The sequence below is a fragment of the Streptomyces sp. NPDC031445 genome, assembly GCF_055581365.1.
In genome coordinates this window covers 57,672-112,811 of sequence record NZ_JBVIJO010000020.1, presented here as the reverse complement: position 1 = coordinate 112,811, position 55,140 = coordinate 57,672, and the positions used below count along the sequence as shown (strand labels likewise).

The following is a 55,140-nucleotide window of genomic DNA, read 5'->3' as shown; positions in this document are numbered from 1 at the left end:
CCGGCGCCGGAGTACGGCTCGGGGACGGGCCGGGGTCCTGCGACGGTGCGCGAGGAGATCTTGTGCGCGGTGTTCGCTGAGGTGCTGGGGTTGGATCGGGTCGGGGTGGAGGATGACTTCTTCCAGCTGGGTGGGCATTCGCTGTTGGCGACGCGGTTGGTGAGCCGTCTTCGCACGGTGTTTGGTGTGGAGGTGGCGTTGCGTGTGGTGTTCGAGGCGCGGACGGTTGCGGGTGTGGCGGCCCGGCTGGAGGCGGCCGGTATGGCGCGTCCGGCTGTGGCGGTGGCCGAGCGTCCGGAGTTGGTGCCGTTGTCGTTCGCTCAGCAGCGGTTGTGGTTCCTGGCTCAGTTGGAGGGGCCGAGCGCGACGTACAACGTTCCGGTGGCGCTGCGGCTGAAGGGCGGAGTCAATGTTGCCGCGTTGAGGGTGGCGTTGGGGGATGTGCTGGAGCGGCATGAGGTGCTGCGCACGGTGTATCCGGTGGTCGACGGTCAGCCCTGGCAGCGGGTACTGCCGGCCGGGGAGACCGGTTTCGACCTCCAGGTCGTCCAGGCCGGTGAGGAGGAGTGGGGTGAGCTGGTCGAGCGCGCGGCGTCCTACACCTTCGACCTGTCGGCCGAGATCCCGATGCGGGCTTTGTTGCTGAGCGGGCCGGATCAGTCGGAGCACGTGCTTGTTGTGGTGATGCATCACATCGCGTCGGACGGCTGGTCGACGGGTCCGTTGTGGCGGGATCTGGCGGTGGCGTACGAGGCGCGGTGCGCTGGTCGGGAACCGGCTTGGGAGCCGTTGCCGGTGCAGTACGTGGACTACACGTTGTGGCAGCGCGGGCTGCTGGGTGAGCCGGAGGACCCGGACAGTGTGCTGGCGCGTCAGGTGAGCTACTGGCGTGAGGTGTTGTCAGACGTACCGGAAGAGCTGGTGCTGCCGTTTGACCGGCCTCGGCCGGCTGTGGCCACGCATACGGGTGCGGCGGCGGGGATCGATGTTCCCGCAGACGTGCACGCGGGGTTGGTGCGGCTGGCGCGTGAGCAGGGCGTGACGATGTTCATGGTCTTGCAAGCGGCTGTCGCGGTACTGCTGTCGCGGCTGGGCGCGGGCGAGGACATTCCGCTGGGCAGTGTGATCGCCGGGCGGACGGACGAGGCCCTGGACGATCTGGTCGGGTTCTTCGTCAACACGCTGGTGTTGCGCACGGACCTGTCGGGTGATCCGTCGTTCGCGGATGTGCTGGGCCGGGTGCGTGAGCGGAGTCTGGAGGCGTTCGCGCACCAGGATGTGCCGTTCGAGCGCCTGGTGGAGGAGCTGGCACCGGAGCGCTCGATGAGCCGCCATCCCCTCTTCCAGGTGATGGTTGGCTTGCAGAACGTGGGTGATGGCGGGATTGAGGCCCTGCCGGGGGTGGAGAGCGAGCCGTTCGGTACGGGCTTGGTCCAGGCGAAGTTCGACCTGGGGTTCGACTTCGCTGAGCTTTTCAGTTCCTCGGGGGAGCCGGCGGGTATCGGCGGCGGTTTGGTCTTCGCGGTGGACTTGTTCGATCAGGGCACCGCGGAGCGTTTGGTGGAGCGTCTGGGGCGGGTGCTGGAGGCGGTCGCCGCCGCTCCTGCCCTGCCGGTGCGCACTATTCCTGTTCTGGGGGAGGTGGAGCGGGAGCGGGTGTTGGTGGGGTGGAACGACTCGGCTCGGGGGGTTGAGCCGGCGACGTTGCCGGGGTTGTTCGCGGAGCAGGTGGTGCGGACGCCGGACGCGGTCGCGGTCCTGTTCGAGGACGTCGAGGTCTCGTATGCGGAGTTGGACGAGCGGTCGAACCGGCTGGCGCGGTTGCTGATTGGTCGTGGGGTGGGGCCGGAGTCGTTGGTGGGTGTGGTGATGGACCGGTCGGTGGAGCTGGTCGTGGCCCTGCTTGCCGTGCTGAAGGCGGGGGGTGCGTATGTGCCGGTGGATCCGGAGTACCCGGCTGAGCGGATTGACGGGGTCCTGGCGGATGCTGGGCCTGTGGTGGTGCTGACCTCGCGGGCGGCTGACCGTGAGGGTTCGGGCTGGATCGTGGTGGACGAGGCCGGGGTGCTGGAGGGCTGGTCGGGCGAGGCCGTCACGGATGCCGACCGGCTGGCTCTGTTGCGGCCGTCGCACCCGGCGTATGTGATCTACACGTCTGGTTCGACCGGGCGGCCCAAGGGTGTGGTCGTTCCTCATGCGGGTGTGGTGAACCGGTTGGCGTGGATGGATGGGTTGGGTCTGGGTGCGTCTGACCGGGTGTTGCAGAAGACGCCGTTTGGTTTTGATGTGTCGGTGTGGGAGTTGTTCTGGCCGTTGACGCGGGGTGCGGTGCTCGTGGTGGCACGGCCCGGTGGTCATCGTGATCCGGAGTATCTGGCCGGGTTGATCGCTGCTGAGCGGGTGACGGTGGCGCACTTCGTGCCGTCGATGCTCCCGGGATTCCTCGCGGTGCCGGGTGTGGCGCAGTGTGGGAGTTTGCGGGCGGTGTTCTGCAGCGGTGAGGCGTTGTCGGTGGGGCTGCGGGACCGGTTCGCGGGTGTGTTCGATGTGCCGTTGTACAACTTGTACGGGCCGACCGAGGCGGCTGTGGATGTGACGGCGTGGGAGTGCCGGCCGGAGCAGGACGGCGGGTCGGTTCCGATCGGTCGTCCGGTATGGAACACGCGTGTGTTCGTACTGGACGGCGGCCTTCAGCCGGTGGCGCCCGGAGCGGCGGGTGAGTTGTATCTGGCGGGTGTCCAGCTGGCCCGCGGCTACCTGGGGCGCACGGATCTGTCGGCGGAACGGTTCGTGGCGTGCCCGTTCGGGGGGCCGGGTGAGCGGATGTACCGCACCGGCGACGTCGTGCGCTGGACCGAAGACGGTGTCCTGGAGTTTGTGGGGCGTGCTGATGATCAGGTGAAGATCCGTGGTTTCCGGATCGAGCCGGGTGAGGTCGAGTCGGTGGTCGCCGCCTGTGAGGGGGTGGCGCAGGCCGCGGTTCTGGTCCGCGAGGACACCCCAGGCGACAAGCGCCTTGTTGCTTACGTCGTCGCAGACAACGTTGCCGGTGCGCAGGCCGGCACTGATGTAGCCGGGTCTGTGCGGGAGTTTGTTGCCTCGCGGTTGCCGGAGTACATGGTGCCGTCGGCGGTGGTGGTGTTGGAGTCGTTGCCGTTGACGGTGAACGGCAAGCTGGACCGCAAGGCTCTTCCTGCACCCGAGTACGGCTCGGGTGCCGGCAGGGGTCCGGCGACGGTGCGCGAGGAGATCTTGTGCGCGGTGTTCGCTGAGGTGCTGGGGTTGGACCGGGTGAGCGTCGACGATGACTTCTTCCAGCTGGGTGGGCATTCGCTGCTGGCGACGCGGTTGGTGAGCCGTATCCGCACGGTGTTCGGTGTGGAGGTGGCGTTGCGTGTGGTGTTCGAGGCGCGGACGGTCGCGGGTGTGGCGGCCCGGCTGGAGGCGGCCGGTATGGCGCGTCCGGCGGTGGCGGTGGCCGAGCGTCCGGAGTTGGTGCCGTTGTCGTTCGCTCAGCAGCGGTTGTGGTTCCTGGCGCAGCTGGAGGGGCCGAGCGCGACGTACAACGTTCCGGTGGCGTTGCGGCTGAAGGGCGGGGTGGATGTTGCCGCTTTGAGGGTGGCGTTGGGGGATGTGCTGATGCGGCATGAGGTGCTGCGGACGGTGTATCCGGTGGTCGACGGTCAGCCGTGGCAGCGGGTGCTCCCGGCCGGGGAGACCGGTTTCGACCTCCAGATCGTCCAGGCCGGTGAGGAAGAGTGGCGAATGCTGGTCGAGCGCACGGCGTCCTACGCCTTCGACCTGTCGGCCGAGATCCCGGTACGGGCGTTGTTGCTGAGCAGGCCGGATCAGTCGGAGCACGTGCTGGTTGTGGTGACGCATCACATCGCGTCGGACGGCTGGTCGACGGGCCCGTTGTGGCGGGATCTGTCGCAGGCGTATGAGGCGCGGTGCGCGGGCCGGGAGCCGGCCTGGTCGGAGCTCGGCGTGCAGTACGTGGACTATGCGTTGTGGCAGCGCGGGCTGCTGGGTGAGCTGGAGGACCCGGACAGTGTGCTGGCGCGCCAGGTGACCTACTGGCGTGAGGCTTTGGCAGACGTACCTGAGGAGCTGGTTCTGCCGTTTGACCGGTCTCGTCCGGCGGTGGCCACTCATGTGGGAGCGGTAGCGGACATAGAGGTTCCCGCAGGCGTGCATGCGGTCTTGGTGCGGTTGGCGCGTGAGCAGGGCGTGACGATGTTCATGGTCCTGCAGGCGGCCGTCGCGGTACTGCTGTCGCGGCTCGGCGCCGGTGACGACATCCCGCTGGGTACTCCGGTGGCGGGTCGCACGGACGAGGCCCTGGACGACCTCGTCGGCTTCTTCGTCAACACACTGGTACTGCGCACGGACCTGTCGGGTGACCCTTCGTTCGCCGACGTGCTGGACCGGGTGCGTGAGCGGAGTCTTGAGGCGTTCGCCCATCAGGATATGCCGTTCGAGCGCTTGGTGGAGGAGCTGGCACCGGAACGCTCGATGAGCCGCCATCCTCTGTTCCAGGTGATGGTGGGTTTGCAGAACGCCGATGGCGGCTTGGCGACGGGGCTCCTGGGAACGCAGGCGGAGCCTTTCAGTGCCGGCCCGTCGGCAGCCAAGTTCGACCTGGATTTCGCCTTCGCTGAGCATTTCGGTTCCGAGGGGGAGCCGGCGGGTCTCAGTGGGGGTCTGGTCTTCGCGGTGGACTTGTTCGATCAGGGCACCGCGGAGGCTTTGGTGGAGCGTCTGGGGCGGGTGCTGGAGGCGGTCGCCGCTGATCCCGCCCTGCCGGTGCGGACTATTCCCGTTCTGGGGGAGGCGGAGCGGGAGCGGGTGTTGGTGGAGTGGAACGACACCGCGCGGGAGGTTGAGCCGGCGACGTTGCCGGGGTTGTTCGCGCAGCAGGTGACGCGGACGCCGGACGCGGATGCGGTGGTCTGTGGGGATGCACGTGTCTCCTACCGAGAGCTTGATGAGCGGTCGGATCGGTTGGCGCGGGTGCTGGTGCGTGAGGGGGTGGGGCCGGAGTCGTTGGTGGGTGTGGTGATGGATCGGTCGGTGGAGTTGGTGGTGGCTTTGCTGGCTGTGGTGAAGGCGGGGGGTGCGTATGTGCCGGTGGATGCGGGAGCGCCGGTGGAGCGGATGCGGGTGGTGTTCGAGCAGGCGCGGGTGAGCGTGCTGCTGGTGGATGAACGGACGCAGGACCTGGCGTTCGTCGAGGAGTTCGCCGCCGGTGGTAGCGGTGACGAGGCCGGCAGTGGGGGTGTGGTGGTGCGGGCTGATGTCGAGGCTGGCGTTGAGGGGATGGCTGGTGGTGGCGTGTTGTCGGTGGGGTGTGTGCCGGGGCAGTTGGTGTATGTGATGTTCACGTCGGGGTCGACGGGGGTGCCGAAGGGGGTGGGGGTGTCGCATGGGGATGTGGCTGGTCTGGTGCGGGATGGGTGCTGGGCGTTTGACGGGGTGGTGCGGGGGTTGATGCGGGCGCCGCATTCGTTCGATGCGTCGACGTATGAGGTGTGGGTGCCGTTGTTGTCGGGTGGGTCGGTGGTGCTGGCGCCGGAGGGTGGTTTTGATGGTGGGGTGTTGCGTGGGCTGGTTGAGCGGTATGGCCTGACGCATGTGCATGTGACGGCGGGGTTGTTCCGGGTGATCGCGGAGGAGGATCCGGGGGCGTTCGCGGGGTTGTGTGAGGTGAGCACGGGTGGGGATGTGGTGCCGGCGGGTGCGGTGCGTGGGGTGTTGGGTGCGGTGCCTGGTGTGGTGGTGCGTAATACGTACGGGCCGACGGAGATGACGTTGTGCGCGACGCAGGTCGCGGTGCGTGATCCGCAGGCGGTGGGTGAGGTGATGCCGATCGGGCGTCCGATGGACAACACGCGTGCGTTCGTGCTGGATGGTGGGCTTCAGCCGGTGGCGCCCGGGGTGCCGGGTGAGTTGTATCTGGCGGGTGCGGGCCTGGCGCGGGGTTATTTGGGGCGTGCGGGACTGTCGGCTGAGCGGTTCGTGGCGTGTCCGTTCGGGGGGCCGGGTGAGCGGATGTACCGCACAGGTGATGTCGTGCGCTGGAGGCAGGACGGTCTGCTGGAATTCGTCGGACGTGCCGATGATCAGGTGAAGATCCGTGGTTATCGGATCGAGCCGGGTGAGGTCGAGGCCGTGGTCGCCGCCTGCGAGGGCATGGCGCAGGCCGCGGTCCTGGTCCGTGAGGACACACCCGGTGACAAACGCCTCGTTGCCTACATCGTGCCGGCTTCCGAGTCGGTCGGGGTGACGGCCGGGTCGGTGCGCGAGTATGTCGGCTCGCGGTTGCCGGAGTACATGGTGCCGTCGGCGGTGGTGGTGTTGGAGTCGTTGCCGTTGACGGTGAACGGCAAGCTGGACCGCAAGGCGTTGCCGGCGCCGGAGTACGACTCGGGTGCCGGCCGGGGTCCTGCGACGGTGCGTGAGGAGATCTTGTGCGCGGTGTTCGCTGAGGTGCTGGGGTTGGATCGGGTGGGGGTGGAGGACGACTTCTTCCAGCTGGGTGGGCATTCGCTGCTGGCGACGCGGTTGGTGAGCCGTATCCGCACGGTGTTCGGTGTGGAGGTGGCGTTGCGTGTGGTGTTCGAGGTGCGGACGGTTGCGGGTGTGGCGGCGCGGCTGGAGGCGGCCGGTATGGCGCGTCCGGCGGTGGTGGTGGCCGAGCGTCCGGAGTTGGTGCCGTTGTCGTTCGCTCAGCAGCGGTTGTGGTTCCTGGCCCAGCTGGAGGGGCCGAGCGCGACGTACAACGTTCCGGTGGCGTTGCGGTTGAGGGGCGGGGTGGATGTTGCGGCGTTGAGGGTGGCGTTGGGGGATGTGCTGGCGCGGCATGAGGTGCTGCGGACGGTGTATCCGGTGGTCGACGGTCAGCCCTGGCAGCGGGTGCTCCCGGCCGGGGAGACCGGCTTCGACCTCCAGATCGTCCATGCCGGCGTGGAGGAGTGGCGGGAGCTGGCCGAGCGGGCGGCGTCGTATGCGTTCGATCTGTCGGCCGAGATCCCGGTACGGGCCACTGTGATCCAGACGGATGTCGAGACGGCTGAGGGCGCTGGGGATGCAGGGGGCGACTGCGTCCTGGTGCTGACCGTGCACCACATCGCCACGGACGGCTGGTCGATGGGCCCCCTGGGGCAGGATCTTTCGCATGCCTATGAGGCGCGGTGCGCTGGTCGGGAACCGGCTTGGGAGCCGTTGCCGGTGCAGTATGCGGACTATGCGTTGTGGCAGCGCGGGCTGCTGGGTGAGCTGGAGGACCCGGACAGTGTGCTGGCGCGTCAGGTGAGCTACTGGCGTGAGGTGCTGGAGGGCGCGCCTGAAGAGCTGATTCTGCCGTTTGACCGGTCTCGGCCGGCGGTGGCCACGTATGCCGGGGCGGTGGCGGAGATTGATGTTCCCGCAGACGTGCATGCGGGATTGGTGCGGTTGGCACGTGAGCAGGGCGTGACGATGTTCATGGTCCTGCAGGCGGCCGTCGCGGTGCTGCTGTCGCGGCTGGGCGCGGGCGAGGACATCCCGCTGGGCAGTGTGATCGCCGGGCGCACGGATGAGGCCTTGGACGATCTGGTCGGGTTCTTCGTCAACACGCTGGTCCTGCGCACGGACCTGTCGGGTGATCCGTCGTTCGCGGATGTGCTGGGCCGGGTGCGCGAGCGGAGTCTGGAGGCGTTCGCGCACCAGGATGTGCCGTTCGAGCGTCTGGTGGAGGAGCTGGCACCGGAACGCTCGATGAATCGGCACCCTCTGTTCCAGGTGATGGTCGGTTTGCAGAACGCCGATGGCGGCATGGTGACGGGGCTCCTGGGAACGCAGGCGGAGCCTTTCAGCGCCGGTCCGTCGGCAGCCAGGTTCGATCTGGACTTTGCCTTCGCTGAGCGTTTCGGTTCCGAGGGGGAGCCGGCGGGTCTCAGTGGGGGCCTGGTCTTCGCCATGGATTTGTTCGATCAGGGCACCGCGGGGCGTCTGGTGGAGCGTCTGGGGAGGGTGCTGGAGGCGGTGGCCGGCGATCCCGCCGTGCCGGTGCGCCGCATCCCCGTTCTGGGTGAGGCGGAGCGGGAGCGGGTGTTGGTGGAGTGGAACGACACGGGTCTTGAGGTTCCGGCGGGAACGCTGCCGGGGTTGTTCGCGGAGCAGGTGGCGCGGACGCCAGACGCGGTTGCGGTGGTGTCCGGGGACGTTGAGGTCTCTTATGCGGAGTTGGATGAGCGGTCGAACCGGTTGGCGCGGTTGCTGATTGGTTGTGGGGTGGGGCCGGAGTCGTTGGTGGGTGTGGTGATGGACCGGTCGGTGGAGTTGGTGGTGGCTTTGCTGGCTGTGGTGAAGGCGGGGGGTGCGTATGTGCCGGTGGATCCGGAGTACCCGGCTGAGCGGATTGACGGGGTCCTGGCGGATGCTGGGCCTGTGGTGGTGCTGACCTCGCGGGCGGCTGACCGTGCGGGTTCGGGCTGGATCGTGGTGGATGAGGCCGGGGTGCTGGAGGGCTGGTCGGATGCAGCCGTCACGGATGCCGACCGGCTGGCTGTGCTGCGACCGTCGCATCCGGCGTATGTGATTTACACCTCCGGGTCCACCGGGCGGCCCAAGGGTGTGGTCGTTCCGCATGCGGGCGTGGTGAACCTGCTGGGCTGGATGCAGGACCGCTATGGGCTGGATGCCACGGACCGGGTGCTGCAGGCTACGCCGTATGTGTTCGATCCTTCAGTGTGGGAGATCTTCGGGACGCTGACGCAGGGCGCTGCGCTCGTGGCGGTCAGGCCTGGTGGTCATCGTGATCCGAAGTACCTGGCGGCCTTGATCGCCAGTGAGCGAGTCACCATGGCCAACTTCGTCCCCTCCATGTTGTCCGCCTTCCTCGAGGGCGCGGATGCGGCACAGTGCACCACGTTGCGTGCGGTGCTCTGCGGGGGCGAGCCCTGGTCACCTGCCCTGCGCGACAGGTTCAGCGCTGTTCTGAGTGCCTCTTTGCACAACCACTACGGGCCTACGGAGACGTCGATTGACGTCGTCGTGTGGTGTTGTGAGGCCGATGACGACGGCCGATCCCTGCCGATCGGGCGTCCGATGGGCAATGTCCGGGCCTTCGTGCTGGATGGCGGGCTTCAGCCGGTAGCGCCCGGAGTGGCGGGCGAGTTGTATGTCGCGGGTGTTCAGCTGGCCCGCGGCTATCTGGGGCGTGCGGATCTGTCCGCGGAGCGCTTTGTGGCGTGTCCGTTCGGGACTTCAGGTGAGCGGATGTACCGCACCGGTGATGTCGTGCGCTGGACTGACGCCGGTGTTCTGGAGTTCGTGGCGCGCGTCGATGATCAGGTGAAGATCCGTGGCTTCCGGATCGAGCTGGGTGAGGTCGAGTCGGCGGTGGCCGGGTGTGAGGGGGTCGCTCAGGCTGCGGTTCTGGTCCGGGAGGACGTTCCGGGTGACAAGCGGCTGGTCGCTTATGTGGTGCCGGCCGCGGGGGCAGTGGATGGGCTGACGGCCGGGTCGGTGCGAGAGCAGGTCGGCTCCCGTCTGCCGGAGTACATGGTGCCGTCGGCGGTGGTGGTGTTGGAGTCGTTGCCGTTGACGGTGAACGGCAAGCTCGACCGCAAGGCCCTGCCGGTGCCCGACTACGGTGCCGCTGGAACCCGACGGAAGCCGACCACGCCTCGCGAAGAGATGCTCTGCGCGGTGTTCGCCGAGGTGTTGGGCCTGGAGCGGGTGGGCGTCGACGATGACTTCTTCCGGCTCGGTGGGCATTCGTTGTTGGCGACGCGGTTGGTGAGCCGTATTCGCACGGTGTTTGGTGTGGAGTTGCCGTTGCGCGTCGTATTCGAGGCGCGGACGGTCGCGGGTGTGGCGGCCGGGCTGGAGGCGGCTGGTATGGCGCGTCCGGCTGTGGTGGTGGCTGAGCGTCCGGAGTTGGTGCCGTTGTCGTTCGCTCAGCAGCGGTTGTGGTTCCTGGCGCAGCTGGAGGGGCCGAGCGCGACGTACAACGTTCCGGTGGCGTTGCGGTTGAGGGGCGGGGTGGATGTTGCGGCGTTGAGGGTGGCGTTGGGGGATGTGCTGGCGCGGCATGAGGTGCTGCGGACGGTGTATCCGGTGGTCGACGGCCGGCCGTGGCAGCGGGTGCTGTCGGCCGGGGAGACCGGTTTCGACCTCCAGGTCGTCCAGGCCGGTGAGGAGGAGTGGCGGGAGCTGGCCGAGCGGGCGGCGTCGTATGCGTTCGATCTGTCGGCCGAGATCCCGGTGCGCGCCACCTTGATCAGGCCGGGTGCCGAGACGGGGCAAGGTGCTGGGCGAGCGGGGGACGAGTGTGTCCTGATTCTGACCGTGCACCATATCGCCACGGACGGCTGGTCGATGGGCCCCTTGTGGCGGGATCTGTCGGTGGCGTATGAGGCGCGGTGCGCGGGCCGGGAACCGGCTTGGGAGCCGTTGCCGGTCCAGTACGTGGACTACACGTTGTGGCAGCGCGGGCTGCTGGGTGAGCTGGAGGACCCGGACAGTGTGCTGGCGCGTCAGGTGAGCTACTGGCGTGAGGTGTTGTCAGACGTACCGGAAGAGCTGGTGCTGCCGTTTGACCGGTCTCGTCCGGCTGTGGCCACGCATGTGGGTGCGGTGGTGGGGATTGATGTTCCTGCAGACGTGCATGCGGGGTTGGTGCGGTTGGCGCGTGAGCAGGGCGTGACGATGTTCATGGTCCTGCAGGCGGCCGTCGCGGTGTTGCTGTCACGGTTGGGTGCAGGTGAGGACATCCCGCTGGGCAGTGTGATCGCCGGGCGGACGGATGAGGCCCTGGATGATCTGGTCGGGTTCTTCGTCAACACGCTGGTTTTGCGGACGGATCTGTCGGGTGATCCGTCGTTCGCGGATGTGCTGGGCCGGGTGCGTGAGCGGAGTCTGGAGGCGTTCGCGCACCAGGATGTGCCGTTCGAGCGTCTGGTGGAGGAGCTGGCACCGGAACGCTCGATGAGCCGCCATCCCCTCTTCCAGGTCGCGGTCGGCCTTCAGAATCTGGGTGATGGCGGGGTTGAGGGCCTGCCGGGGGTGGAGAGCGAGCCGTACGGTACAGGCCTGGTCCAGGCGAAGTTCGACCTGGGGTTCGACTTCGCTGAGCGTTTCAGTTCCTCGGGAGCGCCGATGGGCATCGGCGCTGGTCTGGTCTTCGCGGTGGACTTGTTCGAACAGGGCACCGCGGAGCGTTTGGTGGAGCGTCTGGGACGGGTGCTGGAGGCGGTCGCCGCCGCTCCCGCCGTGCCGGTGCGCACTATTCCGGTTCTGGGTGAGGCGGAGCGGGAGCGGGTGTTGGTGGGGTGGAACGACACGGCTCGGGAGGTTGAGCCGGTCACGTTGCCGGGGTTGTTCGCGCAGCAGGTGGCGCGGACGCCGGACGCGGTGGCGGTGGTGTTCGGGGATGCGCGTGTCTCCTACCGAGAGCTTGATGAGCGGTCGAACCGGTTGGCGCGGGTGCTGATCAGTCGTGGGGTGGGGCCGGAGTCGTTGGTGGGTGTGGTGATGGACCGGTCGGTGGACCTGGTCGTGGCCCTGCTTGCCGTGTTGAAGGCGGGGGGTGCGTATGTGCCGGTGGATCCGGAGTACCCGGCCGAGCGGATTGACGGGGTCCTGGCGGATGCCGGGCCTGTGGCGGTGCTGACCTCGCGGGCGGCTGACCGTGAGGGTTCGGGCTGGATCGTGGTGGATGAGGCCGGGGTGCTGGAGGGCTGGTCGGGCGAGGCCGTCACGGATGCCGACCGGCTGGCTGTGTTGCGGCCGTCGCACCCGGCGTACGTGATCTATACCTCCGGGTCCACGGGGCGGCCCAAGGGTGTGGTCGTTCCTCATGCGGGTGTGGTGAACCGGTTGGCGTGGATGGATGGGTTGGGTCTGGGTGCGTCTGACCGGGTGCTGCACAAGACGCCGTTTGGTTTTGATGTTTCGGTGTGGGAGTTGTTCTGGCCGTTGACGCGGGGTGCGGTGCTCGTGGTGGCACGGCCCGGTGGTCATCGTGATCCGGGGTATCTGGCCGGTTTGATCGCTGCTGAGCGGGTGACGGTGACGCACTTCGTGCCGTCGATGCTCCCGGGGTTCCTCGCGGTGCCGGGTGTGGCGCAGTGTGGGAGTTTGCGGGCGGTGTTCTGCAGCGGTGAGGCGTTGTCGGCGGGGCTGCGGGACCGGTTCGCGGGTGTGTTCGATGTGCCGTTGTACAACCTGTACGGGCCGACCGAGGCGGCTGTGGATGTGACGGCGTGGGAGTGCCGGCCGGAGCAGGACGGCGGGTCGGTTCCGATCGGGCGTCCGGTGTGGAACACGCGTGTGTTCGTGCTGGATGGTGGCCTTCAGCCGGTGGCGCCCGGAGCGGTGGGTGAGTTGTATCTGGCGGGTGTCCAGCTGGCGCGGGGTTATCTGGGGCGTGCGGATCTGTCGGCGGAGCGGTTCGTGGCGTGTCCGTTCGGTGTGCCGGGTGAGCGGATGTATCGCACCGGTGATGTCGTGCGCTGGACTCAGGACGGTGTCCTGGAGTTTGTGGGGCGTGCTGATGATCAGGTGAAGATCCGTGGTTTCCGGATCGAGCCTGGTGAGGTCGAGTCGGTGGTCGCCGCCTGTGAGGGGGTGGCGCAGGCCGCGGTTCTGGTCCGCGAGGACACCCCAGGCGACAAGCGCCTCGTCGCCTACGTCGTGCCGGCCTCGACGGAGACGGCCGCTGTTGGGGTGCGGGAGCAGGTTGCCTCTCGTCTGCCGGAGTACATGGTGCCGTCGGCGGTGGTGGTGCTGGAGTCGTTGCCGTTGACGGTGAACGGCAAGCTCGACCGCAAAGCCCTGCCGGCACCGGAGTACGACTCAGGGGCCGGCCGGGGCCCGGCGACCGTGCGGGAGGAGATCTTGTGCGCGGTGTTCGCCGAGGTGCTGGGGTTGGATCGGGTCGGGGTGCAGGACGACTTCTTCCAGCTGGGTGGGCATTCCCTGCTGGCGGTGACGTTGGTGGAGCGGTTGCGGGCTCGTGGTGTGTCGGTGGATGTGCGGACGTTGTTCTCGGCGCCGACGGTGGAGCGGCTGGCCGCGGCGGCGGGACGCACAGAGGTGCGCGTTCCGCCGTCGTCCATTCCGGTGGGTGCCGAGGCGGTGTTGCCGGAGATGGTGCCGCTGGCGGGGTTGACGGTGGCGGAGCTGGCGCGGGTGGTGGAGTCGGTTCCGGGGGGCGCGGCCAACGTGGCAGACGTGTATCCGCTGGCTCCGTTGCAGGAGGGCTTGTTCTTCCATCACCGGCTCGCTGCCGGTGCCGGTGTGGAGCAGGAGCAGGACCCGTATGTGCTGAGGCAGGTGTGGGAGTTCGAGTCGCGGGTGCGGCTGGATGAGTTCGTGGCGGCGTGGCAGCGGGTGATCGACCGGCATGACGTGTTGAGGTCGGCTGTGGTGTGGGAGGGGCTGTCGCATCCGGTGCAGGTGGTCCACCGCACGGCGCCGCTGCCGGTGACGGAGCTGGACAGCGGTGTCTTTCCGCAGGGCGCGGATGCTGTGGAAAGCATCCTGGGGATCGCGGACGCGCCGATGGACCTGCGGCGTGCGCCGTTGTCCGACGCGTATGCGGCGGCGTTGCCGGACGGCTCGGGCCGATGGCTGCTGGTACTGCGGTCGCATCACATCATGCAGGACCACACCACGCTGGAGATCGTCCACGACGAGGTGCGGGCGGTGCTGGCGGGTGAGGAGGATCGTCTGCCGGCGCCGATGCCGTACCGGGAGTTCGTCGGCCAGGCACTGCTGGGGGTCTCCCCGGAGGAGCACGAGCAGCACTTCGCGTCCGTGCTGGGCGACGTGACGGAACCCACCGCCGCGTTCGGCGTCACGGATGTGCTCGGCGACGGAAGCGTCGTCGGTGAGACACAGGCGCTGGTGCCGCAGGGCCTGGCCCGCCGGGTGCGTGAGGCGGCTCGCGCTTGCGGTGTGAGTCCGGCGACGGTGTTCCATGTGGTGTGGTCGCGGGTGCTGGCGGCGGTGTCGGGCCGTGACGACGTGGTGTTCGGCACGCTGGTGTTCGGCCGGGTGCAGGCGGGCGCCGGTTCGGACCGGGTGCCGGGGCTGTTCATCAACACGCTCCCGGTACGGGTACGGACCTCGGGTGTGGCCGTCGGGGACGCGGTGCGCGGGATGCAGGGCCAGCTGGCCGAGCTGATGGTGCACGAGCACGCCTCGCTCGCCGCGGTGCAGCGGGTCAGCGGGATCCCGGCACCGGCCCCGCTGTTCACCACGCTGTTCAACTACCGGCACGGTATGGACCCTGGCCGGCACGAGGAAACCGGTGCCCAGACTCTGCAGGGAGGCACGCGAGACCTCGGGGGACAGGAGCAGACGAACTATCCGCTGACAGTCTCGGTGGACGACTTGGGCGCCGTGGGAGGTTTCGGCTTCTCGGTGCAGGCGGTGGAGTCGATCGATCCCGCGCTGGTGACCGGGCTGATGCTGGCGGCGACCGAAGGCGTCGTAGAGGCGCTGGAACAGGATCCGCACACCGTCCTGGGCACCGTCCCCGTTCTGAGTGAGGCGGAGCGGGAGCGGGTGCTGGTGGAGTGGAACGACACGGGTCTTGAGGTTCCGGCGGGAACGCTGCCGGGGTTGTTCGCGCAGCAGGTGGCGCGGACGCCGGACGCGGTGGCGCTGGTGTTCGAGGGTGCCGAGGTGTCGTATGCGGAGTTGGACGAGCGGTCGAACCGGTTGGCGCGGTTGTTGATTGGTCGTGGGGTGGGGCCGGAGTCGTTGGTGGGTGTGGTGATGGACCGGTCGGCGGACCTGGTCGTGGCCCTGCTCGCTGTGCTGAAGGCAGGAGGCGCGTATGTGCCCGTGGACCCGGAATATCCGGCCGGGCGTATCGCCTCGGTGGTGGCCGATGCCGGCGTGAGCATGGTGCTCGCTGACGGCGCGTCGGCCGGTGTCGTGGCAGACGCCGGTGTGGGAGCGCCCGTGGTCGTGGTGGATGAGGCCGGGGTGCTGGAAGGCTGGTCGGGCGAGGCCGTCACGGATGCGGACCGGCTGGCTGTGCTGCGGCCGTCGCATCCCGCATACGTGATCTACACGTCCGGGTCCACCGGGCGGCCCAAGGGCGTGGTCGTTCCGCACGCGGGCGTGGTGAACCTGCTGGGCTGGATGCAGGGCCGCTACGGAATGGACGCCACGGACCGGGTACTGCAGAAGTCACCCTTCGTCTTCGACGGTTCAGTGTGGGAGTTGTTCTGGCCCCTGGTGCGGGGTGCGGTGCTCGTGGTGGCGCGGCCTGGTGGTCATCGTGATCCGGAGTATCTGGCCGGGTTGATCGCCGATGAGCGGGTGACACTGGTGCAGTTCGTGCCGTCGATGCTGCCGGCGTTCCTCGCGGTGCCGGGTGTGGCGCAGTGCGGGAGTCTGCGCGCGGTGTTCTGCGCGGGTGAGGCGTTGCCGTCCCACATGCGGGAAGCGTTCCAGGGGGTGCTGCCCGGTGTGCTGCTGGAGAACCAGTACGGGCCGACGGAGGCGACGGTCCTGACGACGGTGTGGGAGTGCACGGAGGAGGACAGCGGACCGGTCGTCCCGATCGGGCAGCCGATGGGCAACATCCGTACCTTCGTACTGGATGGGGCGCTCCAGCCGGTCGCACCCGGAGCGTCGGGTGAACTGTATGTGGCCGGTGCGGGCCTGACGCGTGGATACCTGGGGCGTACCGGCCTGTCGGCGGAGCGGTTCGTGGCGTGTCCGTTCGGGACTCCGGGTGAGCGGATGTACCGCACCGGTGATGTCGTGCGCTGGACCGACGACGGTGTGCTGGAGTTCGTCGGACGCGCCGATGACCAGGTGAAGATCCGTGGCCTTCGGATCGAGCTGGGCGAGGTCGAGGCCGTGGTCGCCGACCACGAACGGGTGTCCCAGGTCGCGGTGCTGGTCCGGGAAGACACGTCGGGCGACAAGCGGCTGGTCGCCTACGTGGTGCCGGCGGAGGCTGTCGGTGGTCGGACCGGTGCCGACCCCATCGATCCCGACCCGGCCGATGCCCACCGGACCGATCAGACCGATGCCGGCCGGACCGGTACCGCACTGGCCACATCCGTGCGGGAGCACGTCGCTGGGCGCTTGCCGGAGTACATGGTGCCGTCGGCGGTGGTGGTGCTGGAGTCGCTGCCGCTGACGGTCAACGGCAAACTGGACCGTGAGGCGCTCCCGGCGCCCGAGTACCTGTCCAGGGGTAACGGCGGATCCGGCACCACGCTCGGGGAAGAGATCCTGAGCACGGTCTTCGCCCAGGTTCTGGGCGTGGCGACCGTGGGAGTGGAGGACAACTTCTTCGACCTGGGCGGTCACTCCTTGCTCGCGATGCGTCTGGCCGGCCGGATCCAAGAGGTACTCGGCTTGCGGATATCGGTTCGGGAGATCTTCCAGGCACCGACGGTCGCCGGGATCGCCAAGAAGCTGGAGCGGACCTCTCGGTCCGGTGACGGGGGAGTGCTGCTGCCGTTCCGCGTACAGGGCGACAGCGCGCCGGTCTTCTGCGTCCACGCCGGACGAGGGCTCGGCTGGGAGTACCTGTACTTCGCGCAGATCACGCCCCCCGACCGTCCGGTATACGGCCTGCGGGCACGGGGCATCGACGGCGCCGCGGCCTTGCCGCAGTCGGTGGCGGAGATGGCCGCGGACTACGTGGAACAGATTCGTACGGTCCAGCCGGCCGGCCCCTATCATCTGCTCGGTTGGTCGTTCGGCGGGCTGGTGGCTCAGGAGATGGCCGTACAACTGCAAGCCGCCGGTGAGGAAGTGGGCACCTTGGTGGTGCTGGACTCCGTACCGCTGGCGGAAAGGCGCAAGCGGCCTTCCGGTGACGAGCCGGAACCCGGGGCGCACGAGGGACTGGCCGCGGAGCTGGCGGACCTCCGGGTCGGTCTCTTCTCGGACGACGAGCTCACGGCGCTCCTCGAGGTCAGCCGCAACAATGCGGAGCTGATGGAAGCGCACAGAGCGAGCGTCTTCGACGGCGACCTGCTGTTCGTCGCCAGTGAGGAGGCCGAGGAGGACGACGCCGATCGCTGGCACTCCTATGTTTCCGGCGAGGTGCGCGAGGTCAGGGTTCCCTGTGGGCATGATCAGATGTACCGGTCCGACATCATGCAAGTGGTGTGGGACGAGCTGAAGGAGCTCCTGGCTCAGGACAGCGCGTGATGGCCGGCCGGCGTAACTGCGGGCATCGCCGATGTCCGGGGGTGTCCGCCCGCGGGATGCTCGTGCCGAGATCCACAGAGTGGTCGAGGAAGCCCCCGGGTGGGGTGCCTCAGTACCAGCCGAACCGCGACCCGTCTCCCGGCCACTTCGGCGCGTCGTCCGGGAGGTGAGTCCTTTGCTGTTGCGGTTTCTCCGTGCCCGCCTGCGCCCCTACCGCAGACAGCTCGGCTTCGTGCTGCTGCTCCAGGGGGTGCAGAACCTGGCGCTTCTGTACTTGCCGACGCTCAATGCGTCCATCATCGACAACGGCATCATCAAGGGGGACAACGGCTACATCGTGCGCGTCGGCACGCTGATGCTGCTGGTGACCTTGGTCCAGGTGGCGAGCGCCCTGGGTGCCTGCTATCTCGGTGCCGTCACCGCGATGGGTTTCGCCCGGGACGTGCGGACGGCGGTCTTCTCCCGCGTGCAGGCGTTCTCCACCCGGGAGACCGAGAGGTTCGGAACGCCCTCGCTCATCACCCGGACCACCAACGATGTGCTCCAGCTGGAGACATTGGTGCTGGTCACCTGCACCGTGCTGCTGTCCGCGCCCCTCAGCTTCGTCGGCGGGACCATCCTCGCCTTGCGGCAGGACGTGCCCACCTCGTCCTTGCTGCTGATCATCCTGCCGGTCATCGGTGTCTGCTGCGGTTCGATCCTCCGGCGGTTGCGACCGGTCTACCGGTCGATGCAGGAAAGCCTCGACCGGGTCAACGATGTGCTGCGCCAGCAGCTCACGGGCATCAGGGTGATCCGGGCGTTCGTCCGCGACGCGTATGAACGGGAACGCTTCGGCGCCGTCAGCAGCGACCTGCTGCGCCAGTCTCTCCAGGCCGGTCGGATGATGGCGCTGATGGGAGCTTTGACATCGATGGTGATCGAAGTCTCCAGCGTCGCGGTGGTGTGGTTCGGAGGCCACCGGGTCCAGTCGGGGCATCTGCAGATCGGCTCCCTCGTCGCGTTCCTCTCCTACATCCTGCAAGTGCTGCTGGCGACGACGATGGCGATCGGACTGTTCGTCGTCGTGCCGCGTGCCGGCGTGAGCGCCCAGCGGATCCAGGAAGTGCTGGAGACCGAACCGACCGTGCCGTCGCCACGGCGTCCGGTCCGGCCGGCCGGGGCCCGGGGCCGTCTGGAGCTGACCGGTGTCGGGTTCCGGTATCCCGGGGCCGGCGAGCCGGTCCTGAGCGACGTCTCGCTGTTCGCCCGGCCGGGGGAGACGACAGCGCTGATCGGCAGCACCGGCTGCGGAAAGAGCACCCTGCTGAGCCTGATACCCCGGTTGATGGACGTGACCGCCGGCGAGATACGTGTCGATGGGACGGACATCAGGGATTTCGACCCCATCGCGCTGACCGCCACGATCGGCTTGGTTCCGCAGCGCGCGCATCTGTTCAGCGGCACGATCGCGAGCAATCTGCGGTACGGCGATCCGGACGCCACCGACGAGGACCTGTGGCGCTCACTGGAGATCGCCCAGTGCCGCGACGTCGTCGAACGGATGCCTGGCGGGTTGAACGCGGCCGTGGCGCAGGGCGGGACCGACCTGTCCGGCGGCCAGCGCCAGCGGTTGGCCATCGCCCGCATGCTGGTGGGCCGACCGCGCATCCACCTGTTCGACGATTCCTTCTCCGCCCTCGACTACGGCACCGAGCGAGCCCTGCGCCGCGCCCTGGCCGCCGAGTTCCCGGACGCCACGTTGATCATCGGGACCCAGCGGATCAGCACGATCCGCGGTGCGGACCGCATCCTCGTGCTGGACAAGGGCTGCGTCGTGGCCGCCGGAACCAATGACGAGCTCATGGAGAGCAGTGAGACGTACCGGGAGATCGTGCGGTTGCAGGTCACGGATGAGAGGGTGTGACTGATGGCCGTCCCCTCGCCGGCCGTCGGCCGCCGCAAGGCGTTCAGCAGTCTGCTGGTCCTCCTGGGCGGGCAGAAGCGCACTCTGACCGGCGTGCTGCTGCTGAGCCTGCCGGCGATCGCGTCGCTGACGCTCGGGCCGCTGTTGCTCGGCCGGGCCACCGACGCCATCACCGCGGGTGTGCTGGGTGGCCGCCTGTCCCCGAGCCTGACCAGGCAGCAGGCCATCGCCGACCTGAGGGCCCGGGGGGACGGGACGCTCGCGAACCTCATCGCCCGGAGCGGTGCGGTACCGGGACACGGCATCGACTTCACCCACGTCGGCCGGCTGCTGCTGGTGGTGGCCGGACTGGGGGTGGCGGCGTCGCTCGCGTCGCTCGTGCAAGGCCGGCTGATCACCGCGCTGGCACAACAAGCCGTCCACCGGCTGCGCGTCGAGGTGGAGGAGAAGCTGACTCGGCTGCCCCTGCGGTACTTCGACGAGCAGCCGCGCGGTGATGTGCTCAGCCGGGTCACCAACGACCTGGACAACCTGGCCCAGTCTGTCCAGCAGTGTCTGCAACTGCTCTTCAGACCCCTGTTGCTGCTCATCGGTTCGCTGGTGCTGATGTCGCTCATCTCGCCGCTGCTCCTGGTGATCGTTCTGACGATCGCGGCGGTCATGGTCCTCGCGACCACGGCCATCGGCCGCCGGGCCCGTGCCCGTTTCGAGGAACAGTGGTCCAGCACCGGCCGGCTCAGCGGTTACATCGAGGAGATGTACACCGGGCACACCGTCATCCGGTTGTCCGGTCGACGGGCAGAGGTCGAGCGGGCCTTCGATGAACACAACGAAGCCGTCTACACATCGAGTGTCCGGGCCCAGTACCTGTCGGGACTGCAGCAACCGACGACGACGTTCCTGGCCAATGTCACGTATGTGCTCATCGCGGTCGTGGGTGCGGCGCGCATCGCCTCGGGAGGGCTGTCGCTCGGCCAGGTGCAGTCGTTCATCCAGTACGCGCGGCAGTTCCAGGCGCCGGTCACCACGCTCGCCACCATGGCTGACGTCGTGCAGTCCGCGGCGGCCTCGTGCGAGCGGGTCCTCGAACTGCTGCACGCCGAGGAACAGGAGCCGGATCCGGCCGAACCGGCGACCCTCGACGTCGTCACCGGCAGGGTGGAGTTCCACGACGTCTCGTTCGGTTACGTGCCCGGTGTACCCGTGATCGAGCATCTGTCGTTGACCGTTGAGCCGGGTCACACAGTGGCGATCGTCGGACCGACGGGGGCCGGGAAGACCACGCTGGTCAACCTGCTCATGCGTTTCTACGACGTCGACGGCGGGCGGATCACCATCGACGGGGTGGACATCGCCGCCATGACCCGGGACCATCTGCGCTCGAAGATCGGTATGGTGCTGCAGGAACCCTGGTTGTTCGACGGCACCATCAGCGAGAACATCGCCTACGGCGCCGACGACCCGATGCCCCAGGACATCGTCGAGGCGGCCGTCGCCAGTCAGGTGGACCGGCTGGTACGCACGCTTCCCCGCGGTTACGAAACGATGGTCGGCGACGAGGACGCGGCCGTCAGCGCCGGTGAGAGGCAACTGATCACCGTGGCACGGGCGTTCGTGGCCAAGCCGACCATCCTCATTCTCGACGAGGCCACCAGTACGGTGGACGCTCGCACCGAGGCCCGTATGCAGCAGGCGCTCGACTCGCTGCGCGCCGGACGGACCAGTTTCGTCATCGCGCACCGGCTCTCCACCATTCGGGACGCCGACGTCATTCTGGTCATGGAGGCCGGAAGGATCGTGGAACAGGGCGACCACGAGACCCTTCTGCGCAAGGGCGGCCCGTATGCGCGCCTGTACGCGGCGCAGTTCGCGTCCCACTCGCCGGCGGAGGCCGTACGACGGGCGCGGGACACCAGCCGGCCTCGGTCCGACGATCCGGAGCTGACGAGGTGAACGGGCGTAGCCCGGCGGCGGATGCGACCACCTTGCAAACCTGTCGCCCGTCGGTCCCCGACTTCGACCCGTCACCCATTCATCGTGTGACCATGAGGGAATTCCTATGCTCCTGAACCAGGAACAGCTGGACCGCTACCGGCAGGACGGCTTTCTCGCTGTCGAATCGCTCCTCACCGGATACGAGGTGGAGCGCCTTCGGGTGGCGTTCTCATCGGACTGTGACGTGCCGGGGCCGCAGCGCATCATGGAGGACGACGGTGAGAACGTGCGCGGCGTCTACTCCTCCCACCAGCGGCAGGAGGACTTCGCCTCACTCCTGCGCGACCGGCGTCTCCTCGGTCCTGTCCGGCAACTGGTCGCGGACGACGTGTACGTCTACCAATTCAAGATCAACGCCAAGTCCGGTTTCGGCGGTGAGAAATGGTCCTGGCACCAGGACTACGCCGCCTGGCGGACAGCGGACAACTTGCCCGAACCGCGGTTGGTCAATGTCGCGGTCTTCCTCGATGACGTCACGGAGTTCAACGGGCCGGTCATTTACCTCCCGGGTACGCACAGGAGGGGGCTCGTACGCGAGAGCCGTGCGGACAAGCCGCGATCCGAGCGCCATCTGGACCCGGACGACATCTCCCTGAACCGCGAGCAGCTGGCGGAACTGGTCACCGGCCACGGAATGGTCAGCCCCAAGGGGGCGGCGGGTACCGTGGTGTTCTTCTCTTCCGAGATCGTGCACGGCTCGGGTCCGAACATGTCGCCGTTCCCGCGACGACTTCTCATCGCCACCTACAACGACGTCCGCAATCAGCCGTCCTGGCCGGAACAGCCGCGTCCGGAGTACGTGGTGTGCCGGGACACCGAGCCGCTGCGGCCGCTCGACGCGCCTTTTCTCGATCACCAGCCGACGTGAACCGAGAGTCTCGCTGTCTCCTCCGCCGTGGCGGCGGAGGAGACAGCGGGTCAGCGGGGACCGGCGGTAACGTGTGGCTCGTCAGATCCTTCGCGGACCGCGTTCACAGTGCGGGCGCTTCGAGCGTCTGCTGGGTCCGGGCGGCCCACGCGGCGATGTGAGAGCGTGAACGCAGACCGAGGGTGTCACGGATGTTCCGCACATGTGTTTCCACGGTGCGCACCGAAACATGTATCTGGGACGCGATCTGCCGGTTCGTCAGGCCCTTCACCAGCAGTGCGACCACGTCCCGTTCCCGTGGGCTGAGCGGGCCGCGGTCGGCCGTTCGCGAGGACAGGGCCGGCGGCAGGCTGTTGTCCACCGCGTACGCGACCGTGGGATCCCAGTCGAGCGCACGCCCGAAGGCCAGCGTTTGAGAAGCCCAGGGTGACAGTCCCTCCGTGGCGGCTTTGCGTGCCGTGTCGACACGCCGACGCCACCACGCGGACGAACGCAATCCGAGGGAGCCGGAGTCGTCAACCCCCTCCGCCGCGGCGATGAGGTGGAGTCCGCGTTCGAACTGGAAGCACCGAACGGCGGTGATGCCCAGCCCCTCGATCAGGACCGCCGCACTGCTGGAGTGCTTCGCGGCCGACCTGAGCGCTTCGCTGAAATACCTCTCGGCTCCTGCGAGGTCGTCGCGTTCGAGGGCGAGTGCTCCCGCCACGCCTGCGAACTCGCAGAGCCAGTCCGACGACGCCTCCACCCGCAGGGTGGGCAGGGCGTCGGCGATGAGCCGGCCGGCCGCGGCGAGTTCGTCGCTGATCAGCCGGCGCCTCGCGAGCTGACCTGTGCACACGGCACGGGTCAGCGCATCGTCCGCGATGTCACAGAGACGGATGCACTCCAGCAGGTCCTCCTCGGCTGCCGCGGAATCACCGAAACGTTCCTTCAGGAGACTCCGCCGCAGGAGCAGACGGCGCAGGCCAGGCCCGGGTGTTCCGGCGCGTTCGTTGTCGATGGCCCGGTCCGTCAGCCGCAATGCCTCGCCGGTCTCACCTTGGGCGGCGGCCAGCAGGGCCGCCGCCTCGAGCACCAGCCCGTCGTGGGGCGATGCGGGGCCGGTCGCGTGGAGAGCACCGCGGACCATGCGCGCCTCCGGGCTGTCGGCCCTCGTGTCCGGATCCACCAGTACGAGGGAGCTCGCCAGGAGCCGGTGGCGTGCGCCGCCGCTGCCGCCGTCCGGCCTGCTGAGGACGTGTCGGATATTGCCGAGTTCGGCCCGCGCGGCGAGCAACGCGCCCGAAGGCGCGATGGCCGTCCGCTGGAGCGGACCCACCAGCTTCGCCAGCCACTGCGTCAGACCGTCGAGCGCGGCCCCCTCCTCTTGCTGATCGACGAGCCTCTCGTGCGCGTAGCACCGCACGAGTTCCAGCATGCGGAACCTCGTGCCCCCCTCGTCCGGTCCCTCGTCGAGGGTGAGGGACCGGATGACGGACTTGGACTCGAGTGAGGCCAGTAGCTCGGGTATCACTGACACCGGTACGTCGGGGTCCGCCGCGACCGCTGCGGCGGCCTCCACCCCGAAGCCGGCCGGAAGAACCGACAGTCTGCGGAACAACTTCTGCTCGCTCGGGCTGAGCAGGTCGTGACTCCAGGCGAGCGTCGCCCGCCAGCTCCGGTGGCGGGCGGGCGACGTGCGCCAGCCGACGATCAGGAGCGCGAGCGGGTCGTCCAGCCGTCGTCGCAGCTCGGCCGGGGAGAAGACGCGGACCAGCTGCGCGGCCAGTTCGATCGCCAGCGGCAGACCCCCGAGCCGTTCGCACAACGCGTCGGTGTCCGCGGCGTTCCGCTCACTGAGCGCGAAGTCCGGCACCACCGCCCGCGCCCGGTGGACGAACAGGCGGACCGCGTCCGATCGCAGGTGGTCGGCGACCGAGGAGCGGTCGTCCCCGCTGGAGAGCGGAAGCCCGCTCACCGAGTACACCACCTCCCCCGGGATCCGTAGCGCCTCACGGCTGGTGGCGAGTACGCGCAGTCCGGGTGAGCGGGAGAGGAGCTGTCCCACCACGAGCCCGCACTCGTCGATCACGTGCTCGCAGTTGTCCAGCACCAGGAGGCAGTCGGACAGTGCGCTGTCGGAGGGCTTCCACTCTGCCAGGAGCGAGTCGACGTCGATCCGTGTCCCGAGTGCCGCGGCGATCCGGTGCCGTACGGATTCGATCCCGCTCGACTCGGCGAGCTCCACGACCGCGATGTCCCGGCGCCCACCGCGCTGCTCCCTACGCGCCACCTCGACGGCCAGCCGTGTCTTTCCCGCCCCGGCCATACCCGTGAGCGTGACCAGGCGGGACGCACGAAGCAGCCGGCTGATCTCGAACATCTCGTCGACGCGACCGACGAAGCTGCTCAGCTGGGTCAGCAGATCGCCGGATGTCTGGGGCGAGATGGTGGTGCATTTCATGCGGCGTCGGTACGCCCGCTGCCGGCAGGCGTTGGAGCAGTAGCGTGCGGACGACGGAGGACCGGGTCTTGTCGGGGCCTTCCGGATCACCGCACCGCACAGGTTGCACGCCAACGGCAGCAGGGATGGATCGGTCATGAGAAACACTCCCCGAACTAAGGACGCAGAAGCACCAGAAGCGTGTGGTTCACAGCCGTGCGCGTTCTCAACTCGTCACGGTGCCGGTGGCACCGTTGACTGGATAGGTGGCATGCAGTAACCCCTCTCCTTTCGTCGCCTGGACGAGCGAGGACGACTCGACCGCGGCGCGGCAACCGTTCCTCACCAGCTGAACGGATGCGGAGGGCGGTCTGGTTCACGCCACGGTAGGCGACGGGACAAGGCGGAAGCTCCCGACGCCCGGTCTCCGTGGACCAGTTGGGCAGCGCGCGGGGTGTGTCGTCCGCACGGTCGACCGAGAAGGCGGTGCTGGAACGGCTTGGTCCAGGGCCCCTGCTCGACAGGTATTTGTGTGCGTTTTCTGTCGCTCTGAAACATGCGGTGTCTGCCGGTGACCTTCAACTTGGCGCGCACGTATCGGTAGGATGCTCGCAGGTTTTCAGGCAGGGTGCCTGGGGTTGTTGTCGGAGGTTGTCATGGTTGTAGGTCGGGTTGTGCGGTTCGACGAGACGCGTGGATACGGCTTCATCGCCCCGGAGGTCGGTGGCGAGGATGTGTTCCTGCACGCCAACGACCTCCTGATTCCAGAGGCAGCCGTGCGCTCCGGGGTAAGGGTGGAGTTCGAACTCGAGGAAGGCGATCGGGGGCCGAAGGCGTCATCGGTGCGACTGGCGCAGGAGGCTGTGGTTCCCGCGGGGGTGTTCCGCGGTGAGTCGCCGTCGCCCACGCTGCCGCGGCAGGCGGGCTCCGAGGCCGACGATCCCATGTGTGATGTGCTCGGTGAGGAGGAGTACAACCGCGAGGTGACGGAGTTGCTGCTGAGCGCGGCCCCGTGGCTGACCGGTGAGCAGATCGTCCGTCTCAGGGGCCGGCTGATGGGCTTCGCCAAGACGCACGGCTGGGTCGAGGACTGACCGGGCCGGGCGCCGCATCCGCGGCGAGGGGCCGCTGCCGCTTCGGTGGCAGCGGCCCCTCGCGCGTTTCCAGGGGCGACGTGTCCGACGGCCGACTCCGTGAGGTCCTCCCGCTGTTCGGCTTGTCGCCGGCTGATGGGCCAGTGCGAGCCCGGTGCCGGTGAGGCAGCCGTTCGATCAGGCCGGGGCGGAGCCGAATGCGGCGCAGGCCGGTGCGGAGAGTGCGTTCGCGGTGCTCGTCGTCGGCGGGGCCGGCCACATCCCGGGCGTCCGCCGGGCGCTGAGGCGTCCCGGATCAGCCCGGCGGGCGCGCCTGGGTGCCGGACAGGGACGCGGACGACCAGGGCAGGGTGCCCGCTGCGGGCGAAGGTGTCGTGTCCTGTGCCCGGATCCTTCCCGTGGCGCGCGGCGGGGAATCAGCCGGGGCCGCCTGTGGGCGCACGCCGCCGGGGTTCCACCGGCCGCTCGCTCACCCGCAGATCCCTCGCGATGACCGGGGTCTTCCCACCACGGCGGAACCGCTCGCCCGTTGCGTGGGTTCCGCTCGCGTAACCACCGTCGCTCCGCGGCCGGGCCGCCGTTCGGCGGGTACCGCACGCCGTCGGCCTACCGCGTGCGGCACGACAGATCACCACCCTCGTCGGCAAGCCGAGGTGCTCGGTAGCGGAAGTGGCTGATCGTGTGGCGGTAGACACCGCGGCTCCGTACGACGCCGTTGTCAGGACCTGAGTGCGATGTTTTCGGGGTAATGTATTTGCGGAATAGGGAAATCGCGACTCGATAACTCAGGACGGGATAGGCGGACCCAGCGCCTGACCGGAGGAACTCGCCGCGAAAGCTAATACGCAGGCCGGGCCGCATGTCACCTAACGGGACCCGGGGGAATGCGTGTCCACCGCAACCGCCACCCTTCGGTCCGCCGACACGTAACGGTGGCGAACGCCGATGCTGCACTTGGGAGTCGACCCAATCATCGGTTGCGAAAGGACATGAGCACAGGCGACGGAACCGCTCGGCTGAGGGGCGCGATGCGGGTAGCCATGTGTGCCGGTCCGGAAATGAACGCGCCCTTCGCGACCCTCACCCCCACCCGACATCGGGAGCCCACGCATGAGCTGGACCGAAGACAGGGAAAGAGCAGCCGACCTGGCCGCGTACGCGGCTCTCCTCGAAATCGCCGAGGAATTGGGTCTGTCCTTCCTTTTGGACCGGGCGGAGCCGTTCAGCCTCGAAGAGGCCGCGGCCGCGGCGCAGCTCACGGAGCCGGCCGCCACCCGCTTCCTGGAGGCGCTGCTCGGCGCCGGCCTGGTGGAACGAGGCCGGGACGGGCGGCATTTCGTGCCCTGCACGGACATGGCCGACCGCCGGTACGCGGCCGGGTACCTGTCCTGGTCGCTCAATGCCAACAGGCCCTACGTCGACCACGCGCCCGAGTTCCTGCGCGACCCCGAGGCAGCGGGTGCCCGCTACCGGCGTGACGGGCGCCGCGTCGCCGTCTCCTCGCGCTGGATCGGCTCCTTCGGCTTCTATCCCGGCGTCATCGAGGAGATCACCGGCCGTAAGCCCCGCCGGATCGTCGACCTCGGCGCGGGCGCGGGAGGCCTGCTGATCCACCTGCTGACCACCCTGCCGGACAGCACCGGCCTCGCGCTCGACCTCAGCGCGGCCGCCTGCGAGGAGGCCCGACGGGCCGCCGGCGAGGCCGGCGTGGGCGATCGCCTGGAGATCGTCAACCGGTCCGTCGAGTCGCTCGTGGACGACGCCTCACCCGTCCGTGGCGCGGACGTCGTCCACGCCGGATTCGTCATGCACGACGTCGCCCGACGGCCCGACGTGCTCGATGGCGTCCTGCGCGCGTGCCGTACCTCCGTCACCGACGGCGGATGTCTCGTCGTCACGGACGCGGTGCCGTACGCCGACGGGGAGCGGGAGCGTGCCTTCAGCGCGCTGTTCACCTACCTCCACGCCAGCTCCATGGACGTGCGGCTGCCCGCCGAGGAGGACTGGCGGGCGGCGTTCTCCCGGGCCGGCTTCTCCGACGTGACGAGCACCCCGCTGCCCATGCCCGGCAGCCGGGTCTTCGTGGCCCAGTGCTAGCGCACCACGACCGGACGGCTCGGACTGGAGAAGCATGAACACTGCCGCCGACGATACGATCAGCAGGGCGCGGGCCCTTTACGAGGCGCGGGAGACGGGCCTGCCCATCGCACCGTTCACCGACGTCGACCCCGGTCTGGGCGCCGAGGACGGCTACGCCGTCCAGCGCGAACTGATCGGTCTGCTCCTCGCCGACGGCGACCGCGTGGTGGGATACAAAGCGGGACTCACCTCCGCCCCCATGCAGGACATGTTCGGCACCCGCACGCCCGACTACGGCCCGGTGCTGTCCTCGACGGTGCACTCGTCCGGAGCGAGCGTTCGGGCCTCCGGGTTCATCGCACCCAAGGTGGAGGCGGAAATCGTCTTCCGGCTCGGCCGTCCGCTGCGCGGCCCGGGCGTCACGGTGGAGGAGGCGCGGGCGGCCGTCAGCGAAGTCATGGCCGGACTGGAGATCGTCGACTCCCGTATCCAGGACTGGCGCATCCGGCTCGCCGACACCATCGCCGATCTCGCGTCGAACGGCGCGGTGGTACTGGCTCCGCCGCATCCGGCGGACCCGGACCTCGACCACCGGCTCACCGGAATGGTCTTCACCCGCAACGGTGAACTCGTGGCGACGGGAGCCGGAGCCGCGGCGCTCGGCGACCCGGTGGCGGTGGTGGCCTGGCTCGCCAACACGCTCGGCGCACACGGCGTGACGCTGGACGCCGGGCACCTGGTCATGACGGGCGCTCTGCACGCCGCCGTCCCGATGCGCGCCGGCGACACCTTCGCCGCCGAGTTCGACCGGCTCGGCACTGTCACGCTGCACGTCGACGACGCCCGGTCCGTCCGGCAAGGCGAACCTCCGCTCACGGAAGGGCGATGAAGTCATGAAGCGACAAGCGCGGCCGACCGCTGCGGTGCTCGGAGCCGGATTGATCGGCGTCGACCTCGCCGCCAAGATCATGGACTCGGACGTGCTCGACTGCGGACTCGTCGTGGGGCGTGAACCGAGCACCCGGGGGCTGCGTCAGGCCGCCGACCTCGGCCTGCCCACGTCCGCCGACGGCATCCACGCGCTCATCGGCACCGACGAACCCTTCGACATCGTCTTCGACGCCACCAACGCCCTGGCCCACGCCGAACACGCCGAACTGCTCGGTCGCTCGCGGACCCTGCTCGTGGATCTCACACCGAGCAGGGTGGGCCGGATGATCGTGCCGAGCGTCAACGGCGAGGACCTGCCGGAGCACGGCGACGTCAACATGGTCAGCTGCGGCGGCCAGGCATCCGTGCCGATCCTGCACGCGATCACCCGGCAACACAGGGTCGATTACATCGAGGTCGTGACGACCGCCGCCAGCCTGAGCGTCGGCCGCTCGACACGGCTCAACCTCGACGAGTACGTCGACACCACACAGGACGCCGTGCGGTCCTTCACCGGTGTCAAGGACGTCAAGGCGATGCTCAACGTCAGCCCGGCCCGGCCGCCCGCCACCTTCCGGGTTGCCATGTCCCTGATCGGCGAAGGCCTGGACGGGGAATCGGTGCGCGCGGCCGTTGCCGCCGCTGCCGCCGACGTCCGGACGTTCGCGGCGGGCTATGCCGTGTCGGTCTGCGAGGTCTCCGACGGCCGCGCCTTCGTCGCCGTGGAGGTCACCTCCTCCGGGGGCCGCATCCCGTCGTACGCGGGCAATCTCGACATCATCAACTCCGCCGCGATCCAGGTCGCCGAGCGGTACGCGGCGGCCGGGTTCACCCGCGCCCCGGGGGAGACGGTATGAACACCTCGACGCAGCGGCCGGCGGACAGCCGCGGACACGTCCTGATCCACGATCCGTCCCTGCGCGACGGCCACCACGCGGTGCGCCATCAACTGGGAGCCGAGCAGTTGCGCGCTTACGCGGAGGCCGCCGACACCGCGGGCGTCCCCGTCGTGGAGGTGGGCCACGGCAACGGTCTCGGCGCCTCCTCCCTCCAGGCCGGGCAGGCCCGTCTCGACGACGACAACATGCTGGCGGTGGTCCGCGAGGCCCTCACCAGCAGCCGGATGGCCGTCTTCATGCTGCCCGGCTGGGGTACCACCGCCGACCTGCGCAAGGCCATCGCGCACGAGGTCGACGTCGTTCGTATCGGCACGCACTGCACCGAGAGCGACCTCGCTGAACGGCATCTCGGCTTCCTGCGCGACGCGGGAGTCGAAGCACAGGGTGTCCTGCTCATGAGCCACATGGCCACACCCGAGCGGCTCGCCCGGGAGTGCGCCCGGCTCGTCGAGTACGGGGCGAACGCGGTCGGCATCTTCGACTCCGCGGGCCACTACCTGCCCGCCGACGTCACCGAGCGCATCACCGCCATCCGTGAGGCCGTCGACGTGCCGGTGGCCTTCCACGGCCACAACAACCTCGGCATGGCGGTCGCCAACTCCATCGCCGCGGTAGAGGCGGGCGCGAGCACGCTCGACGCCTGCGCCCGGGGCTTCGGAGCCGGTGCAGGCAACACCCAGCTCGAAGTCCTCGTGCCGGTGCTGGAGCGCATGGGCCACCGGACCGGCATCGACCTGTACGGCCTCCTCGACGCCGCCGACGTCGCCGAACGCGACCTGATGCCGGCGCCGCCGACCATCGACTCGGTGGCCGTCGTCAGCGGCCTCGCCGGTGTGTTCTCCGGTTTCAAGAGCCGCGTCCTCGACGTCTCACGGCGCGAGGGCGTCGACCCGCGCGACGTCTTCTTCGAACTCGGCCGACGCCAAGCCGTCGCGGGCCAGGAAGACCTCATCGTGGACGTCGCCCTCGCCCTGCGAGAGGGCCCCAAGGGCTGAACCCCACGACATTCCGCCGCAGCACACAGAAGGGAAGACCGTGTACGAAGTGCTCAAGGGCATCCTGGTGGACGACCTCCAGGTGCGGGAGGAGGACGTCCTGCCGACCGCCACCCGCGAAGAGGTCGGACTGGACTCCCTCGCGGCGCTCGAACTGGCGCAGGTGCTGAGCAAGCGTCTCGGCATCGACATCCAGGACTACGAACTCCTGGACACCACCACCATCGCCGAGATGGCACACCTGGTGGCCGAACGACAGGAACGTGCCTGAGCGCGAAGCTCACCGGCGACATCCCACTGCCTTGGAGCTCCATGTCCCTCCCCCGACTGCGCGCGCTGCTCGACACCATGCCGGGCTACCAGCCGTCCGAAGGCGTGTACGCGGCGCGGCAGCGCCCCCGCCTGCTGTCGGCGAACGAGTCGCCCGACCGGCCCCTGCCCGGCATCATTGACGCGATCACACGGGCGGGAGCCTCGGTCAACCGCTACCCGGACCCCGGCTGCGGCGGGCTGATCCGGGCGCTCGCCGGGGCGCACGGTGCCGACGAGGACCGCATCGCGGTCGGCGCGGGATCCGTCGCCCTGTTGCAGACGCTGTTCCAGGCGGTCGCCGAACCCGGAGCCGAAGTCATCCACGCCTGGCCGTCGTTCGAGCTCTACCCCGTCCTGGCCGCCCTCGCCGGCGTCACCTGCGTCGCCGTGCCGCTCGTCGACGGTGCCCACGACCTACGGAGCATGGCCGACCGCATCACCCCGCACACCCGGATGATGGTCGTCTGCAATCCCAACAACCCCACCGGGACGATCGCCGACCCCGGCGAACTCGCGCGCTTCCTGACCCGGGTACCGTCCACCTGCCTGGTGGTCCTGGACGAGGCGTACTACGAGTACGTCCGCGCCCCGGCCGCGACGAGCGGGCTCGAGTACGGCGCCGCGCACCCGAACCTGGTGGTTCTGCGGACTTTCTCCAAGGCCTACGGACTCGCAGGACTGCGGATCGGCTATCTCGTCGGGGACGGCCGCGTGGTGCACAGATTACGCAAGGCGTGCCTGGCGTACGCGGTGAGCACCGTCGCACAGGAGGCGGCGGTCGAAGCACTCGCACTCCGCGACCAGATGACGTGCCGGGTCGATGCCACGGTCGCCGAACGCACCCGTGTCCACGAGGCCCTCGTGCGGGACGGCTGGGCGATACCCGCCAGCGAGGCCAACTTCCTGTGGCTCCCGGTGGGTGAGGACGCGGCCGTGTTCGGCCGGTGGTGCGCTCGCCGGGGCATCGCCGTCCGCGTGTTCCCGGGCGAGGGCGTCCGCGTGACCATCGGCTCCGCACAGGACAACGACATCTTCCTCGAAGCCGCCGCGACCTGGCGCACCACACGGCCCTGGGCGATCGCCGGCCCTGAAGGTACGGAGGGCGAATGAACACGATCGAAGCCTCGGCGGTGCGGCCACGCTCGCGCCATGTGATCGTCGCGCCGGGCATGTGCAGCGGTGGATCACTGCTGTTCGGCCGCATCGGGGACTGGACATGGGAGGCCGTCGCGGACGCGTGCCGCATGAACGTGCACTCGGCGCGCACCCCGGGCGGCGACCCCGCCTACCTGTCCTTCTACTACTTCCACGTGCACGGCGGACGGATCGTTCACCCCCACGGACTCACCTTCGGAGACGAACTCCACGTCACCTCACGGGTGTTCCAGCTCGGCAGCGGCTCCACGCTCACCCTGCACCGGCTCGCACCGGCCGATCTGCGACTGCACGAAGAGCCGCTGGACCCCTTCGAGGTGTACGAGCGGCCGCACCCGGACTGCCTGTACGCCGAGAACTTCAACCGCTGGATCGCCCGCTCCAGCAGTGGCAGCAATCGCGGTCTGGCACAGATCTGCCCCGCGGACTTCGCCTCCACCGACCTGCCCCACCTGCCGAACCGGTACTCGCCGCGCGCTCTCGCCGGCAAGGCCCGCGCCGCGGGCAGTTTCCACCCCGTCGGTCCACCGGGCTTCGTCGAGGACGGCCCGGTCCACACCGTCGAGTACGCGCTCGACGTCGTGCGAGACCTCAACGGCGCCGGCCTGATGTACTTCGCGTCCTACTTCTCCATCTTCGACACGGCTCTGCTGCGCCTGTGGCGCTCGCTCGGCCGCACCGACGAGCAGTTCCTGCGGCGCAAGGTCACCGACCAGCAGATCGGCTACTACGGCAACGCCGACCCCGGTTCGGTGTTCACCATCTCCGTCCGCCGATGGATCAGCCGGGAACGACCGGGCGTCGAGATCGCGGACATGGCCATGCGCGAGACGGGCACAGGCCGCCTGGTCGCCGTGAGCGCGATCGAGACCGACACCGGCTCCTAGCCGGCGTGCGCCAGACCGCCGGACACCCCAGCAGACTTCGTTCCGCAGGAGGAACACAATGATCCCGCTGTCCTTCGCCCAGCAACGGCTCTGGTTCATCGAGCAGTTCGAGGGCTCGAGCGCGCTTTACAACGCGCCGGCGGTCGTGCGGCTGGACGGGGTCGTGGACGCCGGTGCTCTGGAGCAGGCACTGCACGATGTGGTGACCCGGCACGAGAGTCTGCGAACCGTCTTCGCCGAGGCGGACGGGCAGCCGCATCAGCGTGTCCTGGACCCGGGGGATCTGGGCGGGCTGTTCGAACTGCGGGAGTGCGCGGACGCGGCCGAGCTGGCGCGGGAGGTGCGGAAGGTCTCGGAGTCGGTGTTCGACCTCTCGACCGACGTACCCGTCCGCGCGTGGCTGCTGTCCGAGCCGGGTCCTGCCTGGACCCTGGTCCTCCTGCTGCACCACATCGCCAGCGACGGCTGGTCCTTCGGCCCCCTGCTGCGCGATCTCGGCCGCGCCTACGAGGCGCGCGTGCGGGGTGTGGCGCCGGACTGGGCACCCCTGCCGGTGCAGTACGCGGACTACGCGCTGTGGCAGCGGGAACTGCTGGGAACGGCGGGCGACAAGGACAGCCTGCTGGATGACCAGCTGGCTTACTGGCGGGACACCTTGGAGGGAGCGCCGGAGGAACTGGCGCTGCCGTACGACCGTCCGCGGCGGCTCGTGCCGTCGTACCGGGGAGCGCGGGTCGCGTTCGAGCTGGACGGGGCGGTGCACGCCGACCTGGTGCGGCTGGCCGCCGAGCAGCGTGTGAGCATGTTCATGGTAATGCAGGCCGCCGTGGCGGCACTGTACACACGCCTGGGCGCGGGCTGCGACCTGCCCCTGGGCGCCGTGGTCGCGGGGCGCGACGAAGACGCGCTCAAAGACCTCGTCGGGTTCTTCGTGAACACGCTGGTGCTGCGGACCGACACTTCGGGCGACCCGTCCTTCACCGAACTGCTCGGCCGGGTGCGGGAGGTGGACCTGGAGGCGTTCTCGCACCAGGAGGCGCCTTTCGAGAGCCTGGTGGAGCACCTCAACCCGCCCCGGGTGGCCGCCCGCCACCCCTTCGTGCAGACCGTGATCACCCTCAACGGCATGCAGTCCCTTCCCGACCGCATCGGTGACCTCGGCTACCGCCTGGAACTCGTCGACCTGAACGTGGCCAAGTTCGACCTCCTCTTCGACTTCGACGAGGAGTACACCGACGCCGGGGATCCCGTCGGCGTCACCGGCCACATCGAGTTCGCCACGGACGTGTTCGACGAGGCGACCGTGGCCGGCTTCGCCCGACGGCTGACCCGAATCCTGACCGCGGTCGCGGGACAGCCGGATGCGTCCCTGAGCGCCATCGACATCCTGGAGCCGGCGGAACGACGGCAGCTGCTCGCGGAGTGGAGCGGGGTCGAGGGGCCGGCCGTCTCGGCGACGCTGCCCGCGTTGTTCGCGGTACAGGCCGAGCGGACGCCGGGTGCGGTGGCGGTGGTGGACGGGGAGGAGGTGCTGACCTACGGAGAGCTGGACGCCCGGTCCAATCGGCTGGCTCGACTGCTGATCGAGTGCGGTGTGGGGCCGGAGTCGTTGGTGGGTGTGGTGATGGGCCGGTCCGCCGATCTGGTGGTGGCCTTGCTGGCGGTGCTGAAGGCCGGTGGCGCGTATGTGGCGGTGGACCCGGGCTATCCGGTGGAGAGGATCCGGCGGACGTTGCGGGACGCCCGGCCGCTGGTGGTGCTGGGCGACGCGGACGCGGTGGGGCGGCTGGAGCCGGTGGCGGACGGCGGGCCGGTGTGGGTGTCGGTCGCCGATCCTCGGGCCGGCGGCCTCGACGCGGCGCCGATCGCCGACGGTGAACGCAGGGGTGTGCTGCGGGGTGACCACGCGGCGTACGTGATCTACACGTCGGGGTCGACGGGGGAGCCGAAGGGGGTGGTGGTGCCGCATGTGAATGTGGCGCGCTTGTTCGAGGCGAACCGTGAGTGGTTCGGGTTCGACGCCTCCGACGTGTGGACGTGGTTCCACTCGTACGCGTTCGACTTCTCGGTGTGGGAGATGTGGGGCGCCTTGCTGTACGGCGGCCGGTTGGTGGTGGTGCCGTTCGAGGTGTCGCGGTCACCGCGTGAGTTCCTGGACCTGCTGGCGCGGGAACGGGTGACGGTGCTGAACCAGACGCCGTCCGCCTTCTACCAGTTGATGAGGGCCGACGCGGAGCACCCGGGCGCCGAACTCGCCCTGCGCTGGGTCGTGTTCGGCGGTGAGGGTCTGGATGTGGGACGGCTGGGGGAGTGGTGGGCTCGCCGGGGTGACGGCGGACCCGCGCTGGTGAACATGTACGGCATCACGGAGATCACTGTCCATGGCACGCGGCTGGTGCTGGACGCCGGAACGACGGGCCGGAGCCGGGGTACGAGCCCGATCGGACGTGGTCTTCCGGGTCTGGGCCTCTATGTGCTGGACGATGTGCTGCGGCCGGTGCCGGCTGGTGTGGCCGGTGAGCTGTACGTGTCGGGCGGGCAGCTGGCGCGGGGGTATGCGGGGCGTCCGGGAAAGACCGCTGAGCGGTTCGTGGCGGATCCCTTCGGCGGCGCGGGCGGGCGGCTGTACCGGACGGGTGATGTCGTCCGGTGGACGGCGGACGGTGAGCTGGAGTTCGTGGGGCGTGCGGATCAGCAGGTGAAGATCCGCGGTTTCCGCATCGAACCCGGCGAGGTGGAAGCGGTGCTGTCCTCGCACGACCAGGTTGCCCAGGCCACGGTCGTCGTCCGGGAGGACACCCCCGGTGACAAGCGCCTCGTCGCCTACGTTGTCCCCGTGGGCGAGGACGCCCTGACGACCGCCGAGGCTCGGGACTTCGTGGCCTCTCGGCTGCCGGACTACCTGGTGCCGGCGGCCGTGGTGACACTGGACGCCCTGCCCCTGACGGTGAACGGCAAGCTCGACACCAAGGCGCTGCCGCGCCCGCAGTACGCGACGGCCGCCGGCTCCGGTCGCGGACCGCGGACGCCCCGGGAGGAAGCCCTGTGCAGGGTGTTCGCCGAGGCGCTCGACGTACCCGCTGTCGGAGTGGACGAGGACTTCTTCTCCCTGGGCGGGCACTCGCTCCTCGCGACCCGCCTGGTGAGCCGCATCCGGTCCGTGCTCGGGGTCGAGCTGCCGATCCGGGCGGTATTCGAGTCACCGACGGTCGCCGGGCTCGCCAGGCGCCTGGGGCAGCTGGAGGAGTCCCGGCCCGCTCTGGTCGCGCGTCCGCGGCCGGACGCGGTACCGCTCTCCTACGCGCAGCAACGACTGTGGTTCGTCGAGCAGTTCGAAGGCGCGAGTGCTCTGTACAACACCCCCGTGGCGGTGCGGTTGCGCGGTCCTGTCGACACGGACGCGCTGGAACGCGCGTTGCACGACCTGGTCGCGCGGCACGAGAGCCTGCGGACCGTCCTTCCCGTGGTGGAGGGACAGCCCCATCAGCGTGTACTGGACGTGGCGGACGCCCGCCCGGTCCTCGACGTGCGGGAGTGTGCCGACGAGCCCGGCCTGAAGGCCGCCGTGCGCGCCGCTGAGGGGTGGGTGTTCGACCTTTCGGCCGACATCCCGGTGCGCGCGTGGCTGCTGTCCGAGCCGGGTGGCACCCGCGTGCTGGTACTGCTGCTGCACCACATCGCGAGCGACGGGGCCTCCCTCGGCCCCCTGCTCCGGGACCTCGGGTCGGCGTACGCGGCGCGGGCCGCGGGTGCCGCCCCTGACGCGGCGCCGCTGCCGGTGCAGTACGCCGACTACACCCTGTGGCAGCGGGAGCTGCTGGGCTCGGCACGTGACGAGGAGAGCCCGCTCGGCGGCCATCTCGCGTACTGGCGCGACGCGCTGGCCGGCGTCCCGGAGGAACTGGCACTGCCGTACGACCGGCCACGGCGCGTGGTGCCGTCGTACCGGGGTGGCCGGATCGCCTTCGACGTGGACGCCACGACCCATGAGAAGCTGCTGCGGCTGGCCGCTGACCACGGGGTGAGCGTGTTCATGGTGGTGCAGGCAGCGGTGGCGACGCTGTACACCCGGCTCGGCGCGGGACGAGACATCCCGCTAGGGTCCCCGACCGCCGGGCGCGGCGACGAGGCGCTCGAGGATCTGGTCGGGTTCTTCGTGAACACACTGGTGCTGCGGACCGATACCACCGGTGACCCGTCCTTCGCCGAACTGCTCGGCCGGGTGCGGGAGGTGGACCTGGAGGCGTTCTCGCACCAGGAGGCGCCCTTCGAGAGCCTGGTGGAGCACCTCAACCCGCCCCGAGTGGCTGCCCGTCACCCCTTCGTGCAGACCATGATCACCTTCAGCAACCGGCAGACCGACGCGTACGTGCCCGGCCTGGACGGCGAGCTGGAGACACCTGAGGAGTTCCGCGCCCAGTACGACCTCAACTTCACGTTCGAGGAGACCCATGCGCCGACCGGTGCCCCCGCGGGCATCTCCTCGGCGGTCGTCTATGCCACCGACCTCTTCGACGAGGACACGGTACGTGTCCTCGCGGACCGGCTGGCCCGGATCCTCCGGACCGTCGCGAGCCGGCCCGACGTGCGGCTCGGCGCGATCGACATCCTGGCACCGGACGAGCGCGACCACCTGCTCGCCTCCCGGACCACGGCTCGCACGGCCCACCTGCCCGAGCAGTGTGTCCACCAGCTCTTCGAGGCACAGGCCACGTCGGCCCCCGACGCCATCGCCGTGACGGGCGGCGGTGTGAACCTGACGTACGCCGAACTGAACGCTCGCGCCAACCGGCTGGCCCGTCGGCTGATCGCCCGAGGAATAGCGCCGGAAGACCCGGTCGCCATCCTGATGGACCGCGGCGTCGAGCAGATCGTCGCCACAGTGGCCGTGGTGAAGGCCGGAGGCACCTATGTCCCCCTGGACGACCGCTACCCGCTCGCCCGTCTCGAGGCCATCCTGAGGGACACGGCATCCTCGCTTCTTCTCGTCGACACGGCCCACCGACACCACCCGGTGACCGAGAACAGCCCTTGCGAGACGGCTGACATCGCGGACGAGCCGGCCGGCGATCACGCAGACGACGGCGACCCGGGGATCACCGTCCAGCCCGACCAGCTGATCTATGTGATGTTCACCTCAGGATCCACCGGAAAGCCGAAGGGCGTCGGCACCAGCCACCGCAACGTCGTCGATCTGCTGGCCAACGGGCGTTTCTGGAAGGGCAGTCACGAGCGCGTCCTGATGCACGCGCCGAGCGCGTTCGACGCCTCCACGACGGAGCTGTGGGCGCCCCTGGCCACCGGCGGCTGCATCGTCCTGGCGCCACCCGGACCGCTCGACATCGCGACGCTCGTCGCGACGGTGACCGAGTCGCGGCCCAGCGTCGTGCAGGCCCCGTCGGGCCTGTTCCAGATCCTGGCGTCCGAGGCGCCCGAAGTCTTCCAGGGGGTCCGCGAGGTGTGGGCCGGCGGAGACATCGTGTCGCCCGCGGCGGTCCGCGCCCTGCTGACGGCGTGCCCGGGCACCGAGGTCGTCGCCGTCTACGGCCCGACCGAGACGAGCGCCATCAAGACGTGGCACGTGATGTCCGACGCGGCCGAGGTGCCCGCGACCGTACCCCTCGGCCAGGCCCTGGACAACGCCCGGCTGCTGGTGCTCGACGAGTTCCTCCAGCCCGTTCCCGCCGGGGTGGCGGGCGAGCTGTACATCGGCGGGCCCGGCCTCGCCCGCGGCTACCTGGGCCGGCCGGGACTGACGGCGGAGCGGTTCGTGGCCTGCCCGTTCGACACGCACGGCAAACGCATGTACCGGACCGGCGACCTGGTGCGCTGGACGGCGGGCGGGCTGCTGGAATTCGTGGGCCGTGCCGACGGACAGGTCAAGATCCGCGGTTTCCGCGTCGAACTCGGCGAAGTTGAGGCCGCGTTGGCGGACCACCCGGACGTGCGCCAAGTCGCCGTCTCCGTCCTTCGGGACGGCTCCGGCGACAAGCGATTGGTCGCCCATGTGGCGACCGAAGAGTCCGTGACCGCCGACGAGTTGCGGGCCCACACCGCACGACGGCTGCCCGACTACATGGTCCCCGCTGCCGTGGTCCGCCTGGAACGGCTCCCCGTCACCGCCAACGGTAAGGTCGACCGCACCGCACTGCCCGCTCCCGACTTCGCCTCCGACAGCGGTGGGCGGGCTCCGCGCACGCCCAGGGAGGAGATCCTCTGCGGCCTGTTCGCCGAGACGCTGGAGCGCCGGCGGGTCTCGATCGACGACGACTTCTTCGCTCTCGGCGGGCACTCGCTGCTGGCCACGCGACTGGTCAGCAGGATCAGATCCGCGCTGGGCCTGGAGGTGTCCGTCCGCACCCTCTTCCAGTACTCCAGTGTCGCCGCGCTCGACGGTCATCTGACGGACGCCGGAACACAGCACATGCGCCCCGCTCTGCACACGGTCGAACGACCGGAGCAGGTCCCCCTGTCGTTCGCGCAGCAGCGGTTGTGGTTCCTGGCCGACATGGAGGGGCCGAGCGCCACGTACAACACGCCGCTGGCGTTCCGCCTGACCGGCCCGGTGGACCAAGCCGCCCTCGCGGCCGCCCTCGCGGACGTCGTGGCGCGGCACGAGTCGCTGCGCACCGTTTTCACCTGGGACGAGGGCACACTCTGCCAGCGCGTCCTGGACCCCGCCGACGTCCCCACCGTCCTGGAGACGGGCACCACCGCGACCCCTGACGCCCTGCGCCAGGCCGTGGACCGCGCCGCGCACTGGCGGTTCGACATCGCCGTCGAACCCCCGCTGAAGGCCTGGCTGTTCACGGTCGCCGCCGACGACCACATGCTGGTGCTGACGTTGCACCACATCGCGGCTGACGGCTGGTCCCTCGCCCCGCTCCTGGGCGACCTCGGCACCGCCTACCGGGCCCGCCGTTCGGGTGAGGAGCCGGACTGGGCTCCGCTTCCCGTCCAGTACGCAGACTACGCGCTGTGGCAGCGCGACCTGCTCGGCAACGAGGCCACCCCGGGCAGTCTGGCCGAACGGCAACTCGACTTCTGGAGAGAGGCACTGGCGGGCCTCCCCGAGCAGCTAGACCTGCCGTACGACCGCCCGCGCCCGGCTGTGGCCGGCTACCGCGGCAGCACCGTCCCGCTGCGCGTGCCGGCCGAACTGCACGCCGGTGTCGTCCGCTTGGCCCGTGAGTCCCGCGCCAGTGTGTTCATGGTGATCCAGACGGCGATCGCCGCCCTGCTCAGCCGTCTCGGTGCGGGCACCGACATCCCCATCGGCACGGCGATCGCCGGACGGACCGACGAGGCGCTGGAGGGACTGATCGGGTTCTTCGTCAACACCCTCGTCCTGCGGACCGACCTGTCGGGCTCTCCCACCTTCCAGGAACTGCTGGAACGCGTCCGCCTGATGGACCTGGCCGCGTACGAGAACCAGGACATCCCCTTCGAACGGCTGGTGGAGGCCCTCAACCCGCCCCGTTCGATGGCCAGGCACCCCTTGTTCCAGGTGATGCTGACCTTCCACAACAACGCCGAGGGCGAACTGCTCCTTCCCGGGCTGACCAGCCGGGAGGAACCGCTGGAGATGGACATCGCCAAGTTCGACCTTTCGTTCGCGATCTTCGAACGGACCGACGGGAGCGGCTGTCCGGCCGGAATGGAAGGTGTGCTCGAATATTCCGCCGACTTGTTCGACCGAGGCACCGCGGAGAGCATCGGGGGACGCCTCCTGCGTGTTCTCGAGGCCATGGTGACCGATCCCCAGCAGCGGGTCGGCACCGTGGACATCCTCGGTGGACCGGAACGTCACCAGTTGCTGGTCGGTTGGAACGACACCGCGGTGGAGACCCCGGCGGACAACGTGCCCGCGCTGGTCGAAGCCTGGGCCCGGCGCACCCCCGACGCCGTCGCGGTGGTGGACGGACCCGCCCGGCTGACCTACCGCGACCTCGACTCCCGGGCCAACCGTCTCGCCCGGCACCTCGTCTCGCACGGCATCGGCCCGGAATGCTTCGTCGCCGTGGCCCTGCCCCGCACCCCGGACGTAGTCGTCGCCCTGTTGGCCGTCATGAAGGCCGGTGCCGCCTACCTCCCCCTCGACCCCGCCCAGCCTCGGGAGCGCCTCGCCCAAATGATGCGCGACGCCGCTCCCAAGGTGTCCCTGACCACCGCCGAACTCGCCGACCTGCTACCGGACGCGAACTGGCTGCTCCTCGACGATCTGGACAGTCACCTCGGCCGGTTGAGCGACGACGCCCTGACCCCGGCCGAGCGCACGGCTCCGACCAGCCCCTCGGACCCGGCCTACGTCATCTACACCTCCGGATCCACCGGCCGGCCCAAGGGTGTGGTGATCGAACACCGGTCCCTGAACGCCTACCTGGCCTGGGCCCGGCACGCCTACCCGGCCATCGCGGGCAGCGCCCTGGTGCACTCGCCGATCGCCTTCGACCTCACGGTGACCGGCCTGTGGGGCCCGCTCACCGCCGGCGGAGAGGTCCACCTCGTCGACCTCGACGCCCCCACCGGCGTGCGGAAACCCACTTTCGTGAAGGCCACCCCCACCCACCTGGCGCTCTTCGCGGCCCTCCCCGACGAGTGCGCGCCGAGGGAGCAGCTCGTTCTGGGAGGGGAACTGCTCCTCGGCGCCGCCCTGGAGGAGTGGCGACGGCGGAACCCGGGTGTCACGGTCGTCAACGAGTACGGCCCCACCGAGACCACGGTCGGCTGTGCCGAGTTCCGCATCGAGCCGGGCGACTCCGTCACGGAGGGCGGTGTCACCATCGGCCGCCCCATCTGGAACACCCAGTGGTATGTCCTGGACGGCCATCTCAACCCCGTGCCCGTGGGCGTCACCGGCGAGCTGTACATCGGCGGTGACCTGCTCGCCCGGGGCTACCTCGGCCGGAGCGCCGTCACCGCGTCCTCTTTCGTCGCCAACCCCTTCGGAGCACCCGGCGAGCGGATGTACCGCAGCGGAGACCTCGTCCGGCGCCGCCCCGACGGCATGCTCGACTTCGTCGGCCGCGCCGACAACCAGGTGAAGGTCCGCGGGTTCCGCGTCGAACTCGGTGAGATCGAAGCTGTGTTGGCAGCGCAGCCCGGAATCGCCGCCGCAGCCGCCACCGTCCACTCCGGCGACCGGCTCACCGGGTACGTCGTGCCGAGTGAGGACGGAGTCGACCTGACCGTCTTGCGGGCACGGCTCTCCCACTTCCTGCCGAACTACATGCTGCCCTCGGCCTACGTCGTCCTGGACCAGCTGCCCCTCACCAAGAACGGCAAGCTGGACCGCACGGCACTTCCCGAACCCGAACGTCACGCCACGACGGGCGGTGCGCCACGGACGGCGATCGAGCAGGTTTTGTGCGAACTGTTCGCCGAATTCCTGCAGTTGCCGCAGGTCGGCGTCGCCGATGACTTCTTCGATCTGGGTGGGCATTCGTTGTTGGCGACGCGGTTGGTGAGCCGTCTTCGCACGGTGTTCGGTGTGGAGGTGCCGTTGCGTGTGGTGTTCGAGGCGCGGACGGTCGCGGGTGTGGCGGCCCGGCTGGAGGCGGCTGGTATGGCGCGTCCGGCTGTGGTGGTGGCCGAGCGTCCGGAGTTGGTGCCGTTGTCGTTCGCTCAGCAGCGGTTGTGGTTCCTGGCCCAGCTGGAGGGGCCGAGCGCGACCTACAACGTTCCGGTGGCGTTGCGGCTGAAGGGCAGGGTGGATGTTGCGGCGTTGAGGGTGGCGTTGGGGGATGTGCTGGCGCGGCATGAGGTGCTGCGGACGGTGTATCCGGTGGTCGATGGTCAGCCGTGGCAGCGGGTGCTGTCGGCCGGGGAGACCGGCTTCGACCTCCAGGCCGTCCATGCCGGCGTGGAGGAGTGGGGTGAGTTGGTCGAGCGCGCGGCGTCCTACACCTTCGACCTGTCGGCCGAGGTCCCGGTGCGGGCGTTGTTGCTGAGCGGGCCGGATCAGTCGGAGCACGTGCTGGTTGTGGTGATGCATCACATCGCGTCGGACGGCTGGTCGACGGGTCCGTTGTGGCGGGATCTCGCGGTGGCGTATGAGGCGCGGTGCGCGGGCCGGGAACCGGCTTGGGAGCCGTTGCCGGTGCAGTACGTGGACTATGCGTTGTGGCAGCGTGGGCTGCTGGGTGAGCTGGCGGACCCGGACAGTGTGCTGTCCCGCCAGGTGTCCTATTGGCGTGAGGTGCTGCAGGGGGCGCCGCAGGAGCTGGTTCTGCCGTTTGACCGGTCTCGTCCGGCGGTGGCCACGCATACGGGTGCGGTGGCGGGGATTGATGTTCCCGAAGGCGTGCATGCGGGGTTGGTGCGGTTGGCGCGTGAGCAGGGCGTGACGATGTTCATGGTCCTGCAGGCGGCCGTCGCGGTACTGCTGTCGCGGCTCGGCGCCGGTGACGACATCCCGCTGGGTACTCCGGTGGCGGGTCGCACGGACGAGGCCCTGGACGACCTCGTCGGCTTCTTCGTCAACACACTGGTACTGCGCACGGACCTGTCAGGTGACCCCTCGTTCGCCGACGTGCTGGACCGGGTGCGTGAACGCGGCCTGGAGGCGTTCGCGCACCAGGATGTGCCGTTCGAGCGCCTGGTGGAGGAGCTCGCGCCGGAACGCTCGATGAGCCGCCATCCCCTCTTCCAAATCATGATGAGTCTGCGGAACGCCGATGACGGCATGGTGACGACCGCACTCGCCGGAACCAAGGCCGAGCCCTTTGGCGTGGGTCTGCCGACGGCCAAATTCGACCTGGACTTCGACTTCGCTGAACGTTTCGGTTCTGCGGGCGAGCCGGCGGGCATCTGCGGCGGTCTGGTCTTCGCCACGGACTTGTTCGATCAGGGCACCGCGGAGGCTTTGGTGGAGCGTCTGGGGCGGGTGCTGGAGGCGGTCGCCGCCGACCCCGCCGTGCCGGTGCGCACTGTCCCCGTTCTGGGCGAGGCGGAGCGGGATCGGGTGTTGGTGGAGTGGAACGACACGGTTCGGGACGTTCCGCCGGCGACGTTGCCGGGGTTGTTCGCGCGGCAGGTGGCGCGGACGCCGGACGCGGTCGCGGTGGTGTCCGGGGACGTTGAGGTCTCGTATGCGGAGTTGGACGAGCGGTCGGACCGGTTGGCGCGGGTGCTGGTGAGTGAGGGGGTGGGGCCGGAGTCGTTGGTGGGTGTGGTGATGGATCGGTCGGTGGAGTTGGTGGTGGCTTTGCTGGCTGTGGTGAAGGCGGGGGGTGCGTATGTGCCGGTGGATGCGGGAGCGCCGGTGGAGCGGATGCGGGTGGTGTTCGAGCAGGCGCGGGTGAGCGTGCTGCTGGTGGATGAACGGACGCAGGACCTGGCCTTCGTCGAGGAGTTTGCCGCCGCCGGGGGTGTGGTGGTGCGGGCTGATGTCGAGGCTGGCGTTGAGGGGATGGTTGATGCCGGTTTGTTGTCGGTGGGGTGTGTGCCGGGGCAGTTGGTGTATGTGATGTTCACGTCGGGGTCGACGGGGGTGCCGAAGGGGGTGGGGGTGTCGCACGGGGATGTGGCTGGTCTGGTGCGGGATGGGTGCTGGGCGTTTGACGGGGTGGTGCGGGGGTTGATGCGGGCGCCGCATTCGTTCGATGCGTCGACGTATGAGGTGTGGGTGCCGTTGTTGTCGGGTGGGTCGGTGGTGCTGGCGCCGGAGGGCGGTTTCGACGGTGGGGTGTTGCGTGGGCTGGTTGAGCGGTATGGCCTGACGCATGTGCATGTGACGGCGGGGTTGTTCCGGGTGATCGCGGAGGAGGATCCGGGGGCGTTCGCGGGGTTGTGTGAGGTGAGCACGGGTGGGGATGTGGTGCCGGCGGGTGCGGTGCGTGGGGTGTTGGGTGCGGTGCCTGGTGTGGTGGTGCGTAATACGTACGGGCCGACGGAGATGACGTTGTGCGCGACGCAGGTCGCGGTGCGTGATCCGCAGGCGGTGGGTGAGGTGATGCCGATCGGGCGTCCGATGGACAACACCCGTGCGTTCGTGCTGGACGGGGGGCTTCAGCCGGTGGCGCCCGGGGTGCCGGGTGAGTTGTATCTCGCGGGCGCCGGCCTGGCCCGCGGCTATCGGGGGCGCGCGGGACTGTCGGCGGAACGCTTCGTGGCGTGCCCGTTCGGGGGGCCGGGTGAGCGGATGTATCGCACGGGTGACGTGGTGCGCTGGACCGACGCTGGCCTGCTGGAGTTCGTGGGGCGCGTCGATGATCAGGTGAAGATCCGTGGTTATCGGATCGAGCCGGGTGAGGTCGAGGCCGCGGTCGCCGCCTGCCAGGGGGTCGCTCAGGCTGCGGTTCTGGTCCGCGAGGACGTCCCGGGTGACAAGCGGCTGGTCGCTTACGTCGTCGCGGACAAGGCTGCCAGTCCGCAGGCCGGCACTGATGTGGCAGGGTCTGTGCGGGAGTTCGTTGCCTCGCGTCTGCCGGAGTACATGGTGCCGTCGGCGGTGGTAGTCCTGGAGTCGCTGCCGTTGACGGTCAACGGCAAACTCGACCGCAGGGCCCTCCCGGCGCCCGACTACGCTGCCACTGGAACCCGGCGGAAACCGGCCACGCCCCGCGAAGAGAAGCTCTGCGCGGTATTCGCGGACGTACTGAACGTGGACGAGGTCGGTGTCGACGACAGCTTCTTCGACCTCGGCGGGCACTCCCTGCTCGCGGCCCGGCTCGTCGCCCGCGTGGCCGGCGACCTCGGGCTGCACGTCGGCATCCAGGACCTCTTCAGCGCCCCCACCGTGACCGCCCTTGCCGCCCGTCTCACCGGCCCGGCCGGGGACGACATACGCACGGGTCCGGCCGGGGACGACGGACTCACTGCCCTGGTGCCGCTGCGTGCCACGGGTACACGCGCCCCGCTGTTCTGCGTGCATCCCGGAGCGGGCATCGGTGCGGTGTACTCCACCCTGTTGGACGGCATCGAGCCCGGACGGCCCGTCTACGCACTCCAGGCGCGGAGCCTGACCGAGGGCGGGCGAGCCCCGCACAGCGTCGAGGAGATGGCCGAGGACTACGTCAACCAGATCCGTGCTGTACAGCCCAGCGGGCCGTACCACCTCCTCGGCTGGTCCTTCGGCGCCCTCGTCGCCCATGCCATGGCTGTCCGCCTCCAGGACAGCGGCGAAGACATCGCACTGCTCGCCCTCCTCGACGGGTATCCGGCCGCGGCGAGCGCGGACGCCGGCCCCGCATCCGCCGACATCCTCGCCCAACTCCTCCTGTCCCTGGGCCAGACTGTGGACGTCGACCCCACCGCGCCCTTGACGATGAGTGACTTCATACGCCTGGCCGCGACGGCGGACAGCCCCCTTGCCGGGCTGCCGGAGGACACCGTCCGCAAACTCGGCCAGACCTTCGTCGACCACGTACGGCTCGGCGTCGGGCACACACCTGGCACCTTCCGCGGGGACGCCGTGTTCTTCACGGCCACCCGCACCTCTCAGCCCGCCGCCGTCGACGCGTGGCACGCACATTTCACCGGCCGTCTCGAAAGCCACCAAGTGCCCTGCGCACACGGCGACATGCTGCATGCCCGGCACGCGGCGCAGATTGCCGCCGTGCTCGACGAGCGGCTGCGGTAGCCCGCACAGGCAGCCACCCCCCGCACTCCGAACCTCGTTATCGGGAGCCCCCCGTGACCAACGCAGTACAGACAGCACTCGAAGAGGGTTTCCTCACCCTGTCGACGTCCCAGTCGGCGCAGATCCGACGGGCCAGCGAAAATCTGAGGTGGATCTCGCCGGAGATAGACGCACCCTCCGCGGTGGCCGCGGCCCGAGCCGCCTGGGAAGAGTGGCCCAAGTCCGTACGTCTGCCGATCCGCGAGTTCCGGCGCGCGTCCGGCCCGGCCGGCGTTCTCGTCCTGCGCGGACTACCCGTCGACGAGGCGCAACTGCCGCCCACCCCGATGGTCGGCGGCTCGGTGCAGAGGACCTCCAGTGTCCCCGCCGCGCAACTCATGACCATCGCCTGCGGACTCGGCGACCCCATCGCCTTCCGTGCCGAGAAGAGCGGTGCCCTCGTCCAGGACGTGGTCCCCGTGCCGGGCCAGGAGGAATTCCAAGGAAACAGTGGATCGGCGGAGTTGATGATGCATAATGAGAATGCATTCCATCCCCACCGCCCGGACTACGTGCTCCTGCTGTGCCTGCGCGCGGACCACGAGCGCATCGCCGGGCTGAACACCGCATCGATCCGCGAGGCGCTGGACCTGCTGCCCGAGCGCACCCGCGCCCACCTCGCAGAGCCGGTGTACACCACCCAGGCGCCGCCCTCCTTCGGGAGCACCGGGGAGGCCGCCCCCGACCACCCCGTGCTCTGCGGCGATGCGGCGGACCCTGACATTCGCGTCGATTTCGCCGCCACCACCGGCCGGACGCCCCAGGCCCGAGCCGCGCTCACCGAGCTGTCCTCCACGCTCGCCTCGGTTTCCCGCAGCGTCCGGCTGCTCGCCGGCGACCTGGCCATCGTCGACAACCGCGTCTGCCTGCACGGCCGGACGGCCTTCCGCCCCCGCTACGACGGCCGGGACCGTTGGCTCCAGCGTGTGTTCGTCCAGGCCGACCTGCGCTCCTCGCGCGACCACCGGCCCGGCGACGGACACATTCTGACCCGCTGAGCCGGCCTTCCCTCGCCCTACGGGCCGACCAGAAAGCCCTACCCTCCCCTCAAAAGTTGGGACACTCACCATGACCATCGCATCCATCCCCGACCAGTGGCACGGACAGTCCCCGACGCCCATCTCGCCCGCCGACGCCTACAACGGCTACATCGCCGCCAACGTCCTCTTCGCGCTGGACCGCCTCGGTCTGCTCGACCGCGTGGAGCGCGGAGAGGCGCTGTACCGGGACGACCTCGGCACGTCCTCCGCAACCGACCGGGACCGCTGCGAGGCGGTGCTGCGGGCGGCCGCGGGCTGCGGCTACCTCAAGGCCGAGGAAGGAGTGTTCCTGCCGACGGAGACCGGGCGTGAAGCCGCCCGGTCACGTGGCTACTTCACCTGGGCCATCGGCGGCTACAACGAGGTGTTCTCGCACGCCGGAGCGCTGAGCGCGGGCACGGCCCGCTACAACGAGGACGTCCGGCGCGACGAGGCCATGGTGGCGCTCGGGTCCGGACAGGCGGACGCGGCGCTGTTCGCCGAGCAGGTGCAGCGGGTCCTGGCGGACCTGGAGTTCGAAGCCGTCGCCGACCTCGGCAGCGGCACCTCGGCACGCGTCCAGCGGGTCGTCTCCGAGCGCCCCGGAACCCGGGGATTCGGCATCGACATCAGCGAGTCCGCGACCCGGATCGCACAGCAGGACATCGCCCGCGCCGGCCTCGAAGACCGCGTACAGGCGGTACGGGCCGACGTGCTCGACCTGATCAACTCGCGCAAGGACCTCGGGGCAGCCGGTGACGCGGACACCGTCATGAGCTTCCTGCTGCTGCACGACCTCTTCGCCGACCCCAGGACCCGCTCGGACATCCTGCCCCGGGTGCGCGAGGCCTTTCCCCGGTCGCGGACCTTCGTGTTCGCCGACACCATGCTCCGGCCGGCCGCGGGAGTCGACGACAAGCTGCCGATCTTCTCCGCCGGCTTCGAACTGGCCCACGCGATGATGGGAATCCCCCTGCACACGAAGGAGACGTACGACGAACTCTTCCGGTCCGCGGGCCTGCGTATAGCGCGTACCGAACCGATGGCCACGCCGCACACGTGGCTCTACGTCCTGACGGCCGACTGATGGCCGGCCGGCAGGCTGGGCACCAGCTGACACGCAATGAGAACCCCTTCGCTCCGTCGAGCGAGGTCGCCACGGCCCTCCAGGACACCATCGCGGACGTCAATCGCTACCCGGAGTTCCGCCCCGAGGGGCTGACCGCGCTCATCGCCGCTTGGCAGGGACTGCCCTCCGCGTCCGTCGCCGTGGGCCACGGTGCCGCGGGCATCGCACACGACTTGTTCCGTGCGGTGTTGCGGCCCGGCGACAACGTGGTGTGCACCGAGCCGGGATTCGATGTCTACCCGATGCTGTGCGAGATGACCGAAGCCGAGTTCGCGGCGGTGCCGATGGACCGCAACGGCCACAACGATCTGTCCGCCATGGCCGACCTCGTCGACAGCCGCACCCGCGTGGTCGTCCTGTGCAATCCGCACAACCCGACCGGAACCCTGCATGGCTGGGCCGAGCTGAACGCGTTCTTCGCCCGTGTCCCGTCGGACGTCACGATCCTGCTCGACGAAGCCTATGTGGACTTCGCTCCGCACTTCGACGGTCCAGGCCCGCGTGCGCGGCTCGACGCATGGCCCAACCTGATGGTCCTGCGGACGTTCTCCAAGTCCCACGGCCTCGCCGCCCTGCGGGTCGGGTACGCCCTCGCGTCCCCCGACCTGATCGAGCGGGTCAGACGTCATCAAGTGCCCTATGCGATCAGCCAGTTCCAACTGGAGGGTGTCCGGGCGGCACTCGCCGCCGAGCACGAGATCGCAGGGCGCATCGCGGAGATCGTGGCGGAGCGTGAGCGAACGCGGACCGAACTGCTGCGCCTCGGCTGGTCCGTGCCCGACAGCCACGCCAACTTCCTCTGGCTCGAGGGCGCCGACCGGGCGGAAGCGGCCGTCGCCGTCCTGGCGGAGGCAGGGATCGCCGTACGCCTCTACCCCGGCAGAGGCATCCGGCTGACGGTGGGGGACAAGGCGGCGAACGACGCGGTGCTCGTCGCGCTCTCCCAGGTATGAGCGGGCCCGGCATGCGTGGACTGCTCGCGCGCCGTGACTACCGGACGTTCATCGTGGGACAGGCTCTGTCCACGCTCGGGGACAGTGCCGTCTTCGTGGCGCTGGGCGTCTGGGTCAAGCAGCTGACCGGCAGCAGCTCCGCAGCCGGCCTCGTCCTGCTCGCGTACACGGCGCCCATGCTGCTCCTGCCGGTCGGCGGCTTCGCCGCCGACCGGTACCGCCGCAGACCCCTCCTCGTGGTGACGAATCTGTCGCTCGTCCTGGGTTCCTTGCCGCTCCTCCTCGTCGACAGCCCCTCGGGCACATGGGTGATCTATTCAGTGGCCGCCCTGTTCGGACTGGCGTCCGTGGTGCTCGGACCCGCGCAGAGCGCCGTCCTGCGCGGGATGCTCACCGACGAATCCGAGTTCGGCGCGGCGGCCGGCCTGAGCCAGAGCGTGCGCTCCGGTACGACGCTGCTGGCACCGCTGCTCGGTGCCAGTCTGCTCGGCTGGGCCGGCGGGCGGGTCTTCACACTGGTCAACATCATGCTGCTGCTGGGCGCGGTGGTCTCGCTGCTCCTGCTGCCGCTGGACGAGTCCGCGTCGCGCACGGACGCGCGGTCTCCGGTCGATGTCATGGCGGGATTTCGGCATCTGCGTGCCAGCAAGGACGTCAGCCGCCTCCTGATGGCACTGACAGCCGTCGCGGCTGCCGTCGGGTTCCTCCAGCCGGTGCTCTACGCGCTCATCGACGACGGGCTGCACCGTGCCCCCCGCTTCATGGGGGTCCTGGAGACCGTGCTGGCCGTCGGCAGTCTGGCCGGGTCGGTGGCCGGCGGACCCCTCATCGCACGGCTCGGCCCCCGCCGCATGGTGATGACGGGGGCGGCACTGTTCGGCATGGGGTCCGCCCAGTTGCTGGTACCGGCGCTGCCGACGGTACTGACCGGCCTGTTCGTCGCCGGTGCCGGCATCCCGTTGGCCGTCATCGGGCTTGCCACGGCAGCCCAGGCCGCGACACCGGGCCCCCTCATGGGACGTACGCAGGCGGTTGTGAACCTCGGCCTGACGTTGCCCCAGGCGCTGTCCCTCGGCGTCGGCTCGGCGCTCGTAGGGCTGCTGAGCTATCGGCAGGTCATCGGCTTCATGATCGCCGGGGCCGTCGTCTCGCTGGTGGTGCTGGGACGCCCAGGAGCCCGGAACGGGATCGACCGTGCGGCCCGGGTACGCTCGGCCGGCACCGAACTGATCACCTCACAACAATCACGGGCCGACTAGTACCCGGAAGGAGTCACACACCCGCGCCTGCGCGGCCCTCATGGACGGCAGCCTTACCGCACGGGGCGGGGCGCCAGGCGGACGAGGCGCATGAGATCCGGCACTGATCCTCCGGTGATCGGCGGACGCGACAGTTGACGGGTCAGCAGTTCGCCGAGCACACAAGGGCCGCATATGGCGCTTCACACACCACTTCGAGCGGAAGTAACCACGAAACCGGCACGGGCAGGATCCGGCGGCGCCGTACCAGGCGGGCCGGCGGGCGCGCGCACCGTGAGGGCCTCCCTGGGGGGCCGGGGTGACGCTTTGCTGCTCGACGACAGGCAGCACATGCTCATCTCGTTGCTGTGGGCGGGGCACACCGACGCGAGCGCCGCCCGCCATCTGGGGGTCAGTGCGCGGACGGTGACCAACATCCTGCGTGCGCTGATGGACCGCCTGGGGGTGGGCAACCGCTTCCAACTCGGTGTCACCCTCGGCATGTACTTCGGTCCCATCGCGGACGCCGGGCGCGCGCCGACGGTCCGTGCGACCGGTGCCGAACCCACGAGGTCGCGCCGGTGACCACCGCCCCGTGGGGCGTTTCCCGCGGGAGCGCCCCTCCGCGGTTTCGTCTCCGGCGCCGTCACGGGACCGCACGGGCCGGCCGGCCGCTCCTCCCACCGCCCTGGGCATCGCACGCCCAGCGCTCTCTTGGCCGGTAGAAGGCCGGCCTCACCGCGTACATGCTCTGCAACCGCCTGTCGATCGCCGGGGAGCCCGCCGATGTGCACCGCCCCACGGGGCCTGCCGCTTCCGACCGGCTCGGGACCCCAAGGAGACGACCATGAGTGACCTCGCCGACTGCACCGGTGCTCCAGAGGCTTTCGAGGAGTGCTATCCCAGTGGAGCAGGCTTACGGCACGTCGCTCACGTACGACCGGCTGCCCGGAGGGGCACGACCACGGCGGCGCGCCCCGCGCTCCGCGTATTCCTCGCCGCTCCGTTCATCCAGTTGATCGACCCGGCCAACGGCGTGGTCAGCAAGGTGTGGCGCGAGCGCATCTCTGGTCTGCGGGACCGGTTGCTGCGTCACGGCCATGCGGTGTTCAACGCGCATCACAACGAGGGCTGGGGCTCCAGGGGACTTCCCCACGAACAGTGCGTGCCGTACGACTTCCGTGCTCTGCAGACTGCGGACCTGGTCGTGGCCTACCTGGGGACGCCGGCCTCGCACGGCGTGGTGCTGGAGGTGGGCTGGGCCTCGGCACGGCGCAAGCCCATTGTCCTGCTGCTCGATTCCGCGACCCGGTACAGCCCGATGATCGAGACCCTCGGCCGAACGTCGCCCGTGCTCGTGGTGCGTGCGGACGATCTGTGGTGCCCGCAGTTCATGGACCGCACGACAGCCGAGGCGCTGGAGTGGGCGGCCGGGTTCACCGACGGGGACGGCAGCCTGTGGCGCTCCCCGGAGTACGACGACGCCCTCGCCTATCATCGCGATCCATCCGGATGCCGGTCGTGACCCCTCCGTGTGCCGCGACTCGCGTCCGGGACCCTTCTCCGAGAGCGGTGCGCCGGGTTCCTGACATCAGGCGTACATCCTCACTCATCCAGCACTGCTCGGGCGTCCATTGCGGCTTGCGACGGTTGTTGCGTCACCCCGGTTCACCGAAGAAAGGAACCCGTCATGACGCACTCGTCGAAGGTCCTTCGTTCAGCGGCTCTGGGAGTTGCCCCCCTCCTCGCCACGGGCGTGCTGTCCATCGTCGGGTTCACCGCGCAGGGCGCCGCAGGCTGTGCACCGGCCGCCGGCTTCCAGACGCGCTGCCCGGCGTCGGTACCCGCCGCGTCCGGCGTCACGACGGCCACGGCCGCCGGCGCCGGCTCAGCGGGCACTGCCACCGACTGGGACAGCGAGGGTTCCCGTACCGGTCACATCGCCTCGGGCGCCGGCGTCACGTCGGGCGCGGTCGCGGACGGCACCTCCGGTGCTCCCCTCACCGACTGGGACAGCGAGGGGTCCCGTACCGGTCACCGCACCCTCGGTGCGACGCGGCTCTGACGTGCCGCGTCCCGCCGTCCCGGCCGACGCCGTACCGCCGGCGCTGCCGGCCGCCGATCGTGCGCCGGGAGTTCACACAGCCGGATGAGACGTCCGGCCACCGCATCCAGCAGCATCTCCGCCGTGCTGCACCGTCCAGCCCTCCGGCAACGCACCGCATCGAGAAAGACCAGCCTCCCCGGCCCGCGGCATCCTCCCCGACCGTACGCAGGACCCCGATCGCATACCCCCGTGACAACGGCGTGACCCGCGTCCCACCGGCGCACGACGCGGCCCGCAGCCGAGCGGGCGGAAGCGGGAAAGCGGACGCGGCGATGTCACGGCATTCGAACACCCCGCGGGCCGCCGCGGGCCGGAACCACCTTCGTGGTCCGGCACCCGGTGGCAGCCCGGTAGACCGTCTCCCCGGTCGGCAGCTTCGACTTGTCCGCAGGTATGACGCGGTGACCCGCACCGGGCACGGTGTCAAGAGAGGTAACGATGTCTGACGCGACGCAGAACGCACGGGCGTGCCACGAGGCGGTGGGCGCGGATGGGTCCGCCGCGGCGGGCCCCGTCCAGAACCCGCCGCTGGTGCTCCGGCTCACCGGGCACCTGGACTTCGAGGCGCTCGACGCGGCGCTCTCCGATGCCGTCGAGCGCCATGTGCTCCCGCGGACGGCTCACCCGGACACGCCCGTCGCTCCGACGCAGACGAGCAGGGTCCTGCGCCTGCACGGCACTGGAGAACTCGACCCGCCCATGGCTGCCTCAGGGGCTCTTGACGTCACAGCCGGCGCGGCACTGGAAGCACACCTGTTCAGGGAGGGACCCGACAAACACCTGCTGGCCGTGGTGCCGCCCCAGGCCTGCGAAGCGTGGTCACGGCAGGAATTCTGGCGGTCCGTGGCTCTGGCGTACACGGCCCGGTGCACCGGTCAGGATCCGACGGCGGCACTTCCGGCTCCGCACACGGACGAGGCGTCGGGGACGCAGGCGGCCTACTGGAAGGGACAGCTGGCCGGTCTCCCCGCGCGGCTGGATCTCCCCACCGACCGACCCCGCCCGACCGTCGCCTCGCACAGAGCCGACCACGTCGCGGTACGCATCGGTACCGAGTTGCACACGAGACTGCTGCGACTGGCCGACGGAGCCGACCTCCTCGCAGTGCTGCAGGCAGGCCTTTCGGCACTGCTGACCCGACTCGGTGCGGGCGACGACATCCCCATCGGTCAGCTGGGCCCGGCCACCGGCAACACCGTGGTCCTGCGGGCGGACACCTCGGGCAGCCCCTCCTTCGTGGAACTTCTCGACCGCGTATGCGAGACGAGTGCGGGTGCCCTCGCCCACCAGGACGTGTCCTTCGACGACCTGGTGAAGGGCCTCGCTGTCGGGCGGGCAGCCCACCATCCGCTCTTCCAGGTCATGATGACGCTCGCCGACGCGACCGAGCCGCAGTACCACCTGCCCGGCCTGCACGTCGACATGGCGCCCACCCGCTGCGGCGCGACCTGGTTCGACCTGCACTTCGACCTGGTCGTCGAGCGGGACGGGACGGGGAGTCCCGCGGGGATCACCGGCGTCGTCGAGTACGCCACCGACCTGTACGACGCGAGCAGCGTCGAGAGGTTGGCCGAGCGCTGGGTCCTCCTGCTGGAGGCCGTCGCCGCCGCACCCGGGCAACCGATCACGGGCATCGACATCCTCACCCGGGACGAACGCCACACGCTGGACAACGTGTGGAACGACACGGCACACCCGCTTCCCGAAGCGTGCCTGCCGGCACTCTTCGAGCAACAGGCCGCCGCCGCGCCCGATCGCACGGCCCTGTTCCACGAGGCCGGTACGCTCACCTACGGCGAGCTGAACCGCCGTGCCAACAGACTGGCCCATGCCCTGATGGAGCGGGGCGTGGGTGCCGAAAGCATCGTCGCGCTGGCCCTGCCCCGCTCCTTCGACCTGTACGTCGCCGTGCTCGCGGTTCTCAAGAGCGGGGCCGCCTACCTCCCCCTGGACGCGGACCATCCGGCTGCCCGCGTCCGCCACGCCATGGCGGAGGCGCGCCCCTCCGTGCTGCTGGTGACGGCGGAGACCGAAAGCGCACTGCCCGCCGACAGCGGTGCCGAGGCGCTGCGACTGGACAGCCCCGAGACCCTGGCGACACTGCGTCGGCAGCCCGAGCACGATCCCACCGACGCCGACCGCGTCACACCGCTGCTTCCGCTGCACCCCGCCTACGTCATCTACACCTCGGGTTCCACCGGCAGGCCCAAGGGCGTCGTGGTGCCGCACATCGCGCTCGTGAACCTGCTCACCGCCATGCGGCAGAAGGTCACGCTGGGACCGGCGGACCGACTCCTGGCGGTGACGACGGCAGCGTTCGACATGGCTGTGCCCGAACTGTATCTGCCCC

The 55,140-nt window shown here is 69.5% G+C and carries 22 protein-coding genes (1 of these 22 cut by a window edge); 21 read left to right on the top strand and 1 reads right to left on the bottom strand.

Going from position 1 to position 55,140, the window contains the following annotated elements:
• The 4 genes from ACZ5DC_RS37155 to ACZ5DC_RS37140 all read left to right on the top strand — a co-directional run.
• The coding region (locus ACZ5DC_RS37155; protein WP_468660314.1) for a non-ribosomal peptide synthase/polyketide synthase at window positions 1–17,181 on the top strand (17,181 nt) is incomplete at its 5' end.
• A gap of 175 nt (window positions 17,182–17,356) precedes the next feature.
• The gene (locus tag ACZ5DC_RS37150) at window positions 17,357–19,087 is read left to right on the top strand and encodes an ABC transporter ATP-binding protein (RefSeq protein ID WP_468660320.1); all 1,731 of its coding nucleotides are present in this window, start codon (window positions 17,357–17,359) and stop codon (window positions 19,085–19,087) included.
• A gap of 3 nt (window positions 19,088–19,090) precedes the next feature.
• Window positions 19,091–21,040: an ABC transporter ATP-binding protein gene (locus ACZ5DC_RS37145; protein WP_468660312.1), complete on the top strand. Its 1,950-nt coding sequence runs from the start codon at window positions 19,091–19,093 to the stop codon at window positions 21,038–21,040.
• A gap of 106 nt (window positions 21,041–21,146) precedes the next feature.
• Window positions 21,147–21,950 (top strand): phytanoyl-CoA dioxygenase family protein, encoded by an 804-nt coding sequence (locus tag ACZ5DC_RS37140; RefSeq protein WP_468660309.1) that lies wholly within the window; start codon window positions 21,147–21,149, stop codon window positions 21,948–21,950.
• Window positions 21,951–22,053: 103 nt separating this feature from the next.
• Here the strand turns inward: ACZ5DC_RS37140 and ACZ5DC_RS37135 are convergent, their stop codons facing one another.
• Window positions 22,054–24,393, bottom strand: a complete 2,340-nt coding sequence (locus ACZ5DC_RS37135; RefSeq protein WP_468660307.1) for an ATP-binding protein — start codon at window positions 24,391–24,393, stop codon at window positions 22,054–22,056.
• A gap of 635 nt (window positions 24,394–25,028) precedes the next feature.
• On the opposite strand from ACZ5DC_RS37135, the gene ACZ5DC_RS37130 reads away from it, so the two are divergent.
• From ACZ5DC_RS37130 to ACZ5DC_RS37050, 17 genes are all read left to right on the top strand, one after another.
• A complete protein-coding gene (locus tag ACZ5DC_RS37130; protein WP_468660318.1) occupies window positions 25,029–25,466 on the top strand; it encodes a cold-shock protein in 438 nt (145 codons plus the stop codon).
• 1,110 nt (window positions 25,467–26,576) lie between these two features.
• Window positions 26,577–27,563, top strand: a complete 987-nt coding sequence (locus ACZ5DC_RS37125) for a class I SAM-dependent methyltransferase (RefSeq protein WP_468660305.1) — start codon at window positions 26,577–26,579, stop codon at window positions 27,561–27,563.
• A gap of 34 nt (window positions 27,564–27,597) precedes the next feature.
• The gene (locus tag ACZ5DC_RS37120; protein WP_468660303.1) at window positions 27,598–28,434 is read left to right on the top strand and encodes a 2-keto-4-pentenoate hydratase; all 837 of its coding nucleotides are present in this window, start codon (window positions 27,598–27,600) and stop codon (window positions 28,432–28,434) included.
• A gap of 4 nt (window positions 28,435–28,438) precedes the next feature.
• On the top strand, window positions 28,439–29,332 hold the full coding sequence (locus ACZ5DC_RS37115) for an acetaldehyde dehydrogenase (acetylating) (RefSeq protein ID WP_468660301.1): 894 nt from the start codon (window positions 28,439–28,441) through the stop codon (window positions 29,330–29,332).
• The gene (dmpG, locus tag ACZ5DC_RS37110; RefSeq protein ID WP_468660299.1) at window positions 29,329–30,369 is read left to right on the top strand and encodes a 4-hydroxy-2-oxovalerate aldolase; all 1,041 of its coding nucleotides are present in this window, start codon (window positions 29,329–29,331) and stop codon (window positions 30,367–30,369) included. Before ACZ5DC_RS37115 ends, dmpG begins: the two co-directional genes overlap by 4 nt.
• Window positions 30,370–30,409: 40 nt before the next feature.
• On the top strand, window positions 30,410–30,640 hold the full coding sequence (locus ACZ5DC_RS37105) for an acyl carrier protein (protein WP_468660297.1): 231 nt from the start codon (window positions 30,410–30,412) through the stop codon (window positions 30,638–30,640).
• A gap of 41 nt (window positions 30,641–30,681) precedes the next feature.
• Window positions 30,682–31,791, top strand: a complete 1,110-nt coding sequence (locus tag ACZ5DC_RS37100; RefSeq protein WP_468660295.1) for a histidinol-phosphate transaminase — start codon at window positions 30,682–30,684, stop codon at window positions 31,789–31,791.
• Window positions 31,788–32,723, top strand: coding sequence for an LnmK family bifunctional acyltransferase/decarboxylase (locus ACZ5DC_RS37095; protein WP_468660293.1), 936 nt, complete (start codon window positions 31,788–31,790; stop codon window positions 32,721–32,723). Before ACZ5DC_RS37100 ends, ACZ5DC_RS37095 begins: the two co-directional genes overlap by 4 nt.
• A 58-nt stretch (window positions 32,724–32,781) precedes the next feature.
• Window positions 32,782–46,305 carry an amino acid adenylation domain-containing protein gene (locus tag ACZ5DC_RS37090; protein ID WP_468660291.1) on the top strand — a complete coding sequence of 4,508 codons (13,524 nt, stop codon included), beginning with the start codon at window positions 32,782–32,784 and terminating at the stop codon, window positions 46,303–46,305.
• A 53-nt stretch (window positions 46,306–46,358) separates the two neighbouring features.
• Window positions 46,359–47,342 carry a TauD/TfdA family dioxygenase gene (locus tag ACZ5DC_RS37085; protein ID WP_468660289.1) on the top strand — a complete coding sequence of 328 codons (984 nt, stop codon included), beginning with the start codon at window positions 46,359–46,361 and terminating at the stop codon, window positions 47,340–47,342.
• A gap of 70 nt (window positions 47,343–47,412) precedes the next feature.
• Window positions 47,413–48,450 carry a methyltransferase gene (locus tag ACZ5DC_RS37080; RefSeq protein ID WP_468660287.1) on the top strand — a complete coding sequence of 346 codons (1,038 nt, stop codon included), beginning with the start codon at window positions 47,413–47,415 and terminating at the stop codon, window positions 48,448–48,450.
• Complete coding sequence (locus ACZ5DC_RS37075) at window positions 48,423–49,445, top strand: pyridoxal phosphate-dependent aminotransferase (RefSeq protein ID WP_468660285.1); 1,023 nt, start codon at window positions 48,423–48,425, stop codon at window positions 49,443–49,445. Before ACZ5DC_RS37080 ends, ACZ5DC_RS37075 begins: the two co-directional genes overlap by 28 nt.
• 11 nt (window positions 49,446–49,456) lie before the next feature.
• A complete protein-coding gene (locus ACZ5DC_RS37070) occupies window positions 49,457–50,704 on the top strand; it encodes an MFS transporter (protein WP_468660283.1) in 1,248 nt (415 codons plus the stop codon).
• Between the two features lie 306 nt (window positions 50,705–51,010).
• A complete protein-coding gene (locus tag ACZ5DC_RS37065; RefSeq protein ID WP_468660281.1) occupies window positions 51,011–51,268 on the top strand; it encodes a LuxR C-terminal-related transcriptional regulator in 258 nt (85 codons plus the stop codon).
• Window positions 51,269–51,530: 262 nt separating this feature from the next.
• On the top strand, window positions 51,531–52,208 hold the full coding sequence (locus ACZ5DC_RS37060; RefSeq protein ID WP_468660279.1) for a nucleoside 2-deoxyribosyltransferase: 678 nt from the start codon (window positions 51,531–51,533) through the stop codon (window positions 52,206–52,208).
• Window positions 52,209–52,373: 165 nt separating this feature from the next.
• Entirely contained in the window at window positions 52,374–52,748 is a 375-nt protein-coding gene (locus tag ACZ5DC_RS37055; RefSeq protein ID WP_468660277.1) for a hypothetical protein, read from the top strand.
• 480 nt (window positions 52,749–53,228) lie between these two features.
• A protein-coding gene (locus ACZ5DC_RS37050) for an amino acid adenylation domain-containing protein (protein WP_468660275.1) crosses the window boundary here: on the top strand, window positions 53,229–55,140 show its 5' portion. The gene runs 5,555 nt beyond the window's last position; 1,912 of the gene's 7,467 nt are visible here — the first part of the coding sequence; it begins with the start codon at window positions 53,229–53,231; the stop codon falls past the right edge of the window.

Excerpts from the sequence above, each read along its gene's own strand:
- ACZ5DC_RS37145 (WP_468660312.1), top strand. The coding sequence starts at position 19,091 with ATGGCCGTCCCCTCGCCGGCCGTCGGCCGCCGCAAGGCGTTCAGCAGT.
- ACZ5DC_RS37140 (WP_468660309.1), top strand. The coding sequence starts at position 21,147 with ATGCTCCTGAACCAGGAACAGCTGGACCGCTACCGGCAGGACGGCTTT.
- ACZ5DC_RS37135 (WP_468660307.1), bottom strand. The coding sequence starts at position 24,393 with ATGAAATGCACCACCATCTCGCCCCAGACATCCGGCGATCTGCTGACC.
- ACZ5DC_RS37130 (WP_468660318.1), top strand. The coding sequence starts at position 25,029 with ATGGTTGTAGGTCGGGTTGTGCGGTTCGACGAGACGCGTGGATACGGC.
- ACZ5DC_RS37125 (WP_468660305.1), top strand. The coding sequence starts at position 26,577 with ATGAGCTGGACCGAAGACAGGGAAAGAGCAGCCGACCTGGCCGCGTAC.
- ACZ5DC_RS37120 (WP_468660303.1), top strand. The coding sequence starts at position 27,598 with ATGAACACTGCCGCCGACGATACGATCAGCAGGGCGCGGGCCCTTTAC.
- ACZ5DC_RS37115 (WP_468660301.1), top strand. The coding sequence starts at position 28,439 with ATGAAGCGACAAGCGCGGCCGACCGCTGCGGTGCTCGGAGCCGGATTG.
- dmpG (WP_468660299.1), top strand. The coding sequence starts at position 29,329 with ATGAACACCTCGACGCAGCGGCCGGCGGACAGCCGCGGACACGTCCTG.
- ACZ5DC_RS37100 (WP_468660295.1), top strand. The coding sequence starts at position 30,682 with ATGTCCCTCCCCCGACTGCGCGCGCTGCTCGACACCATGCCGGGCTAC.
- ACZ5DC_RS37095 (WP_468660293.1), top strand. The coding sequence starts at position 31,788 with ATGAACACGATCGAAGCCTCGGCGGTGCGGCCACGCTCGCGCCATGTG.
- ACZ5DC_RS37090 (WP_468660291.1), top strand. The coding sequence starts at position 32,782 with ATGATCCCGCTGTCCTTCGCCCAGCAACGGCTCTGGTTCATCGAGCAG.
- ACZ5DC_RS37080 (WP_468660287.1), top strand. The coding sequence starts at position 47,413 with ATGACCATCGCATCCATCCCCGACCAGTGGCACGGACAGTCCCCGACG.
- ACZ5DC_RS37070 (WP_468660283.1), top strand. The coding sequence starts at position 49,457 with ATGCGTGGACTGCTCGCGCGCCGTGACTACCGGACGTTCATCGTGGGA.
- ACZ5DC_RS37060 (WP_468660279.1), top strand. The coding sequence starts at position 51,531 with ATGAGTGACCTCGCCGACTGCACCGGTGCTCCAGAGGCTTTCGAGGAG.
- ACZ5DC_RS37055 (WP_468660277.1), top strand. The coding sequence starts at position 52,374 with ATGACGCACTCGTCGAAGGTCCTTCGTTCAGCGGCTCTGGGAGTTGCC.